Here is a 57,671-nt window from a genome sequence, read left to right on the forward strand (position 1 = left end):
AGTTCACCATGTAAATGCGTTACCTTTTTACTTCCTGCACGTTCGTGTAAATCATCTACATTTTGGGTAATGATTTCAACATTAAAACTCTGTTCTAAAGCCACTAAATTTTCGTGACCTTTATTTGGTGCAACTTCTAAAAGTTGCTTTCTGCGTTCGTTGTAAAAGTTTAAAACCAATTCAGGATTGGCTGCATAACCCTCAGGCAAAGCAACTTCCATTACATTATGTCCTTCCCATAAACCATCTGCATCTCTAAATGTTTGTATACCGCTTTCGGCGGAAATTCCTGCTCCAGTTAAAACAACTAATCTTTTCATTAGATAATCTGTTTTTGTATTTTTATAAATTCTTAATGTAAGGTAAAAATAATAAAATTAAGTTTGTATTTATGATTGATGATAAACTATTAAATTACTTCGAAACTTATTTAACAGATAAGAGGAAAAATCTTTTTAAAAAGGTTTTAGAAGATAGAACGCGTCATTTTGCGGTGGTTTTAGAAGATATTTTTCAACCTCATAATGCAAGTGCTGTGGTTAGAACCGCAGATATTTTTGGTGTGCAAGATGTACATGCCATAGAAAATAAATACACTAATAGAGTGTCTAGACATGTGGCAAAAGGTTCACAAAAATGGATTACCTCTAAAAGATATAAAAAAGACGGTGATAATACCAAAGTTTGTTTAGAGAACCTGCGCGAACAAGGATATCAAATTATAGCAACAACGCCACATAATGATTCTTGTTTATTACAAGATTTTGATATTACTAAAAAATCTGCATTTGTATTTGGAGTAGAAGCAGAGGGCGTTTCTGATTACGTAAAAGAGCAAGCAGATGGCTTTTTAAAAATACCAATGGTAGGTTTTACCGAGAGTTTAAATATTTCTGTCGCCGCAGCAATTATTTTACAAGATGTAACCACAAAATTGAGAAATTCTTCTGTTGATTGGAAATTATCTAAAGAAGAAAAAGACGTTTTGTATTTTAATTGGGTTCGCAAAACGATTAAAAATGTAGATAAAATAGAAAAACATTATCATGAAAATTTAAAAGGAAAATAAAAAAAAGTCATTCCTACTTTAACAGGAATGACTTTTTTTATGAAGTATAGATTGTTTTATCAATTTATAGATAAAAACAAAATATTATTACTTTACTATTATTTTCTCAATTGTAGCGGTAGATTCGCAACGTTTCACTAATAAACTTACCTTTTCTAAGTCTTTAGTACCTGTAATATAATATTCAGGACAAGGTTCTTGTCTTGGTTTGCTTTTACCAAAATTGACATCACCTGTATATAAAATAGTATTTATTTTTAAGGAATCAATATCAAATTTATGCATCGCACTTCTAGCATCATCAGAAAATAAACGTTCTTTAATTCTGATTGATTTTAGTGTTCTAGCATCCATTCCATAATCAAAAGTAGCTTGTTTCTTTTGCCAGAAAAAATATACAGCAATAGAACCTAATGATAAACCTACTAAATAATAACCTATTCGTTTAATGAGCATTGTAAAATTTTGAAGTGCAAATTTAAGTCTTTTATTCAGTTTTAAACAATATTACTTATTTTCTTATTAAAGAAAAGTGAGATCTAAAAATTGCAGGGTCTCCATCTGTATTTGTGTATTTTAATACATACCAATAATCTGTACTTGGCATCCTATTACCGTTACTACTTAAACCATTCCAACCAGGGCCACTCGGTTTTATAGTTTTTATGAGTATACCAAACCTGTCAAAAATATCTATTGTTGCTGTTGGGTCATCTTTTAAATCAGTAATATTCCAATAATCACCTTCATCTGGGTTAAAATAAACTGGATTATTTAAGGCAGTAAACTCAAGTTCTATATCATTACAAATATTGTCAAGGTCTCTAATTGTAACAATATAAGAGCCACGACTTATATTTCTAAATATATTGTTTGTAGAGAAATCTGTACCATTTAAAGAATATGTATAATTACCTAAACCTTGTTCGATTGTGTTTATTTCTATTTCGTATGAACTAGAGAAATTTTCTGATAAGATATTTACTTCAAATTTAGGAGTAGAACTTTCTATTACCACTTCTGTAGGGCGATAATTACAGTCAGTACTACTATTAGGGTTATTTATATCAATCTTTCGTGTAGCTTCTATTCGGTATGTACCAACTTTATCAGCTTCCCATTCTGCACTAGAATTGTCAAATAAATCTCCATTTAAATACCATTTTATATCATAAGCACTTGAATCTATTCCTGTTTCTATTAAGAAAGGATTATTTGTTTCGTTTGTGTCATAATCAACACAAATAGTTCCTCCTTTTGCCTCTATATTTAATAATGGATATAATGTAACTAAAAAGGTACCATCGGCAAAACATCCTGGGTAACCTATAGAGTATGCGCGTACATAAATAGTATTAGTAATAATTTCTGAACTATTATTTGTAATCGTATATTCTGAAGGGGTTATTAAAGTAGTTCTATTTAAATCGCTATAATATTCTACTATAATTTCAGGGGCGGTAATCGAAGGTAACGTAGCGAAACTACATTGGTTTATATCATTTATGACTCCTAAATCTTCTAAATTTGGTTTGGCAAAGATGTTTACTTCAAAAGAACTAATACTCTGACAAGGTTCATATCTAATAGAATTTTCTCCAATAATATAAATTGTTTGGTTTGAATTAATGATATCACCAGCAGTTAAAGGTTCTGTTTTATCAATATTTTTATAATAATTACCATTGGCTAAAACGGGTAGTTCAAAAAAGTCACAAGCTAATATTACATCATCTAATTCATCTACTACCTTGACTAAAATAGTTACTTCAAAACTTTTTTCATTAGTGCAAGTTTCTAAATCTGGGTGTTCGCTGTAGATAAAAATAGTTTGTGTACCCTCTTCAATAAAATCTCCAGGAAACATTTCTGTCCCAGTTCCGTTTGGTCCTCCAGATTCAGTAAAATATCTTCCACTAAAACTTAATATTGGTAACTCAAAAGGGTCACATTTTTTAACATCAGGAAAATCGGGTATTATTGGTTTTTTATTAATAATTACATTAAAATCTGTCTCTACAGTACAAATTGTGTTAGTTTTGTATATATAAATTTTTTGTGAGCTATTTATTTCATCCCCTTCTGATAGTAATATTTGTCCTGGGGCATCAGGACCACCAGATTTTGTGTAATAACTTCCATTTTCTAATGAAGGTAATTTAGGTAAATCATCTTCACAACTTACAATGTCATCAATATCATCTACTTTTGGTAATGGGTTAATGGTTACTGAGATCTCATAACCAGTACAATTTGGTGTAGTGGTTATTTCATTTGCATAATAGTAAATCTTTTGTGTTGAAGTAATTGGAGTTCCTGATGGTATTATTGTTCCATAGGTGTTGTCTGTATAATATTTCCCTATACTTGTAGTTGGTATGGTATAACTACCGCATTCTATGATATCTGGAAATTCACTACGTTTTATAATGGTAACATATAGTCTATTAGATAATAACCCTCCAGAAGTACAGCCAGTAGCTTCATCCTTATTATATATAAATAAACGAATTGTAGATTCTATTAGATCTCCTGGTGAGTATTTTGTACCTGTACCATTATATCCTGTATAATATGCACCACCACTAGGTAATGGGTCTAAAACATACGATTCACAAGTAATAATGTCGTCAATATCATCTACAGGTGGTATTGTATTTAAAACTATCTCAAATTGTTTATTTACACATGCTTCCCCATTAAACTCAGAATAAAAATAGATAGTTGTATCTTCTGTCAAAATTTCACCAGTAGGTAGTAATTCTCCAGTTCCATTTTCTTTTGTATAAAATTTACCTAATGGAGTCTCAGGTATTGTAAAAGATTCACAATGATCTGTAGCAATATTATAATTTTCAGCAAAGTATACTTTAAAACTTGTTTGACTGGAGCAACCTGTAGTCTCATTTTTATTGTAAATATAAATTGTACTTTCAGTTGTGATTTTTTTACCTACAGCCAATTTGTCACCAATACCTCCAGATTTAGTAAAATACTCTCCATGTATTAGGTTTGGCAACGCATATTCGTTACAAGCATAAGCATCTGGTAATTGGTCTACTAAAGGAGGAGAAGTAATGCTTACATTAAAACTAACAATATCAAAACACTCTTTATCAGTAATAGATAATCTTGCCCAAAGCGTAAATGCATTTGTTGTTATTGGATAATTTGTAGGGTTTGTAATTGGATTTCTGCTATTGTTAGCATCATCTATAGATTCAAAGTAATCAATAGTGTAGTTAGATAGTGGTGCTCCATTTAATATTTGACTTTGTACTTTATCTGGAATATTAAGTGTTGTATCTTCTGTACAAATATCAATATCGTCTGGAGTTGTTGCTTTTAATGATGTAATTTCTATTTTATCGGTTAATTGACAACTAGGGGCTGTTGAAGATGTAATTGTTAATGCATATGTACCTATAGTGTTAACCGTAATTTTAGTTCCATTATCAGTTAATGGAGTGCCGTTTTTTGTCCACTCAAACTTAAAACCATCAGTTTCATAAAAACCAGAATCTATTATAACATCATCCCCGTTACAAAGTTCTTTATCTGCTTCTAAATCTAAAGAATTATTAAAACTACCTGCTTCTATAAATACTGCAGAGTCAAAACCTGAATTATCATAATCTGCGATAACAAATTTTATTTTGTATTTATTATTTGGCACTACTGATGCTTCGGCTTTTAGTGTCTTTGTAAAACCTCTCATATTTATGGTTGAGTTATTACTATTATCTACATAATAAGTACTAAATAATTCTGCATTCACAGAAGGGCAAAAACCGTTATTATTAATGTCTCTTATATTTTTAACAGAAACATTTTGTTTAATATCTGTAATAGTTGCTATGTTGTTACTTATTCCAGTTTCTAGGTTGGTTAGTATAATAGCGAATAAATCTCTACTATCACATTGAAAAACGCCATATTCATTAGAAGCAAATATGTAATTAAAACTAAAGTTTTTGCTAACAGGTGTGAAGTTAAATTCTAGAGAACCAACATCGATAATGTTTTTATTACCTCCATCATTATCACTAATGTCTTGTAAATCAGAATCTCCACTTAACGAAATTTCACTACTTAACTTTGTATCTGTAAAAGGTCCTTCTGTATCTTTAGCCTTACCTGTTCTTATAATAATACCTTTATTTATAGGGAAATCACCACCATTATTATTAAAAGTGGCAACAGATTTACTTGAAGAAATATCTACGTTAGAAAGATTGATACAAGAGTTATCTATAAGTTGATTAGCTAGTTGTTCTGTTGTTTTGGTATCATCTACCGTTACCGTTTGAGAAAAGGTAGAAAATGTAAGTAATAACGCAGCAACAAAAAATATAGATTTAAAAAATCTATTTAGGTTACTCGTTTTAAATTTTAAATGTTTCATACTAATAAATATTTATAATAGAAAAATATTGATGTTATGAGGGAAGGTTAATTTTAGGGGGAAGGTTAAATAATTAATAAATTAATATCTCTAAATGGTAAATCAAACCAATCGGCAACTGTTTTATTGGTAAGAATTCCGTGATAGAAATACATTCCGTTTCGTAAACTTTTATCAAAACGAGCGGCATTTTCAAAACCGCCTTCTTCTGCAATATTTAATAAATATGGGGTAAAAATATTACTTATAGATAAAGAAGCTGTTCTTGCATAACGAGCAGGGATATTTGGTACGCAGTAATGTACAACACCGTGTTTTATAAAAGTAGGTGTTTTGTGCGTAGTAACATTAGAGGTTTCAAAGCAACCACCTCTATCTATACTAACATCTATAATAACAGCTCCTTCTTTCATGGTTTCTACCATTTCTTCTGTAGCACAAATGGGCGATCTATTTTTACCTCTTATGGCTCCAATTGCTACATCTGCACGCATTAATGCTTTTGCAACCGATTTTGGCTGTAGTGTAGAAGTGTAAATAGGTGCGCTTAAAGAATCTTGTAGTTTGCGTAATTTGCTAATAGAATTGTCAAAAACTTTTACTCTTGCACCTAAACCGATAGCTGTTTTTGCAGCGTATTCACCAACCGTTCCGGCACCGAAAATAACAACGCTAGAAGGCGGAACACCACCAATATTACCTAATAATAGACCGTTTCCTTTGTTAATTCCACTCATTAGTTCGGCAGCAATTAATACAGAGGCGGTACCAGCAATTTCACTTAAAGATTTTACAATTGGATAGGTATTATGATCGTCTTTAATATAATCGAAAGCAACGGCAGTGATTCTTTTCTTAGACAAACACTCAAAGTATTTTTTATTTTGAGTTTTTAATTGTAGCGAAGAAATTAGAATTGTTTGCGGATTCATGTATTCGATTTCACTTTCAGTGGGCGGAGCAACCTTTAAAACAATATTGCATTTAAAAGCCTCTTCTACATCATAAGAAATTTTTGCACCTGCTTCAGAATATTCTCTATCTGCATAATTTGCGTTATCTCCAGCACCTGTTTCTATGACAACTCTATGTCCGTGAGCACATAATGCGGAAACGGCATCTGGTGTTAAGCAAACACGTTTTTCACCTAAATAGGTTTCTTTTGGCAAACCAATAAATAGTTCTCCTTTTTGCCTTTTAATTTCCAACATTTCTTCTTGCGGAAGCAATTCTTCTTTACTGAAAGGAGAAAATGAACTCATAGTTAGGTTATTTTAGTTGAATGTTTCGTTGTTCGTTATTTAAAATAGTCAAATAAATTTGAACAGCCTCTAAAGGTAGTAAATTTTCTATATTTTCTGGCCATTCTATTAAACACCAATCATTATTATCTAAATATTCTTCAATTCCCATGTCTAGGGCTTCTTCCTCGTCTGTAATTCTGTAAAAATCGAAATGAAAAACTTTTTCACTATTTGTAGTCTGATATTCATTAACTAAAGAAAAAGTAGGAGAGGAGATGTTGTCTAAAACACCTAATTGTTTGCAGATCTCTTTTATAAGAGTTGTTTTACCTACGCCCATTTGTCCGTAAAATAATAACGTTCTATTTTCTGCGGATGTAATAATCTCAGCTGCAACTTCAGATAAATCTTCTAAAGAGTAATTTTTTTTCATAAAGACAAAAATATAAAAAGTATTCAGTAATCAGTAATTGTTTACAGTCAATAATCTTTAAACTTTATAAATGAAGGAGGAGAGGCTATGTTTTTAATGCTCAGTTTGTTAAATTAAAAAAGTCTAACAAGTAGTTTAAACCTGTCAGACTATTTTTATAATTAATTGTGTTAGCAAACAAGTTTAGCCCTGATTGAAAGGTTTGTTTGAGCTCTTTATTGCTTTTTTTTTTTAGCAATAAAAGCGAGTAGTGAAAGCAGGAAATAGCTTCTAATAATTGAAACTATATAACTTTTACTGCTGTAGTAAACTACTTTTGCTTCGGACTATAAACGGCACATGGAATAATAACTTCTTCTAAAGAAATACCTCCATGTTGATAGGTGTTTTTGTAGTATTTAACAAAGTGATTAAAGTTGTTTGGATACGCAAAAAACAGATCTTCTTTGGCAAAAATAAACGGACTATTCATGGCTACAGTTGGTAAAAAAATGTCTTTTGGATTTCTTACCGCATAGACATCTTTATCTTCGTAAGAAAGACTTCTACCTGTTTTGTAGCGTAAATTGGCACTAATATTTTTATCACCAATTACCTTTGTTGGGTTTTTACAATTGATGGTTCCGTGGTCTGTGGTAATAATTAATTTCTGACCTAATTGTTGTGCTTTTTGTATGATTTCGAACAATGGTGAGTTTTTAAACCAGCTTAACGTAAGACTTCTGTATGCCTTGTCGTCTCCAGCCAATTCCTTTATAACCTCCATTTCAGTTTTAGAATGAGACAACATATCTACAAAATTATACACCACAGCGGTTAAATCGTTTTGTTTGGTTCCGTTATAGTTATCTGCTAATTCTTTACCGTTTTTTAAGGTGGTTATTTTATAATATTCGTGTGTAATATCTAAACCTAAACGTTTTATTTGTGCCGTTAAGAAATCGTTTTCAAACAAATTCATTCCGCCTTCATCGGTGTCATTTTTCCAGAAATTTGGATGACGTTTTTCCATTTCAGAAGGCATTAATCCAGAAAATATTGCATTTCTAGCGTACTGCGTTGCTGTTGGTAAAATAGAAAAATAAGAATGCTCTTGATCCTTTTTGTAATGATTATTTATTAAAGGTTCTAAAATTCTATATTGATCGTAACGTAAATTATCTATAACTACCCATAAAACTCCTTGGTCTTTACTTAATTCTGGTACCACGTAGTTTTTAAAAAGTGTGTGAGAAAAGGTAGGTTTATCGTGTGCTGTTAGAAAATCTTCATAATTTTTTTTGATGAATTTAAAAAACTGACTATTGGCTTCTTGTTTTTGACTTTCTAAAATACCTAACATTCCAGGGTCGCTAATGTTTTCTAGCTCTAATTCCCAATGCACCAATTTTTTGTATAGATCTATCCATTCTTCATAAGAATTTACCATGGCTAAATCCATAGAAATTTTTCTAAATTCTTGTTGGTAGTTAGAGGTAGTTTTTTCTGATATTAAACGAGAATGGTCTAAGTTCTTTTTTAAACTTAATAAAATCTGACTAGGGTTTACAGGTTTTATTAAATAATCTGCAATTTTAGAACCAATTGCTTCTTCCATTATATATTCCTCTTCACTTTTTGTAATCATAACAACAGGCAAATTTGCATGTATTTGTTTAATTTCTGCAAGCGTATCTAGTCCTGTTAATCCAGGCATATTTTCATCTAAAAAAACGATATCAAAATTATGCTCACCTACTAAATCAATAGCATCTGCACCATTGGTAGAAGTAGTTACTTTGTAATTTTTACGTTCCAAAAAAAGAATGTGCGGTTTTAATAACTCTATTTCATCATCTACCCATAAAATTTGTATACTGCTCATATTTTTGTTTATCATTTTAACAATTAAGTATAAAAGTAATTAAAAGTTATACTTTTTAGGTTTTAAAAATGATAAAATATTGCCAATTTTGAGAATATTACTTATAAATGAATTCGTTATTTTTAAAAAGAAATAAGGCTATTAATCATATTTTATTATCAAAGTTTCCTTTTTCTAAATATAATTGCTTTCAGAAAAAACTAAAACTTTAAATTTGCTAGTTCGTGGCATTAATTTGTAATTTGCCATATATTGATAAAAACACTCATTTGAAGAATAAAAAACATAATAAATTAAAGATTTTGAACGACCCTATTTATGGGTTTATACAAATACCAAATACTTTAGTTTTTGATTTAATAGAACATCGTTATTTTCAACGTTTAAGAAGGATTACCCAAATGGGTTTTTCTAATTTGGTATATCCAGGTGCAAATCATACGCGTTTTCATCATGCAATTGGTTGTATGCATTTAATGCAAAAAGCAGTAAGAGTTTTACGTTTTAAGCAAGTAAAAATTTCTGAAGAAGAAGAGAATGGTTTGTATATAGCAATTTTATTGCACGATATTGGTCATGGAGCTTTCTCGCATGCTTTAGAGCATAGTATTGTAAATGGCATTTCTCATGAAGAAATTTCATTAAAATTTATGAGAAAATTGAATGATGAATTTAACGGAAGGTTAGATATAGCTATCGAAATATTTGAGGGAAAATATCCTAGAAAGTTTTTGTGCAAGCTTATATCGAGTCAATTAGATATAGATAGATTAGATTATTTAAAGCGTGATAGTTTTTATACAGGTGTTACAGAAGGTAATATTTCTTCGGATCGGTTAATTGCTATGATGAATGTAAAGGATGATGAATTAGTTATTGAAGGGAAAGGAATTTACTCTGTAGAAAACTTTTTAATTGCTAGACGATTAATGTATTGGCAAGTATATTTACATAAAACGGGTTTAGTCGCAGAAAATATGCTGGTTAATGTTTTAAAAAGAGCAAAAGAATTGGCGGATGATGGAGTAGAATTGTTTGCAAGTACTTCTTTACGTTATTTTCTTTATAAAAAAATATCGCAAGATAATTTTACAGATGAAACTTTAGAAATGTTTTCTAAATTGGATGATTATGATGTAATGTCTGCCATAAAAGAATGGGCAAATCATAGTGATAAAATTTTATCTTTACTATCTATGATGATTGTTAATAGAAAATTGTTGCGTATAGAAATTCAGCAAAAAGAGTTTGAAACCTCAGAATTGAATAAAAAAATAAATAAAGTTTCAAAAAAATTGACGCTTTCAGAAAATGAAGCAAAATATTTTGTTTTCACCAAAAAAATCGAAAATCAAGCATATCAGCAAGAAAAACCTATTTTTATTCTGAATAAAAAGGGAAAACTAAGAGATATTGCCAAAGCATCGGATCAATTAAATTTACAAGCGCTTACAAATCCGGTAATAAAATACTTTATTTGTTATCCAAAATAGAATGAGATTAGCCAAATCACTATAAATTTTATATTTTTGCGCTTAATGAAATTTACAGCACAACAAATAGCAGATATTTTAGAAGGTGACATCGTAGGTAATTCTGATGTTGAAGTTTCTAAATTATCTAAAATAGAAGAAGGAGAAAAAGGTTCTTTAACCTTTCTCTCTAACCTGAAATATAAATCTTTTTTATATACTACAAATGCATCTGTAGTTATTGTTAATAGTACTTTTGTTCCGGAAAAAGAAGTGAATGTAACACTAATAAAAGTAGAAAGTGCTTATGAAGCTTTTTCTAAAATATTAGCATTTTACAATGAAGTTAAAAATAATAAAATGGGTAGAGAAAACCCTCATTTTATTTCTGACTCGGCAAAAATTGGTGTTAATGAGTATATTGGTGCATTCTCTTATATAGGAGAAAATGTGGTTTTAGGAGAAAATGTAAAGGTTTATCCAAATGCTTATATTGGTGATAATTCAATTATTGGTAATAATTGCGTCATTTTTTCTGGAGTAAAAATTTATTCTGAAACAATTATAGGTAATAATTGCAAAATTCATTCTGGATCTATTATAGGTGGAGATGGATTTGGTTTTGCACCAGATAAAAACGGAGTATATACTGCCATACCTCAAATAGGTAATGTTATTATAAAGGACAATGTAGATATTGGCTCTGCTTGTACAATTGATAGAGCCACTATGGGATCTACAATTATTCATGATGGTGTAAAGTTAGACAATCAAATACAAGTAGCCCATAATGTAGAGATTGGAAAAAATACCGTAATTGCAGCTCAAACAGGTATTGCAGGTTCCACCAAAATTGGTGAAAATTGTATGATTGGGGGGCAAGTAGGTTTTGCAGGTCATATAACAATTGGTAATAATGTAAAAATATTAGCCCAAGCAGGTATCTCTAAAAGTTTAAAAGATAATGAGATGGTAAATGGTTCACCTGCATTTAAAATACAAGATTTTAATAAAAGTTCGGTTTATTTTAGGAATCTACCTAAAATAGCATCGAAAATTAGCAATATAGAAAAAGAGTTGAAGTCTCAAAAACTGATAATAAATGAGTAAAAAGCAAAAGACAATTCAGAAAGAGGTAAGTTTATCTGGCGTAGGTATACACACTGGTAACACTGTAAATATGACCATAAAACCTGCACCTGTTAATCATGGTTTTGCTTTTAGCAGAATAGATTTAGAGGGAGCGCCAATTATTGCGGCAAAAGCAGAGTATGTTGTAAATACACAAAGAGGAACTAACTTAGAACGCAATGGAGTTCAAATTCAGACTTCAGAGCATGTTTTGGCTGCTGCTGTAGGTTTAGATATAGACAACCTTTTAATAGAATTAGATTCTTCAGAACCACCAATTATGGATGGTTCTTCTAAATATTTTGTAGAAGCATTAGAAAGTGCGGGTATACAAGAGCAAGATGCAGATATAGAAGAATATGTAGTAAAAGAAATTATTTCTTTTAAAGATGAAGTTACAGGAAGTGAAATTATTTTAATGCCATCAGATGAATACCAAGTTACAACTATGGTAGATTTTGGAACTAAAATATTAGGTACGCAAAACGCAAATCTAGAAAAGATTTCTGATTTTAAAACAGAAATTGCAGATGCTAGAACGTTTAGTTTTTTACATGAAATAGAAATGCTTTTAGAGCACGACCTTATTAAAGGTGGTGATTTAAACAATGCTATTGTATATGTAGACAAAGAATTGTCTGCAGCAACCATGGAAAAATTAAAAACAGCATTTAAAAAAGATAATATAGCTGTTAAACCAAACGGTATTTTAGATAATCTTACTTTACATTGGGCTAATGAAGCTGCAAGACATAAGTTATTAGATGTTATTGGAGATTTAGCTTTAGTTGGTATTAGAATTAGAGGTAAAGTTATTGCTAATAAACCAGGACACTTAATTAATACTTCATTTGCAAAGAAATTAGCAAAAATTATTAAGCAAGAAAAAAGAAATAACGTTCCTCAATACGATTTGAATTTACCTCCTTTAATGGATATTCATCAGATTATGGATGTGCTACCTCATAGACCTCCATTTTTATTGATTGACAGGATTCTAGAGCTTTCTGATACACACGTTGTTGGTATGAAAAATGTAACCATGAACGAGAACTTTTTCGTAGGACATTTTCCAGGAGCACCTGTAATGCCAGGAGTTTTACAAGTTGAGGCAATGGCACAATGTGGTGGTGTTTTAGTTTTACACACGGTACCAGATCCAGAAAATTATCTAACTTATTTTATGAAGATGGATAATGTAAAATTTAAACAAAAAGTTTTACCTGGAGATACTTTAACATTTAAATGTGAGTTAATTACCCCAATAAGAAGAGGTATTTGCCACATGCAAGCGTATGCTTATGCGAACGGAAAAATAGTTGCAGAAGCAGAATTAATGGCTCAAATTGCTAGAAAAAAATAAACTATGAATCAACCTTTAGCGTATGTACATCCGCAAGCAAAAATAGCAAGAAACGTAGTAATAGAACCTTTTACTACCATTCATAATAATGTAACCATTGGTTCTGGAACTTGGATTGGTTCTAACGTAACTATTATGGAAGGTGCTAAGATTGGTGAAAATTGTAGAATTTTTCCAGGAGCAGTAATTTCAGCAATTCCACAAGATTTAAAATTTAATGATGAGGAAACTACTGTAGAAATTGGTAACAATGTAACTATTAGAGAATGTGTTACCATAAACAGAGGTACTTCAGATAGAATGAAAACCAAAATTGGTGACAATTGTTTAATTATGGCGTATTGTCATATAGCACATGATACCTTTGTTGGTGATAATTGTATTTTTTCTAATAATACAACCTTAGCAGGTCATGTTACTATTGGAGACAATGTTGTTTTAGCAGGTATGGTTGCAGTGCATCAATTTGCATCTATAGGAAACCACGCTTTTGTAACAGGTGGTTCTTTGGTAAGAAAAGATGTTCCTCCGTTTGTAAAAGCAGCAAGAGAACCTCTTGCTTATGTAGGTATCAATTCTGTAGGATTAAGAAGAAGAGGCTTTTCAACAGAAAAGATAAGAGAAATTCAGGATATTTATAGAATACTTTTTCAAAGAAATTATAACAATTCACAAGCAATTGATATTATAGAAGCAGAAATGGAAGCAACTCCAGAACGCGATGAGATTATTCAATTTATAAAAGAATCTCATAGAGGAATTATGAAAGGTTACTCTAAAGCGAACTAACTCTTTATAGTAAAGTATCGTTTATAAAGCTTAAAAATAAAATTAACAACTATTGCTTATAGTAAATAACTAAAGGCAAACATCAATAAAATATGGCAACAACATCAGATATTAGAAACGGATTGTGTATTAGATACAACAACGATATATATAAAATTATAGAATTTTTACATGTTAAACCTGGTAAAGGGCCTGCATTTGTAAGAACAAAATTAAAAAGTGTTAGTAACGGTAAAGTAGTAGATAATACTTTTCCTGCAGGAAGAAAAATTGACGATGTACGTGTAGAAACTCATAAATTTCAGTTTTTATATCACGATGGTGAATTTTATCACTTTATGAATGAAGCAGATTATACGCAAATTCGTTTGTTAGAAGCTGCTTTAGACAATCCTGGATTAATGAAAGAAGGAGAGATTGTTACAATTATCATCAATTCTGAAGATAATATGCCTCTTTCTGTTGAAATGCCTGCAAGTGTTATTTTAGAAGTTACCCATGCAGAACCTGGTGTTAAAGGAAACACAGCTACAAATGCAACAAAACCTGCTACAGTAGAAACAGGAGCGTCTGTAAATGTCCCTTTATTTATAAATGAAGGAGATAAAATTAAGATAGAAACTACTAAAGGAACGTATCAAGAACGTATTAAAGAGTAAGAATTAGTGAGCAGTATTCAGTAGCAGTTTGCAGTGCTTACTCAATACTGAAACTGTGACTGATTATTACGACTGAAAACTGAAACATGAAATTCCAAAAACCACAAACGCTTCAGCAAATAGCAACACTAATAGATACTACATTTATTGGTGATGAAAATTTCGAGATTTTAGGAATCAACGAAATTCATGTTGTAGAAAAAGGAGATATTGTTTTTGTAGATCATCCTAAGTACTATGACAAGGCATTAAATTCTGCTGCAACCACAATATTAATCAACAAAAAAGTTGATTGCCCAGTTGGAAAGGCATTATTAATTTCCGAGGATCCTTTTCGTGATTTTAATAAAATCACAAAATATTTTAATCCTTTTATTGCATCTAAAGTAAGTATTGCTGCAACCGCTATTATTGGAGAAGATACAGTAATACAGCCTAATGTTTTTATTGGAAACAATGTTACAATTGGTAAAAAATGTGTAATTCATCCAAACGTAACTATTTACGATAATACATTTATTGGTAATAATGTTACTATACATGCGAATACGGTTTTAGGAGCAGATGCATTTTATTATAAAAATAGACCAGAAGGATTTGATAAATTGATTTCTGGTGGTAGGGTAGTTTTAGAAGATAATGTAGATTTAGGTGCATCTTGTACTATAGATAAAGGTGTAACAGGAGATACGACTATTGGAAAAGGCACAAAAATTGACAATCAAGTTCATGTAGGTCATGATACGAAAATTGGAAAAAAATGTTTAATAGCATCACAAACAGGTATTGCTGGTTGTGTAATTATTGAAGATGAAGTAACAATTTGGGGACAAGTTGGTACAAATAGCGGAATTACCATAGGTAAAGGTGCTATAATTCTTGGTCAAACAGGAGTTACAAAATCTGTTGCGGGAGGAAAAAGTTATTTCGGAACTCCAGTTTCAGAATCAAGAGAAAAATTAAAAGAAATGGCAGAAATAAAACGTTTTTTAAAAGATAGAAAGTAATCTTGATTGTTTTTTTTTGAGAATTAAAACTCATAAAAACATTAAGACTGTCTTGTTCTAAAAAATAAAGGAGCTTAAAACATATAATTATTACTTTTTTATTGATAATAATTTGTTTGAATCCTTTTTTAGAAACTATCAATAAACTATTTTTGTGTAACAAAATAAAATATCAAACCAATGAGTGTTTTAGTAAATAAGAATTCAAAAATTATTGTTCAAGGTTTTACAGGTAGTGAAGGTACTTTTCATGCTGGTCAAATGATTGATTATGGAACGAATGTAGTTGGAGGGGTAACTCCAGGTAAAGGAGGTCAAGAGCATTTAGGAAAGCCTGTTTTTAATACAGTAAAAGAATCTGTAGATGAAGTAGGAGCCGATACTTCAATTATTTTTGTACCACCAGCATTTGCTGCTGATGCAATTATGGAAGCTGCAGACGCAGGAATTAAAGTAATTATCTGTATTACAGAAGGGATTCCTACTGCAGATATGGTAAAAGTAAAAGCTTATATTGATGGTAGAGACTGTAGATTAGTAGGCCCAAACTGTCCAGGAGTAATTACGCCAGACGAAGCTAAAGTTGGTATTATGCCAGGTTTTATCTTTAAAAAAGGTAAAGTAGGTATTGTTTCTAAATCAGGAACTTTAACGTATGAAGCAGCAGATCAGGTTGTAAAACAAGGATACGGAATTACAACTGCAATTGGTATTGGTGGAGATCCAATTATTGGAACTACAACAAAAGAAGCTGTTGAGTTATTAATGAATGATCCAGAAACAGAAGCAATTGTAATGATTGGTGAAATTGGTGGTAATTTAGAAGCAGAAGCTGCAAAATGGATTAAAGCTGATGGAAACAGAAAGCCAGTTGTTGGTTTTATAGCAGGTCAAACTGCACCAGCAGGAAGAACAATGGGGCACGCAGGTGCAATTGTTGGTGGAGCTGATGATACAGCACAAGCAAAAATGAAAATTTTAGCAGAAAACGGAATTCATGTTGTGAGTTCTCCAGCTAAAATTGGTGAAATGATTGCAAAAGTTTTAAAATAAAAACTAATTTTATCTGTAATATACAGGTATAATAATTATAAACTCGTAAGACATTTTTGTTTTACGAGTTTTTTTATTTTTAGTATCTTTGCAATCTTAAAAATAAAGACTTAATATGAAATTATTAGAAAATAAATCTGCTATCATTACTGGTGCAACAAGAGGTATTGGACGTGGAATTGCTATTGAATTTGCAAAGCAAGGAGCAAATGTGGCATTTACATATAGTTCTTCTGTAGACGCAGCGAATGCTTTAGAAGAAGAATTAAAAGCTTTTGGAGTTTCTGCAAAAGGATACCAATCTAATGCTGCAGATTTTGATGCTGCTCAAGAATTAGCTAAGGAGGTTTTAAAAGAATTTGGAGCTATAGATATTTTAGTAAATAACGCAGGTATTACAAAAGATAACTTGTTAATGCGTATTTCTGAAGACGATTTTGATAAAGTAATTGAAGTAAATTTAAAATCTGTTTTTAATTTAACCAAAGCTGTAATTCGTCCGATGATGAAACAAAGAGCAGGTTCTATTATCAATATGAGTTCTGTAGTTGGTATTAAAGGAAATGCTGGTCAAACTAATTATGCTGCTTCAAAGGCTGGTATTGTTGGTTTTTCTAAATCGGTTGCTTTAGAGTTAGGGTCTAGAAATATTAGAAGTAACGTAGTTGCTCCTGGTTTTATAGAAACAGAAATGACAGAAAAATTAGATGAAGCTACTGTGCAAAGCTGGAGAGATGGTATTCCTTTAAAAAGAGGAGGACAGCCAATAGACATTGCAAATGCATGTGTGTTTTTAGCTTCTGATATGAGTGCTTATATTACAGGTCAGACTTTATCTGTAGATGGAGGAATGAACTAAAGTTAAACACTTTATAAATTATAAAAAAGCTTCAATATTATATTGAAGCTTTTTTTGTGTTATTAAATATGGATGTTTAGTTCTATTTTTATGATTATATTATTGCAATGTTTTTAAATAATTAACAACATCTAGCATTGAAGTATAAATGTTATTGGCTAATGTAAATCTCGGATCATTTTTGTCTTCAGGAATAATAAAGGTGTGCATACTAGCAGCTTTTGCGGCAATTAATCCCGTAACACTATCTTCTAACACCAAGCAATTTCTAGTAGGTACTTTTAACAATTTTGCTGCTTTCAGATAAATAGCCGGATGTGGTTTTCCGTATGCTTCATCGTCTGCACTACAAACTACCTTAAAATAATGAGTAATATTCAGTTTGTTAAAAACCGCGTCAATGATAGGTTTGCTAGAAGAGGTAGCAAGGGCAATATTAAAGTTGTTTTTAGTTAAAAAATCTAACAACTCGAATAAGCCTTTTTTTGCTTTTCCTTTTTCAGTAATTAATTGAACTACAGCTGTAATAATTTCTTTTTCTAATATTTTAGGATTTATTGATAATTGATGTAATTGACACCAAGTGAGAGCAACATCATCTATCCTTTTACCCATGGTGTTTTTTATACAATCTTCTACAGTAACGGTTACATTGTATGTGGATAAAATTTTTATTTGTGCTTGTCGCCAAAAAGGTTCGGAGTCTATGATAACTCCATCCATGTCAAAAATAAAAGTGTTTAATATCATTAAATGTTGATTAAGTAATTTTTCTGAAACATTTTATTGTAAATATCTTTGCTAAACATATACAATTGTGCTGGTTTTTTAGAAACTCCAACTTGTTTTTCGTCTAAAGGAACCAAGTATTTTTTATTTATTAATTTTCTTCTAAAATTCCGATTATCTATTTCTATTGCCAATATAGATTGATACAAGTCTTGTACATCATTTATGGTAAATTTATCTGGTAATAACTCAAATATAATTGGTTCTTGTAGACATTTTGTTTTTAAATCTTCATAGGCTTCTAAAATGATTTGTTTGTGATCAAATCCTAATTCAGGTAAGTCATTTATTGAAAACCATTGTGCTTTATATTTGTTATTTTCGATAGCAACATCTTCTGTTTTTAATAAAAAATAATAAGCAATTGTAATAGTTCTTAAGTTGAATTCCTCATTTTGAATCCATAATAAGTCTTTTTCATTCGTCAATCTATTTGGATCACCAAAAGCTCTAAATTGTTTTTTATATAAATTGGTAAGTCCGGTTAATTCTTTTAATACCCTAGAAGCAGAGTCGTCTAAAGTTTCATCTTCATAGACATGATATCCTGTTAATACATAATCATCAACAAGTACTTTATTTTCAGATTTTGATTCTAAATATCGTTTTATTAATAAAACATTTAAAGATTTGGTATCTGTATCATATCCAAAAACGACACAATCTACCGATATATTTGATATTTTCTTGTTGCTCATATTCTTAATTATAACGTAAAGTTACTCTTTTTTTTTAATTACTTTAAATAAACGTATTTATTACGTATAATATTTTTTAAAATTTTGAAAACGATTCAGAACTTCCTAGTATTGCAGTTTTACTGATTAAATGACTGTTTAGGGTATTAATTTAACATATATTAAAGCTAATATAGAATATTTATTTTTCTTTTTTATTGTTTTTGTAAAAGTTTTTTATTTACATTTGCTTATCAAACGTCATTATGACGTTTTATTTTAAGAATATCATATTAAGATTTATAACTATTTAAAAGATAAGTAATGAGACAATTATCAAAAGAAATGAAACCACTAAGTTATTATATTAAAAAGGGAAGTGTTTCTATCGTACTTTTAAATATATTTTTATTGATATCTGTACAGCATACAACTGCTCAAAACGATTTAGTTAATGATGAATATCAGGCTTTTAGTGTTGGAGCACATGTTAAAAATATGCATTTATGGCACGGGAGTGTTGTACATCCCGGAGCAATGATTGCTACTAGTTTAGAATACAATTCAAAAAATGATAAATTTACTTTTGGTCTTTGGGGAGGCGCAAGTTTTTCTACGATAGATGTAAATAATATTACAACAGGAAAAACTGAAAGTGCTTTTTATAAAGAAGTTTCTATTTATACCAAATATCGTTTTTCTGATCGTTTTTTTATTGAGGCGGTGTCACATAACAATTACACAGGTGTAGAAGAAAGAGGTGATAAACTACAATTTTGGAGTTATGATAAAACGCAAGGGTACAACTTTGTAGATGTTAATTTTGGATACAATATATCTCCAAATACTTTATTATATTTAGCAACTATAATTAATGGAGGTTCAGGAGATTATGAAGTTCAAATGGACGGTTCTCTAAAGAATTCATGGACGCATTATTTTGAAGTAAATAGTAAAGTTTGGGAAAAAGGAGACGCTAGCTTATCTTTATTTACAGGTGGTGCTTGGTCTTTTACTACCGATAAAACTTTTTATACAGAAAGTGCTGCTAATATTATAAATGTAGGAGCAACATTTAGTAAAGATGTTAAAATAGGCAACTATAATTTACCAATTGGAGTTACTGCAATGTGGAATCCAGAACAAGAAAAAACGGTACTTCAATTAGATCTAACTTTATTTTAAGACACATATAATTACTAAATATTTACTACAGCATGTATAACAATATCACTAAAATTAAAAAGAACTAACTTTAAATAAACATCATATGGAAACTCCCAATCAATATCAGCAGTTCGAAGACTTAGAAATAGAGCAATTACCAATTGCTAAAAATAAACTACATAATTGGACGCATTTTGCAGGTTTGTACGCTGCAGAACATGTTGCCGCCACAGAATTTGTAATTGGAGCAACGTTTGTTGCCTTAGGTGCAACTACAAAAGATATTATTTTAGGATTATTGATTGGTAATATATTAGCTGTTTTAAGTTGGACGTTAATTACATCTCCAATTGCTGTAGATACTAGATTGAGTTTGTACACGTATCTTAATAAAATAGCTGGAGATTCTATGACAAAACTCTATAATTGGGCAAATGTTGTTATTTTTACAGTCATTTCTGCGGCAATGATAACCGTATCTTCTACAGCAGTTCGGTTTGCTTTTGATATTCCGGCACAACTAGATTGGTACCCAACAAATCTTTGGTTTGTTTTAATAGTTTTACTCGTTGGTATTGTTGTGGTTGCAATTGCTATATATGGTTTTACAGCGGTTTCTAAATTCTCTGCAATTTGTGCGCCTTGGTTATTTGTGATGTTTATTAGTGGTGCATTTATACTTTTACCAGCACTTTCTTTAGATGTTTTAGGTGAAACATTGCCAAGTGGATGGACAGAACTTATAAATTTAGGAGATCAATCCATTTGGACAGGTCTTAACAGTGATGGAGAACCAGGAATTGGATTACTTGAAGTTATTGGTTTTGCTTGGGCAGCGAATTCAATTACCCACTTTGGTCTTATTGATATGGCTTTATTTCGTTTTGCTAAAAAGAAATCTTACGGATTAACAACAAGTACAGGAATGATGTTCGGACATTTTGTTGCTTGGATCTCGGCAGGAATAATGGGTGCTGGTGCAGCTGTTATTATTGGTAAATCTATCGTAGAATTAGATCCAGGAGATGTAGCTTATTACGCTTTAGGTTGGTCTGGTTTTGTAATTGTTATTGTTGCTGGTTGGACAACCGCTGTAGCAAATCTTTATAGAGCAGGTTTAGCTGCACAAGCTATTTTTACTAAAAATTCAAGAAAAAAGACAACTATAATTGTTGGTTTAGTTACTATGGTAGTCGCTTGTTTTCCGTTTGTGTTTTCACAAATGCTTCCGTTACTAACGTATGCAGGTTTATTAGTTGTACCAGTTGGTAGTATTGTTTTTGCAGAGCATCAAATTTTCCCTAAAATTGGGTATACACGTTATTGGTCTCATTATCGTAATTTAACTTTTAGTACTCCTGCTATTGCTTCTTGGGCATTAGGATTGTTATTTGGTTTTGGTTTAAACATTTTAAATGTAATGTCTTTTTACTATTTATTTATACCAACATGGATTTTTACAATACTTATTTATACTTTTTTAGCAGGACGTTATGGAGCAAAAGATAAATATCCAGAAGAAGAAGAAAAAGAGAGAGTAAGAAATACGCACATAGATGAATTTCAAGAAATAAAGGCACAAAAAGAAGTTGTACTTATAATAGATACATCATTATTTACAAAGGTATTAAAAGGGATTTCACTACTAGCATTGGCAATAACAGTTGTGTTGGCTTGTATTGTGTTATTTGGTAGTGAAACAGAAAAAGTATATATAGAAAATAGAGAACTATTTTATACGTACGCATTTGTGTGTACTGTAGTATATTTTGTAACATCAATTTGGGCACTTAAAAGAGGTAATTCTTTAAATAAATAATAAAATCATGGAAAATATAATTAAATTAAATCAAAAGAATTTAGCAGAAATTAGTACTAAAATAACTTCTCCTACTTATAATAGAAGCGAAATTAAAACAGGTATTGTACATGTTGGTATTGGTGGGTTTCATAGATCACATGAAGCGTTTTATACAGACTTATTATTAAACGATGATACTCAGAAAGATTGGGGTATCTGTGGTGTTGCATTGTTAGATTTTGATACTAAAATTTATAATATACTAAAAGAGCAAGACGGTTTATATACGTTAATTATAAAAGAATTAGACGGTTCGTTAACAAAACAAATTATCGGTTCTATGGTAGAAGTTTTATATGCGCCAGAGAGTCCAATAAAAGTCATTGAAAAAATGTCGAGTTCAGATGTAAAAATCATCAGTTTAACCATTACAGAAGGAGGTTATAACTATAATGAAGCAACAGGAGAATTCAATTTTGAGAATCCTTTAATTCAGCACGATTTAGAAACTCCAAGTGCACCTAAAACTATTTTTGGATATTTAACACAAGCGTTAAAACTGCGTAAAGAAAATGGTTTAAAAGGTGTTACTATTCAGTCTTGTGATAATATACAAGGAAACGGACATATGACAGAAAAAATGTTGTTAAGCTATGTAAAAGTAGCAGAACCAACCTTAGTTTCTTGGATTGATGAAAACGTATCGTTTCCGAATGCAATGGTAGATAGAATTACACCAGCAACATCTGCATTAGATATCGAAAAATTGAAAGAAACTTCTGGTATTGATGATGGTTGGCCAGTAGTTTGTGAACCTTTTAAACAATGGGTAATTGAAGATAATTTTGCAGCAGGAAGACCTGCTTGGGAAACTGTTGGTGCTCAGTTTGTAAAAGATGTGGTGCCGTATGAAAAAATGAAGTTAAGTTTACTGAATGCAGGTCATTCTGTATTAGGAATTTTAGGTGCATTATATGGTTATTCTACTATTGATGAAGCTGCAAATGATGCTGATATCAGTTCTTTCTTAAGAATTTATATGGGGAATGAAGTTACACCAACTTTAGGAGACTTAGAGGGTGTGAATTTAAAAAATTATAAATTTTCATTAATCCAAAGATTTGGAAATACTTATATAAAAGATCAAATTGAAAGAATCTGTTCTGAGAGTTCTGCTAAAATTCCAATTTTTATTTTACCTACAGTTTATAATCAGTTAGAAAATAATAGAATTATAAATCATGCTGCTTTTATCATTGCTGCTTTTGCAATTTATAGTGTTGGCGTAAATGAAAATGGGTCTCAACTAATGATTAAAGATGCTATGGAAGCAGTTTTAACTGAGAAAGCAATTTTATCAAGAAATAATCCAGCAGCCTTTTTAGAAATAGAATCTATTTTTGGTCAACTTAAAAACTCTAAAACCTTTTTAGATGCTTATACAGATGCTTATCAGAATATTGTTAAAAACGGAATAGAGAAGTCTGTGAAAGATATTAATAGTACTATTTTAAATGAAATTTAGATGGCAAATATTACATGTTTTGGCGAAGTGCTTTGGGATGTGTTTCCAACGCATAAAAAAATAGGAGGAGCTCCTTTAAACGTTGCAGTAAGATTACAATCTTTAGAAAATAATGTATATATAATAACTAAGGTTGGTGAAGATGATAATGGTCAAAAAATTAAGGACTTTATTAAGGAGAATAACGTTAATAAAGCAGCGTTACAAATAGATGAAGAACTAAAAACAGGAAAAGTAAAAGTTTTATTAGATGACAAAGGTTGTGCTTCTTATGATATTATGTTTCCAAGAGCTTGGGATCAAATAGAATTAACAGAAAGTGCAAAGAAAATAGTAAAAGTTTCAGATGCTTTTGTGTATGGTAGTTTGGTAGCTAGAGATGAAGTGTCAAGAAATACATTATATGAACTTTTAAAAATAGCAAAATATAAAATTTTTGATGTAAACCTTAGAGCACCTTATTATAACATCGCGCGTTTGAGTTATTTAATGAATGAGGCTAGTTTTATTAAATTTAATGATGATGAAATTATTGAAATTTCAAAGGGATTAAATTTTAATTCAACTTCTTTAGAAGAGAACATTCAATTTATTGCAAAAACTACAAACACAAAATCTATTTGTGTTACAAAAGGAGGTTCAGGAGCAATACTTTATTATAATGATGTATTCTATTATAATGAAGGTTATAAAGTAAAAGTTGTAGACACTGTTGGGGCAGGAGATTCTTTTTTAGCTTCTTTAATTAATAAACTATTAAAAGATGTTGCTCCACAAGAAGCATTAGATTTTGCTTGTGCTGTAGGTGCAATAGTGGCAAGTAGTGAAGGTGCAAATCCAGAAATTAAAGAAAGTGAGATTCTAAGTTTTATGGAACAAAAAACTGTGTAAAATATAATTACACATTAATATATATTGAAAAGTTTCGTAATTTATTACGAAACTTTTTTTGTTTAAGAATACAAGATTAAAAATACCCCAAGTAAAATTCCGAATAAAGGAACCAATTTTTTACGCTTATTTTTTTCCTTAAATAACAATCCACCAACTACAACGGCAATTATAATCTGACTTCTTTTTATAGCCGATAATAACATAATTAAAGCATCAGGGTCTTGTAGTGCTTTAAAATAAAAGTAATCTGCTGTTTGTAATAAAACTCCAACAGCTGGTATAGACCATCTAAACTTAAAAGCTTTTCTTTTATCAGCATAAGGAAACCATGTAATTGATAAAATAATTAACAATATTAGAATGGTATAAAAGCAAAACCAAAATTGTAATGTTTGAGGGTTTAAAGTTAAAGTCTGAATTAAAAATTTATCATACAAGCCACTAGAAGCACCTAAAAAGGTAGCTGCGATAATGGCAAAAATCCATTTATTTCTTTTAAAATTGATACCCTCCTTTTTACCAATTTTAGAATATAATAGAACTGAAAGAATAATCAGAAAAAAACCAACCCATTGTAATGAATTTGGTTTTTCATTATAAATAAAGATAGCACCTATAAATGTAAAAAAGGGACCTGCAGAGCGAATTGGAGTTACTATGGTAATTGGTAAATGCTTTAATGCTTGATATGCCAAAACCCAGGAAGCTGCCATTATCATCGATTTTATAAAAATAAATCCGTGCGTACTCCAAGGAATGCTTGTAATGTAGAAACCTATTTTTTGCATATAATCGGGATTCCAAATAGATCCTAAATAGAAGGGTAGTATCAATAGAAAACCAGCAGAAATTGTTCCAAACAAAACAGGAAATACTTCATTGCCTTGTACAGCATGTTTTTTACATAAATTATGTAATCCTAAAAATAAAGCCGCTAAAAGTCCTAAATACATCCACATAATGCGCGCGAAGATAATAGAATGAAAAAAATAGAAGAGTTTTAATAGTTACTATTTTTTTTAAAAGTCAGGTTTTTAGTTTATTTTATTGATAGGTAGTGTTTTAGGTGTTTTTAAAATAAGAGTGTTTTAAGTTTATTCTCTTAATTACCTCTTTTATCATCATTTTAAGAAAAATATAACTATCTTTTGTAAGTATTTCAACGATGCTTTTAATAAAAGTAAATGCCCTTTTTACTATTGCCTGTACTTATTATTTATCAATGATTATAAGATTTTAGTAGAAATTGGATAGAAAACTTATTTTTGAAATTATTTATTTAAAAATATGATAATGAATTTTTACGATTTATGTAATAAATCAAATAAAATAAAATTATTGTTACAATAATCACAGTATAATTTAAAAATGCTTACTTTTTTCATAAAAGTAATTTATATTTACTAAAAAATTATAAGATTTGAAAGAAACTAAAACACTACCGCTATTTTCAACTTACGAACTAGATTCTAGATTTTATGATGAACTACTTAAGGATAATAATGAAGTTAGGGAGGTGTATAAAACCTTATATAATTTATTTGGTTCTTACTCAGTATCAGAATTTGATCGTTTAAATAAACAAGCAAAAGATTCTTTTTTTAATCTAGGAATTACATTTCAAGTTTATGGAGATAAGGAGGTAAAAGAAAAAATTTTCCCTTTTGATTTATTTCCAAGAATTATTAATAATAAAGAATGGACTACAATAGAGAAAGGTGTTTTACAAAGAAGTAAAGCTTTAAACCTTTTTCTTTGGGATGTCTATCATGATCAAAAAATTATAAAACAAGGTATTGTACCTGAAGATTTAATTAAGTCTTCTGTTAATTTTTTACCAGAAATGATAGGATTAGATCCTCCTGGAGGCATTTATAACCATATTTCGGGTACAGATTTAATAAAACATGCTGATGGCAAGTATTATGTTCTAGAAGATAATATTAGATGTCCTTCTGGTGTTAGTTATGTTATTGGTAACAGAAATGCTGTAAAGCATGCATTGTTTGGTGTTTTTAATCAATATAATGCACACACGGTTGTAGATTATGGTTCTAAGTTATTAGATACTATGGAATCTGTAAAACCAAATGGGGTAGATGCTCCTGTTTGTGTTATTATTACACCTGGGGTTTATAATTCTGCTTATTACGAACATTCATTTCTAGCAAAACAAATGGGAGTTGTTTTAGTGGAAGGAAGAGATTTATTTGTAGAAAATGGTTTTGTGTATATGAGAACCATTTATGGACCAGAAAAAGTAGATGTTATATACAGAAGAGTAGATGATTTATTTATAGATCCTTTAGTCTTTAAAAAAGATTCTATGTTAGGAGTTCCTGGTTTATTTTCTGTGTATCAAAAAGGAAATGTTACTTTGGTAAATGCTCCTGGTACAGGTGTGGCAGATGACAAAGCTGTGTATACTTATATGCCAGAAATTATTAAATATTATTTAGATGAAGAACCGATTCTAAATAACGTACATACCTATCATTGTAGTAGAAAAGATGAGTTAAAATATGTTATAGAAAACATAGATAAGTTGGTTGTAAAGCCAGTGGATGAATCTGGAGGATATGGTATTTCTATTGGAAGTAAACTAACAAAAGAAGAAATAGAAACTGTTAAGAAAACAATTTTGGCAGCACCTAGAAAATATATTGCTCAACCTATAATGTCATTATCTACTCACCCAACGTATATAGATGAAAATGAGTCTTTCGAATCTAGACATGTAGATTTAAGAACGTTTACTCTATTAGGTAAAGATACCGATTTTGTATTAAAAGGAGGTTTGTCTAGAGTTGCACTTAAAAAAGGAAATTTAATAGTAAATTCATCTCAAGGTGGAGGGTCAAAAGACACTTGGGTTTTAAAAAAATAAAAAAATATGTTAGCAAGAGTAGCCAATAACCTTTTTTGGATGGGAAGATATATTGAACGTTCAGAGCACTTAGCAAGGTTTTTAAACGTAAATTATTTTTCATCTTTAGACGCACCGGATGAATTATCACAATCTAGACAATTTGTATTAAGATCTGTAATGTACATGTCTGCTAATGAAATTATAGACGCAGATATTACATTAGAAGAAGAAGCTGTTTTATTTAATGTTGGTCTAAATTTAGAGCAACCCTATTCAATTGTAAATACCTTTATTAATGCGCATGAAAATGCAAGAAGCTCTAGAGATTTAATTTCAACAGAATTATTTGAATGTATCAATAGAATTAACCATAGTTATAAAGGATATCCGATAGATAAATTTGTAAAAAGTGGCTTATACGAATTTACTTCAATGGTAACCCAATCTGCTTCTGAGGTAAGAAGTAAAATTAAAAGTACGCTTTTGCATGATGAAGTGTATGCTATAATTATGTTAGGTGTATATTTAGAAAGAGCAATACAAGTATCAAGAATTATTAATTCTAAATTAAGTGATGTTGCGGCAGCTAAAGAAATTTATGGAGATGTTATTGATGGTAGTTACCAGTGGTCTACGCTTTTAAAATGTGTATCTACACATGATATGATGCGTAGTTTTTATAAAAAAACGCCTTCTAGAAAAACTACATTAGAGTTTATTATTTTAAACGGAAAATGTCCAAGATCTATTAAAAATTGTTTGTATCAAATATACAAATACATCTGTATTATTTCTAAAAACAGACAAATCACAGATGATTCGGCAGCTTTTTTGATAGGTAAAATGAAAGCTGATTTTGAGTATAAACTGATAACAGATATTGAAGATAATATAGAAGAGTTTATTGCCGATTTAATTGAGCATTTAGTTTTAATAGCTGATAAGTTGGAAGATAATTACTTTAATATTTCAGATGCTATAATTAAACCAGATGTTAAAGTGGCTTCTGAAGTAAAAAAACAAACTCAAAAGCAATAAATTTCATAAAAGAAATAATTGTCTTTTTAAGTGAATAATTTAAAAATAATAAACCTCAAAGTTTTTAAAAGCTTTGAGGTTTATTATTTACTTTTATTTTTTTAAAAGTTTAAGACTGACTCTGGCTTTGACTTTGATAATTTTTGGCAGGTCTTAAATCTACAGCTACATCCATTTTACTTTTACCAGTACTATAAATAACTCCTTTTAATGGTGGTACATCATAATAATCTCTACCATGAGCAACAACAATGTGTTGGTTTTTGGGTATCTGGTTGTTGGTTGGGTCAAAATCTATCCAACCTAAGGTTGGAATAAATACAGAAAACCATGCATGAGAAGCATCGGTACCAATCAGCTTTTCTTTTCCTTCTGGTGGTAGTGTTTCTATATAGCCGCTTACATATCTTGCAGGCAATCCCATAGACCTTACACAAGCAATGGCTATTTGAGCAAAATCTTGACAAACACCTTTTTTCTCTTTCATTACTACTTTTAATGGCGTTGCAATGTTTGTAAATCCAGAAACGAAGTCGAAATCTGTAAAAATACGTTGCATTAATTCGTAAGAAGCTTCATATAAAGATCTTTCAGGCTTAAAAGAAACCAATGCGTATTCTTTAATAACAGCACTCATATCAGAAATTAATGGAGAACCTAAAACAAATTGTCTAGCTTCAATAATGTCTGGCTGGGTTTCTTTTAATAATTTAAGTGCTTCTTCTATGGTAACTTTTTTTCCTTCAGTTAAATTTTGTCCTTCTATTTGTAAATCATAATCTCTAGAAACTTTACTACGTGCTATAACAACCAATTCTTCATGACTTTGCTGAATAGAAAAACGTGTAACTGTATTGCCAAAAAAATCGAGTCTTTCTGAAATATCAGTAGGTTCTGGGCTAATTTCTAACGCATACTCTAAAACAGTTTGTCCTTTAAAACTTTTAGGCTTTAAGGTGGTTATATTATGACAAAACGAAGCTCCGTTTTCATAACTATATTTTGTTTTGTGCCAAAGGTCAAAAATCATATTAATTAGAAATTTTTCTATCTACCAACTGTTTTTGTTGCTGAGAGTGGTTAAAGTAAGTATCTGAAACAGATAAAGAAGTTAAGTGTAATAAATCACTTAAATCAGACAGTAAGTTGTCTAACTTTTTACGCATATTAGATGTTTCATCAATTTCTAGAATTTCTTCTAGTGATAAACTTTCAATTTTATGAATTACCGTATTGATATTTTTTTGACAAATAGTCATTTCTACAGATGTATTTGTATTCGGTAACTTATCAATATCTTTCTTAATCCTTTTTACTTGGTACATTAAAGATCTAGAGTATTCTTTATCTAAAACTAATAACTTTAAGACGTTTTCTATACTTAGATAAGACTTGTAACTGTATCTATAGATGTTTAAACTTTCGTGACTATTTAAAAGTGATTCTAAAACTTCATACTCTAATTCCTCATTATAATTTACAATAATTAAAGACCTAAATTTCTCTATAGTCATAGATGCTTGTTCTATTTGCAAACCAATAAAGTAGAGTAGAAGTCCTTGTCTTACTAATATACTTTCTTCTGACAAAGCCATAAAAGCAATCAATCTTGTAATTATTTTATCAAAGAACTTAGATAAAGTAGAAATAGTGTAAACCTTTTCTTCTTTAAGTTTTGTAAGTTGTTTCTGAATTCCATCAAAAACACGCCACATATCTTTAGACCATAGATTTCTAAGAGAATAATAAGAATTGTTAAAACTCTGCATAGATTGAGCAAAACCTCCAATTCTTTGATTATCAAGAGTAAGCGACTTTAATTCTTTAAGAGGATTCTTTAATGCTTCTTCTTCATTTTCTCCTGTAAAACCAGGAAACGTAGAAGTAATGTTTGTAATAGACTGAAATAATATTTTTAAACTTTCAGATTCAGATTTTCTTTCATCATTATATTGTACATGCGTCATTTGGTTTAAAACCATGCGTAAATACCTTGCTGTAAATAAAGTTCTCCCTAAATATCTACCAGACCAATATAGGTTTTCGGCGGTATTACTTGGTACGTCATTAATACTTTCTGCCTGATTAGAAACGCTCTTATTCCATGAATAGTTTTGTAAGTAATTTTGTTTTTTATCACTAACAATCCAAAAATCTTTACTAGTTCCTCCTCGCTGATTAGATACAAAAAGCTCTTCACGTTCTGTGGCAACTCTGACTAAGCCACCAGGCATAACGCTATAACTATCTTGTTTTGCAATAGAAAAAGTTCTGCACACAATTTTACGAGGTTCTAATTTATCATCAACAAAATTAGGAGCTGTAGAAAAAGATATTTTTTCTTGTGCTACAAATCTATTTGGGTTTTCTAAAATTTCAGCTTTTAGTTCCTTTAATTCTTCTTTGCTTAAAAACTCACAGAAATAGATATGTTCTCTATGCGATCTGTCTATTCTTTTTACTACATAAGATGGTAAATCTTCTAGAACATGTTTTCTTTCTTTTTCTTGTCCGCACCACCAAGAAGCAATTTGAGGTAGAATTAACTTTTCTTTTAAGAAAAATTTGCAAATATTCTCCATAAACGGAATTAAAGCAGGGTTTTCTAAAACACCACTTCCAATAGGGTTTACGATAGCAACATTTTGTAAGCGAACAACTTCTAATAAACCTGCAACTCCTAAATAAGAATCTTCTCTTAATTCTAAAGGATCCATAAAGCTGTCATCTACACGTCGTAAAATAACATCTACTTGTTTTAAACCTTTTAAAGATTTTAACCAAACTTTGCCATGTCTTACTACTAAATCATTTCCTTTTACCAAAGGATGACCTAAAAATGAAGACAAATAAGAATGTTCGAAATATGTTTCATTATGTGGACCAGGTGTTAAAATAACTACCATTGGATTTTCTGTATTAGCCGGAGCTACACTTAATAATAATTTATTAAAATCATTAAAAAAGGTAGATGGCTGCCTAACGTTTATATGCTTATATATTTCAGGAATAATTTTAGTTGTAGAAAATCTATTTTCTAAAGCATATCCCATACCAGAAGGTGCTTGTGTTCTGTCATTTACAACCCACATACGTCCGTCCGGACCTCTAGCTAAATCTACTGCATGTACCAGTAATTGTTTTGCTGTTTTATATTCAATTTGATCACAAGAACGTAAAAAACCACGATGTGCGTAAATTACTTCTGGTGGAATAATTCCGTTTTTAAGCAATTCACGTTTTCCGTATAAATCTTTTAAAATAAGGTTTAATATTTCAGATCTTTGTTGAATTCCCTTTTCAATTTCGCTCCATTCTTTTTGATGAATTATAAACGGAACTACGTTTAAATTCCAAGGTCTATTTAATCCTTTAGGATCGTTATATACATTATAGGTAACACCATTTTCTGCCAATAACCAATCTATATCAACTTGTTTAGAAGCTAATTTTTTAGGTCCAATTTTTTGTAAATTGTCTAATAAAACTTTCCAATCTGATGTGTCTTCCATTTTAGAGATTAATAGTTCATCATATTTACTTTTATTTAAAAAATAATCGTATAAGATTGTTTTTTCAATTTGATTTTCTTCTATCGTCATATTTCATGCTACCTATAATAAATTTCCCTACTTTTTTCTTAAATCTAAGGTATAAGGAAATTCAAAATTAACAGGTAATTCTTTAAACTTAAATCGCTTAGAACTACTGTTGGTTTCTACACTTCTACTAGTGCTTTCTGTATTTGGGTTGATACTTTCCACAGGGTCAATTTCACCTTGTGTATGTCCAAATTCCCAGAAACGATTAATTCGTCTCGATTCTGCTTCATAACTATTTACTGGATATTCATCATAAGATCTTCCTCCTGGATGTGCAACAAAATAAGTACAACCTCCAATAGAACGTTTGTTCCAAGTATCTACAATATCAAAAACAAGTGGAGTATCTACTGGAATTGTTGGGTGTAAAGCAGAAAACGGATCCCATGCTTTATAACGAACACCAGCTACATATTCTCCATGAACACTTGTCTTGTTTAATTGTACTTTAACGCCGTTACAACTTAATACAAAACGGTCTTCATTAAAATTAGAAACTTTTACTTGTAATCTTTCTAATGAAGAATCTACATATCTTGCAGTTCCGCCACCAGTCATTTCTTCTCCTAAAACATTCCAAGGTTCAATACCTGCTCTTAATTCTAAATGAATATTATTAATGTCTACCATCCCATGTAATGGGAATCTAAATTCGAAAAATGGATCGAACCAATCTTCTTTAAATTCGTAACCTGCTTTATTTAATTGGTCTACAATATCTTTAATATCTTCTCTTACGTAATGTTCTATTAAGAATTTATCGTGTAATTCTGTTCCCCAACGCACTAAATTATGTTCGTAAGGTTTTTTCCAGAACCAAGCAACTAAAGTTCTAACAAGTAACATTTGTACTAAACTCATTTTAGGGTGTGGAGGCATATCAAATCCACGTAATTCTAAAATACCTAATCTTCCTGTAGAAGAATCTGGAGAGTATAATTTATCGATACAAAATTCTGCTCTGTGTGTATTTCCCGTTAAATCGGTTAATAAATGTCTAAACAATCTATCTGTTAACCAAAAAGGCACTTCGCCATCTTTTGGAATTTGATTAAAGGCAATTTCTAACTCGTATAAGTTGTCCAAACGAGCTTCATCTACTCTTGGAGCCTGACTCGTTGGACCAACAAATGAGCCAGAAAATAAATACGTTAAACCTGGGTGATGTTGCCAGAAAGTTAATAAACTTCTTAGTAAGCTTGGTTTACGTAATAAAGGACTATCTGCAGGAGTTGTACCACCTAAAGTTACATGATTTCCACCACCAGTTCCGGTATGTTTACCATCTAACATAAACTTCTCTGTACCTAATCTTGCTTTTTTAGCTTCATCATAGAAAGTAAATGTGTTTTTACACAAGTCTTTCCAATTGGTAACAGGATGTACATTTACTTCAATAACCGCAGGATCTGGTGTTATTTTTAGAGATTCTAATCTGTTATCATGTGGTGGTTCATAACCTTCCATTATAACAGGTACGTTTAACTCTCTTGCCGTAAGTTCTATAGAAGCTATTAAATCTAAAAACATTTCTGCCGTTTCTAAAGGTGGTAGAAATAAATATAATTTTTGGTCTCTAATTTCGGCACAAAGTGCGGTACGTACAAAATAGTTAGGTTGGTTTAATTCTAATCCGAAGTCTAAAAATTCTTGATGTCTTTTTTTAACAATATTTTTAAAACTTGGTAAACGTTTCTTTTTAGAAAATAAGTCTGGTTCATGAATTGGGAAAATCTCGTGTTCTGGTTTTTCCATTAATGAATCTAAAGGTAATCTTAATCCCATAGGAGAGTTTCCTGGAGTTAAAAAGATGTGTTGTCTTCTAAATGTCCAAGCACTACTAAACCATTTGTCTTCTGTTTTATTTAAAGGAAGTAAATAACCAACAGGTGTAGATGCGCCTTTTTCATAAATTTCATGTAATTTTTTACGTGCTAAAGAGCCGTCTTTGTCTTTTGCAGGATCTATGTCTATCGGTAAATTACCTTGTTCCCATAAATGATAAAAAGGATCTTCGAAACTTGGTAAAATATGTTCTGAAGAAACACGTAAATATTTAGTAAGCGTTTCTAAAAATAATTTATCAGAATTTTCTGGAACAATAGGATTATCAGCATAGCTAGATAAATATTTTTTGTTGAACCAAATCGGTCTACCATCTTTACGCCAACAAATTTCTATTTGCCATCTTGGTAAAGGTTCTCCAGGATACCATTTTCCTTGTGCATGATGCAAAACAGCTCCATTACCAAATTTATCATACAAACCTTTGGTTAAATCTCCTGCTAATTTTCTTTTATTAGGACCATCTGCAGTTGTATTCCATTCTGGAGACTCTAAATCATCAATAGATATAAAGGTTGGTTCGCCTCCCATTGTTAAACGAACATCGCCTTTTTCTAATTGCTTTTCTACTTTATTCCCAAGCTTGTATACTTCTTTCCATTGTTCTTCTGTATACGGTTTTGTAACTCTTGGAGATTCTAAAATTCTTGTTACTTTGTTTTCAAAAAAGAATTCTGTTTCACATTTATCAGACATTCCAGAAACAGGGGCAGCACTTTCAAAAGAAGGAGTACACGCTAACGGAATATGACCTTCACTTGCTAGAAGACCAGAAGTGGCATCAAAACCAATCCAACCAGCACCCGGTAAGTATACTTCTGCCCAAGCATGTAAATCTGTAAAATCTTCTTCAGGACCAGAAGGACCGTCTAATGATTTTTCGTCTGATTTTAATTGTACTAAATACCCAGAAACAAAACGTGCTCCAAAACCTAAGTGACGTAAAGTTTGTACAAATAACCATGCATAATCTCTACAAGAACCATTTTTTTGATTTAAAGTTTCTTCACAAGTTTGAACACCTGGGTCCATTCTTATGTTATAATTTAAAAACTCATAAATTTTTTGATTGATATCAATTAAAAAATAAATAGTTTTTCTTGGTGTATAATCTATCGTTTTTATAAACTCTTCTAATAACTTTCCTTTATCAGTAATTTCTAAATAAGGTTGTAATTCTTTCTTTACAGTTTCTGTATACACAAAAGGATATTCTTCTGCATACTCTTCAATAAAGAAATCAAAAGGGTTTATCGTTTTTAAATCGGCAATAATTTCAACATCAATAGACATTTCATCTGTTTTCTCAGGAAAAACCAAACGAGCCACATAATTTCCAAAAGGATCTTGTTGCCAATTAAAGAATTGTTCTTCTGGCGTAATTTTAATAGAATAAGATTCTATAGGTGTTCTCGAGTGTGGTGCTGGTCTTAGCCTAAAAATATGAGGAGATAAAGATACTTTTCTATCATATTTATAAGTTGTCTTGTGAGATATTACGATTTTTAATGCCATGTATACATATATGTTTTGAGTGCAAATTACTTAGTTAATTTTACTTAACCTTTCAAAATAAAGCGAAAAAAAAACGCCGGCAAATTTAAGTATTTATTATTCTAAATAACTTAAAATCCATAATAAAAAAGAGATTCAAAAAGCATTACAGCTTCATAATAAATCTATTTTTAATATCGTTTTAGAATACTTTTATTTTTTATAAATTTAGTAATAAAAGTACAGAATATCTTCATTAATACATATATATTAATACTATTTATTGGTGTTGTAATAATTTTTCTATGATAAAAGTGTTAAAATGATAATTAGTCGATTTAAAAGTAATATCTACAGACTGCTTTAAAATTTGTAAACTTTATAATTTTTAAATAAAGAAATGAATTAAAAGATTCTTTTTTTGATTCCTCAAAATAATTTAATATAAGTTGTAATAATCTGTGAATATGATAACTATCATATAATAAAAACAAGATGTATGCTAAATTTGATGAAATTTAAACATAAAAATTATGAATATTTCACATATAGAGCATTTAGGTATTGCCGTTGAAAATTTAGAAGTTTCAATAAAATATTACGAAGAAGTTTTAGGTTTAAAATGTTATTCTATAGAAGAGGTTGTCGATCAGAAAGTGAAGACAGCCTTTTTTTTGGTGGGTAACACAAAAATAGAATTATTAGAGAGTACTTCTCCGGATGGTCCAATAGGTAAATTTATAGAGAAAAAGGGACAAGGTATTCATCACATCGCTTTTGCAGTTCCCAATGCAACAGAAGCTTTAAAAACTGCTGAAGAACGAGGGGTTAGACTTGTAGATAAGGTTTCTAGAAAAGGTGCTGAAGGGTTAAATATTGGCTTCTTGCATCCAAAATCAACATTAGGAGTGCTTACAGAACTTTGTTCTAAAGAATAATTTTAAAAGAAAATACTTATATAAAAATGGCAAATCAAGATAAAATTAACGAACTCATTGAAAAAAGAGCAGAAGCGAAAATGGGTGGTGGAGAAAAACGTATCGATTCTCAGCATGCTAAAGGTAAATTAACTGCACGCGAGCGTATAGATATTCTTTTAGACGATGATAGTTTTGAAGAGTTTGATATGTTTGTAACACACAGAACAAAATCTTTTGGATTGGATAAACAAATTTATCTTTCTGATGGTGTTGTTACAGGTCATGGTACTATAGACGGAAGAATTGTGTATGTGTTTGCACAAGATTTTACCGTATTCGGAGGTTCTTTATCTGAAACTTATGCATTAAAAATATGTAAAGTGATGGATATGGCAATGAAAATTGGAGTTCCCGTAATTGGATTAAATGATTCAGGTGGAGCACGTATTCAAGAAGGGGTAAGGTCTTTAGCTGGATATGCAGAAATTTTTCAAAGAAATATTATGGCTTCCGGTGTAATTCCTCAAATTTCTTCAATTTTAGGTCCTTGTGCTGGTGGTGCTGTGTATTCTCCGGCATTAACAGATTTCACAATTATGACGGATCAAACAAGTTATATGTTTGTTACAGGTCCTAAAGTGGTAAAAACCGTTACAGGTGAAGTTGTAACTGCAGAAGAATTAGGTGGCGCTAAAATTCATTCTACTAGATCTGGAGTTTCTCATTTCTTGGCAGAAAATGATGAAGAAAACTTATTATTAGTTCGTAAATTATTAAGTTACTTGCCATCAAATAATTTAGAAGAAGCACCAATACTTCCTTGTAATGACCCAATTGACAGGTTAGAAGATGCTTTAAATGATATTATTCCAGAAAATCCAAATCAACCTTATGACATTGTAGATGTAATATCAATACTTGCAGATAATGGCGAGTTTACGGAAGTTCATAGAAATTATGCAAGAAATATTTGTGTTGGTTTTGCTAGATTTAATGGACGTCCAGTTGGTATTGTTGCCAATCAACCAAAATATTATGCAGGTGTTTTAGATATTGATGCTTCTAGAAAAGCTGCTCGATTTGTTCGTTTTTGTGATGCTTTTAATATAGCCATTGTAACCTTAGTTGATGTACCAGGTTTCTTGCCAGGAACAGGTCAAGAATATGGCGGAATTATTTTACATGGAGCAAAATTACTATTTGCCTATGGTGAAGCAACTGTGCCAAAAGTAACGATTACTTTACGTAAATCTTATGGTGGTGCACATGATGTTATGAGTTGTAAGCAACTACGTGGAGATGTAAATTATGCATGGCCAACGGCAGAAATTGCAGTAATGGGAGCAAAAGGAGCTGTTGAAGTTTTAGAAGGATCTAATATTAGAAAAATAGAAGATGCTGATGAAAAGCAAGAGTACATTCAGAAAAAAGAGGATGAGTACACTGCAAGGTTTGCGAATCCATACATGGCAGCAAAATACGGATTTATAGACGATGTAATTGAGCCAAGAAATACTCGTTTTAGAATTATTAGAGCTTTAGAATTACTTCAGAATAAAAAAGATGTAAATCCTCCAAAGAAACACTCAAACATTCCATTATAATGACAAATATACTATTATACACAGATCCAATAAGCGAAGGTTATGTTATTCTAATTACCGGGTTATTCATTGTTTTTAGCGCATTAGTTATACTCGCACTTTTCTTTAATTACGGATTACCAGTATTGCTTTATACCTATAAAATAATTACAAAAGGGAAGGATAAGAAAATTAGTGAAATTAAAGTAAAAGGAGATAGCAATTTTACTGGTGAAATTTCTGCGGTTATTGGAGCTGCCGTACACATGTACAAAAATGAACAACATGATCATGAAAGTGCAATTTTAACAATTAAACAAGTTAAAAAAACATATTCACCTTGGAGTTCTAAAATTTACGGAATTCAAAATAGATTATAACAAATGAAAAGCTATAAATTTAAAGTAAACGAAAACGGCTACACCGTTAATATAAAATCTCATGAAGATAATATTATTCAACTAGAAGTTAATGGTACATCCTATGAGGTGAAAATGCAAGAGGAGGTTAAAAAAACAAAGACTCCTACATTAATTAGATCTGCGTCTAAACAACCAGCTGCACCTTTACAAGTAAATCCAAAATCTGCAAAAACAAGAATTGTTGCTCCTATTCCTGGAGTCGTTTTATCTATTGATGTAAAAGTTGGAGATACGCTTAAGGTAGGGGATAGAATGCTTGTTTTAGAAGCAATGAAAATGGAAAATAGTATTGTCTGTGAAAAAGCAGGTGTTATTTCCGCTATAAAAATAAGTGTAGGACAACAAGTTTTGCATGATGAATTAATGATAGAACTAGAATAAAACACTAAATATGAAAAAAGTAATTTTAATATTCTGTGTTTTATCTTTATTGATCTTTATAAGACCAATTTTAGGATTAAGCGCAGATGCTAGCCCAGATTCCATAACCGATACTACGGTTGCTACAACACAAGTAGATAAAGCTCATCAAAAAGATGTGGGTGTTTTTGAAGGGGGTTTTGAAGGAATTAAAAAGTTTTACAGTTATACCGGTTTTGCAAATACAACTTCTGGAAACTTAATAATGATTATTATCGGAATTGGATTCATTTACCTAGGTATTAAATTTGATTACGAACCCTTACTATTGATACCAATTGGTACTGGTGTTATATTAGGAAATATACCTTTTGTAGCCGGAAATCAAACAGGTATTTATGAGACAGGATCTGTATTAAACTATCTCTATTTTGGAGTGGTAAAAGGTATTTATCCGCCGCTAATTTTTTTAGGAATTGGAGCAATGACAGATTTTTCATCTTTAATTGCAAATCCCAAATTAATGCTTTTAGGAGCAGCAGCTCAAATTGGTGTGTTTGCAACTTTTATGGGAGCGCTTTATCTAGGATTCAGCCTTCCAGAAGCAGGTGCAATCGGTATTATTGGTGGAGCCGATGGACCAACTGCAATTTTCTTATCATCAAAATTAGCAAACGGAGTTAATATTTTGGCAGATGGTACAACGGTTAAAAACTTAATAGGACCTATTGCTATTGCTGCCTATTCATACATGGCATTGGTTCCTGTAATTCAGCCTCCATTAATGAGATTGTTAATCTCTAAAGAGGATCGTAAAATAAAAATGAAACCACCAAGAGCCGTTACTCAAAAGGAAAAAATGATTTTCCCTGTAGTTGCTTTATTATTAACTCTTTTTATCTCTCCTAGTGCATTACCTTTATTAGGGATGTTATTCTTCGGAAATTTATTAAAAGAGTCAGGAAGAACAGAAAGATTAGCAGATACGGCAAGAACCAAATTAATTGATATTGTAACTATTTTATTAGGTGTTACAGTAGGAGCTTCTACGCAAGCAGATATTTTTATCACTAAAGATTCATTATTGATATTTGGTTTAGGAGCAATCTCATTTGTGATTGCAACTTGTGGAGGTTTATTATTCGCTAGATTTATGAATAGATTCTTAAAAGGAGATAATAAAATTAATCCGCTTATTGGTGCTGCAGGAGTTTCAGCTGTTCCAGATAGTGCACGTGTTGTGCATCACGAAGGTTTAAAATCAGATCCAAGTAACTATTTATTAATGCATGCAATGGCGCCAAATGTTGCAGGTGTAATAGGTTCTGCAATTGCTGCAGGTATTATTTTAAGTTTCTTAGGATAAAGGATAATTAGAAGTTCATTTTAGTGTGTGAATGAACAAAAACAACAATTTTTAAAATTTGATAATATGAAAATACCAAATAAAATGACAGCCGATGAAGCTGTTAAATTAATCAAATCTAACGATAGAGTTTTAATCCAAGGAGGTTCTGCAACACCACAAGCTTTAATAAAAGCGATGGTTGCAAGAGCGTCAGAATTAAGAAATGTTGAACTTGTTCATTTACATACCGAGGGAGCTTGTGGATATACTGCACCAGAATTAAGAGAAAGTTTTCATACCAATGCTTTTTTTATTGGTGGAAACGTTCGTAAAATGGTAGGAAACACGGTAGATTATATTCCTGTTTTTTTAAGTGAAATACCAAGTTTATTTCGTGAAGGATATATGAAATTGGACGTGGTTCTGGTAAATGTATCGCCACCAGATAAACATGGTTTTTGTTCTTTAGGTGTTTCTGTTGATATTGTTATTTCTGGTATAGAACAAGGTAAAATAATTATTGCTCAAATTAACCCGCGCATGCCTCGTACATTTGGAGATGCTCAAATTCATTTAAAACATTTTGATGCATGTGTTGAAGTAGAAGAAGAAATCTACGAAATGAATTTTGTAGAACCATCTGAAATAGAAAAATCTATAGGTAAAAACATTGCAGAAATTATTGATGATGGTGCAACGCTTCAAATGGGGATTGGTGGTATTCCAAATGCCGTTTTAACATTTTTAAACAACCATAAAAATTTAGGGATACATACAGAGATGTTTTCTGAAGGTGTCATAGATTTAGTGAGAAACGGAGTTGTAAACGGTTCTAAAAAGAAAACAAACCCTTATAAAATTGTTTCTGGTTTTGCTATGGGAACAAGACGTTTATATGACTTTATAGATGATAATCCAGAAATTGAAATGAATGACATTGCATACGTAAATGATACTTCTATCATTCGTAAAAACCCAAAAGTAACAGCAATAAATTCTGCTATTGAAGTAGATTTAACAGGGCAAATTTGTGCAGATTCTATTGGTCAGAGAATGTTTTCTGGAGTTGGTGGTCAAATGGACTTTATGCGTGGAGCTGCTTTATCAAAAGGCGGGAAACCAATATGTGCAATTACATCAACAACCTCTAAAGGTGTTTCTAAGATTACTCCAGCGTTAAAAGTAGGAGCAGGAGTTGTTACTACCCGTGCGCATGCTAGGTTTATAGCTACAGAATATGGGATAGCAGAACTATTTGGTAAAAATTTAAAACAACGAGCACAAGCATTAAGAGATATTGCGCACCCAAATCATAGAGAGGAATTGGACAAAGCTATTTTTGAAAGATTTGGAAGTAGTTTAATGATAAAATAAACTTACGGAAGGTAGGGCTTAAATTTTGTAACTTTAAGAACTGTAACCTTTTGTATAAAATAAATTCACGTATAATGAGCGATAAAAATAAAATACTTTTTTCAGATTTCTCTTCAGTTTCTACTGAACAGTGGATGGAAAGAGTGACCGCAGATTTAAAAGGTGCTGATTTTGATAGAAAACTAGTGTGGAAAAACCTAACTGGTATCAATTTTCAGCCTTGTTATAATATAGAAAATTCAATTACACAGCTAAAAAATACAGGGGAAAACTCACAATCATTAGTAAACTATAGAAGTATTGCTGCTTGTTGTGGTAAATCTGGTAATGATTTGGCCTTAAAAGCAATTGAAGAAGGAATAAATGGTATTATTTTTCAAATGATAACCAATGTATCTGTAGAAGAACTTTTAAATGGAATAGACTTAAATACTATCTCGGTTTCGTTTAAATTATTTAATAATGCTATTCCTTTTACCAAAGATTTAGTTGCTTTTGCAAAAGGCAAAAATTTAAAGGGATATATTGATGCAAATTTAATTTCTGGCTATGTAACAACAGGTAATTTTAATGAAAACCTTGTAGATGTAACAGCAGAACTGATAAAGTTAACAAAAGATTATCCGAACTTTAAAGCAATCACTATTTCTGGAACGGAGTATTTAGATAGTGGAGCAAACCAAGTGCAAGAAATAGCATATACTTTAAGTTCTCTCGTTTTTTTAACGGAAAAATTGAAAGAAAAAGAGATTGCAGTGCAACAAATTTTCGACAACCTAAATTTTAATTTAGCAATTGGATTAGAGTATTTTGTTGAAATTGGAAAATTTAGAGCATTCAATAATTTATTAGCTGAGGTAGCTGCCAAATATCAACTTGCTGATTTCTCGAATACGATAACGGCTAAAACTTCTATTTGGAGTAAGTCAATTACAGATGCAGAAACCAACTTATTACGTTGTACTACAGAAGCTATGGCTGCTATTTTAGGAAATGTAGACGGAGTTTTAATTGATCCTTATGATAAAGAATTTAAAAGTTCTTCTGATTTTTCAAGCAGAATAGCAGGTAATATTACCACTATTTTAAAAGAAGAATCTTATTTTGGTAAAGTTTCAAACCCTGTAGATGGCTCTTATTATATTGAAGAGGTTAGTTCTAAAATAGCAGAAAAAGCATTAGAGTTGTTTAAAGCAATTGAAGCTGATGGTGGTTTTTATATCAATTTTGAAAAAGAAATAATTCAACAACAAATTGCTGAAATTCGTCTTCAAAAATTAAAATTAATTAGCCAACGTAGAACTCCAATGGTTGGAATTAACAAGTATCCTAACTTAATGGAGAAAATATCTGCTAATCTACTTTCTAAAGGAATTATTGAGAATCCTAAGGTGTTAACTCCAAGAAGAGCTTCTTTAGAAATTGAGGCAATGCGTAGGGTTACAGAAGAATTAGTGGATGAAACAAATGTGCGCCCAATTGTACAATTAGCAAGTTATGGAAATTTAACAATGCGTAAAGCGAGAGCTGCTTTTGCTTATGATTTTATAGGTGTAAGTGGTTTTGATGTGCATCAAGAAGAAAGTTTTGCAAACGCTTTGGTTGCAGCTACTGAAAGTGCTAAATCAACTTCAAATGTAGTTGTTATTTGTAGTTCTGATGAAGATTATGATGAAACTGCTGTAGAATTTGTAAAAGCATTTAGAGCCATAGATACAGATAAAGTATTGTTACTAGCAGGTGCACCAAAAAACATTGATGAATTAACGGCTGTTGGTTTAGATGGTGTTGTAAATATGAGAACTGATGTTCTTGTCTCACTTTCTAGTATTCAGAAAAAAGTTCAAAAAACCTTTAAATCTTTAGAAGTATGAAACCAGATTTTTCAGATATAAAAATAAACTCAGCAGTCAAACAAACTGTTGCAACTTCAGAGATTCAAGATGTTTGGAATACTCCTGAAGGAATCCCTGTAAAAAAACAATTTACAAAAGAAGATATTGCAGAAGCAGAACATTTAGGTTTTGCAGCTGGTGTACCACCTTTTTTAAGAGGTCCTTATAGTGCCATGTATGCCATGCGTCCTTGGACGATTCGTCAATACGCAGGTTTTTCTACCGCAGAAGAATCAAATGCTTTTTACAGAAGAAATTTAGCGGCAGGTCAAAAAGGACTTTCAGTTGCTTTTGATTTAGCTACGCACCGTGGTTACGATTCAGATCATCCACGTGTAACGGGTGATGTTGGTAAAGCAGGTGTTGCCATAGATTCAATTTTAGATATGGAAATTTTGTTCGATCAAATTCCGTTAGATAAAATGTCAGTTTCTATGACAATGAATGGTGCTGTGTTACCTATTATGGCTTTTTATATAGCTGCTGCAAAAAAACAAGGTGTTTCTTTAGATAAACTTTCGGGAACGATTCAGAATGATATTTTAAAGGAGTTTATGGTGCGTAATACATACATTTATCCACCATTACCTTCTATGAAAATTATTGGTGATATTTTTGATTACACCACTAAAAATATGCCCAAGTTTAACTCAATTTCAATTTCTGGTTATCACATGCAAGAAGCGGGTGCAACCGCCGATATTGAATTAGCGTATACTTTAGCAGATGGAATGGAATACATTAGAACTGGATTAAAATCTGGTTTAAAAATTGATGAATTCGCGCCTCGTTTATCTTTCTTCTGGGCAGTAGGAATGAATCATTTTATGGAAATTGCAAAAATGCGTGCTGCACGTATGCTTTGGGCAAAAATTATAAAATCATTCAATCCAACAAACCCAAAATCGATGGCATTGCGTACGCATAGTCAAACTTCTGGTTGGAGTTTAAGTGAACAAGATCCTTTTAACAATGTAGCTCGTACTTGTGTAGAAGCAATGGCTGCTACTTTGGGAGGAACGCAATCTTTACACACCAATGCATTGGATGAAGCAATTGCATTACCAACAGATTTTTCTGCAAGAATAGCACGTAATACACAGATTTTTATTCAAGATGAAACTCAAATGACCAAATCTGTAGATCCTTGGGCAGGTTCATATTATGTTGAATATTTAACGCAAGAAATTGCGAAGAAAGCTTGGAAATTAATTGAAGAAGTTGAAGAATTAGGAGGAATGGCAAAAGCTATTGAAACTGGAGTTCCTAAATTACGTATAGAAGAAGCCTCTGCTCGTAAGCAAGCACGTTTAGATTCTGGTCAAGATATTTTAGTAGGAGTAAATAAATTTAAAACTACGGAAAAATCAAATATTGAAATCTTAGAAGTTGATAATACGGTTGTAAGAGATTCTCAAATTGCTCGTTTAAATAAAATGAAAACTGAACGTAATTCTGAAGTGGTTGCAGTCAATTTAAAAGCATTAGAGGATTGTGCAGGAACAGGAAAAGGTAATTTATTAGCCTTGGCTGTAGAAGCTGCAGAAAATTTTGCTACATTAGGTGAAATATCCGATGCTTTAGAGGTTCATTTTGGAAGACATAAAGCGGATACTAAATTGATAAGTGGTGTGTACGGAAAAGAAGTAAAAAGTGATGATACATTTGCAAGAGCGCAAAAGTTAACGGATAAGTTTGCAGAAATAGAAGGTCGTAGACCAAGGGTTATGATTGCTAAAATGGGGCAAGACGGACATGATAGAGGAGCAAAAGTAGTTGCTTCTAGTTTTGCCGATTTAGGTTTTGACGTAGATATGGGGTCTTTATTTCAAACTCCAGAAGAAGTAGCAAAACAAGCTATTGAAAACGATGTGCATTTTGTAGGTGCATCTAGTTTGGCGGCTGGACATAAAACGTTAATTCCTCAATTAATAGAAGAATTAGAAAAATTAGGTAGACCAGATATTATGGTTTTTGCAGGTGGGGTAATACCTGCACAAGACTATGATTATTTATTGGAAAGAAAAGTGGTTGCTATTTTTGGTCCTGGAACTGTAATTTCTGAATCTGCAATTACGATAATGGAAAAATACTTAGAGCAAGAATAAATTCTATATTAATTTATTTAAAAAAGCCCGAATATATACTTGTTTGGGCTTTTTTTGTTGTTATCATCCACATAAATACGATTTTAGATTGTTATGTGTTTGCAATTATCAGTATTATAAGGGTAAAAAAAAACATAAGAACTTGTCACTTCGACTTGAAGAGAAGTCTCATAATACTAATAACACAAAAATGAGCACCTTTATGTGATTTCTCCCTTTGGTCGAAAAGAGAAAACTGTATGGAAGTTGAATGTTAGATAAAATATTTACATAAAAAACAATAAAACAAACAGTGTGCGGTAAATGTCAATAAGCTTTCCAAATAGTTTTAGCTGTGGCGCAAACTTTATTATTTCCTTTAATTTTGATAGTATGTGCAAAAGTATTTTTTATTTTAAGCTCTTTGGTTAAAGATAAGACGGTATCTCCATATTGAGCTTCCGCTATAAAATGACCTTCAATTTCATGCAAAAAATAATTATCAACAACATCTTCTGGAATCGATTCAATTAACCATTGTAAGTATCTAATATTATTTACGTGTTTATTAGAATCAATATCGTATCGGTTTACTCTAAATTGTTTTGTATGTTGAGGTGAGTCTATAGCAATTATTTTTTTCTTGATATTTCTATTGATAGAGTGTTCGTTAAAGTACGACCATTTTTCTTTAATTTCATTAAAAATAGGAATCGGCTTTCTTTTATCTATGTCAAAGAAAACCCATAAACCTTTTGCACTACCTATAATGTTATTCTTTTGATCGTAAATAATATTTTCTCTATATCCTTTGATAAAAGAGTAGTGGGATAGCCAAGTTCTAATGGTTATTTTTTCTTTATAATTGGGATAACGATTCATTTGTAAAACACCAGAAACTAATACCCAACCTACATTTTTTTGTAATAGATCAAATATACTGTGTCCTATAGAATGAGCATGATCTGCAGCTGTTTCTTCTAACAAAGCCAATATTATTGTAGGTGTTGCAAGCCCAAACTTATTCATTTCAAAATACCTTAATTCAAATTGTTTATCAAAATAATTATTAAATATCATTTCATACAATTTTTAAAGTTCATGAATTATTAACTCAATTGAAAGGAATTTTTAAATTCTTCTATAATTTGTTGTGCTGCTTTTACAGGTGAAATTTTAGAAGTAACAATATCGTTTTCTAATGATGAAAGCTCTCTTTTTATATTAGCAGAACCATAAAATAAATGTTTCAATTCTTCATTGATATTATTATACATCCATTTTATTTGTTGATGGTTTCTGTTTTTTAGGAAATAACCATTCTCATCAACTAATTTTTTAAATTTTAAAACTTCATTCCAAACATTATCTATACCAATATTTTTTATGGCTGAAGCGGTACTAGCCACAGGAGTCCAACCAGACTCAGAAGCTGGAAAAACATGAAGTGCATTTTGGTATTGTCTTTTAGCTAATTTACTCATGGTGATATTATCGCCATCGGCTTTATTAATAACCACCATATCGGCCATTTCCATAATCCCTTTTTTAATTCCCTGCAACTCATCTCCAGCACCAGCAAGCATTAAAAGTAAAAAGAAATCTGTCATGCCGTGTACAGCTGTTTCAGACTGACCAACACCAACGGTTTCAATTAGAATAACATCGTAACCTGCGGCTTCACAAAGCAACATGGTTTCTCCTGTTTTATTAGAAACACCTCCTAAAGTATCGCCAGAGGCGGAAGGTCTAATATACGCTTCTTGTAAAACAGATAATTCATCCATTCTAGTTTTATCACCTAAAATACTTCCACGAGAACGTTGACTACTTGGGTCTATTGATAATATAGCTACTTTATGCCCCAGTTTTACCAAATGCAACCCGAAGACTTCAATAAAAGTACTTTTACCAACACCAGGAACGCCTGTAATACCAATTCGTATAGATTTACCTGAATTTGGTAATATTTCTTGAACGATTTCTTTAGCTAAACTTTTATCGCTTTCTAAATTACTTTCTACAATAGTGATTGCTCTAGAAAGAATTACTCTATCACCTTTTAAAACACCATCTATATAAGCTTGTGCAGGTAATCTTTTTTTTGGTTTGTAGTTTTTCATTTTAGAGTTAGAAAGCTAGGTTTATGGTGAGATTTCTGTGTCTAACAAAGATACTAAAAATGAAAAAAACACCACTTATTAAAGGGTGTTTTTAAATGATATTTCTAGTTATAATTTTTAATTACAAAAAGATAATTATTAAATAGGTTTAACAGATTTCTATATCTTTTTTACACAGTATTATTCTTTTACTTTAATAGCTTTCAGCTTAATAAAACCGAAAAAGTCTAAAACTTTAATAATTACATAAGTCATATCTATTTCATGCCATTTAACTCCAAAATTAGGGCTACTAGCATGTTTGTGGTGGTTGTTGTGGTAACCTTCTCCCATCATTAAAAAATCGAAATGAAAAAGATTCTTGCTGGTGTTCTTCATTTTGAAGTTTACATATCCATAAATATGACCAAACCAGTTGATTATAACTCCATGAATAGGCGCCATTAAAAAAGCGATTGGTAATAATAACCATTGCCACCAAGCGGTTACGAAAAAGACAAAGAATAAAATGTAAAAGGTAATCCAAAGTAAACGAGAAAAACGAGAGCCAGCAAAAGAATCAAACGATTTCCATTGCGGTACATTTTTAGTAAAACGGTCATCAATAGCAATGCGTTGCTCGTTAATATCTTGATAAATAGTTTTCGTTTTCCACATCATTGCAAACATATTTGCATCGTAAGAAGGAGAGTGTGGATCTTTTTCGGTATCTGTATACGCATGATGCATTCGGTGCATAATTCCGTATCCGTAAGCACTTAAATAACTAGACCCTTGAAAAACCCAAGTTAAAATAAAGGTGATTTTCTCCATGGTTTTAGACATGGTAAATACTTGATGTGCTGCATAACGATGTAAAAAGAAAGATTGAAAAAACAAACCTCCATACCAAAGCACTATAATAAAAATAACTACTGCCATATTTAAAAATTTTGACAAAGATAGTTTGCTGTTTTAGGTGAAACAATGAACCTAAATCAATAAAAAAGATCGCTACGTTTTAAGAACCAAGAAACAAGACCTATCTTTTTGATAAAAAGGACACCTTAAAACTGTTATAAAATGTATTGATATTATTAAATACGTTTTCTAATTCGGCTTAAAGCTTGTGCAGTAACACCAATATAAGAACTGACATATTTTAAAGGAATTTCTTTTAAAATTTCTGGACGATCTTTAAATAATTTAAGATAACGCTCTTCTGCAGTAAGGTTTAGAAGGTTTTGTTCTCTACTAGATTTGATTAAAAATAAACGTTCTGCGGTTAATCGACCAATTAAATTACCAATTTGAGTTTTCTTATAAATTTCTTGTAAATCGGTGTACGAAACACTTAAAATGGTAGTTTCTGTAAGTGCTTGCAATTCATATGCAGAAGGTTTTCTAGTTAAAAAAGAATCGTACGCACTAATAAACTGATCTTTAAAACTAAAACCAAAGGTGATTTCTTTTTCAGGATTTTCTTTAGGAATATACAAACGTACCACGCCAGATTCTATAAAAGATATGTAGTTTTCAATTTCGTTTAATTTTAAGAAAACGGCTTTCTTTTTAATAACACGAGGTTGCAATTTAGACGTAAAAAAGTCCCAATCTTCTTGAGATATGTTGGCTATTTGCTGTAAGTATGCTTTTATCTGTTTCAAATGTATAATTAAACTAAAATAGAGTTGCAAATATACGGATTCTGAAAGCCTATTTTAGGCTTATTTTTGAGTATCCTAATCATTTTATTTTCAATTAAAATATTTTAAATTCACGGACCATAATTTATTTAATTAACAAGAACGATATTGCTACCTTTGCAAAAAATATATTTAATGTCAAAAACCTTTTCATCTTTAGGAATTCATAAAGAACTAGAAGCACGTTTAGCAAAATTAGAAATTACAGTTCCTACTGCAGTTCAAGAAAAAACCATTCCGTTTATCTTACATAAAAAGAAAGATATGGTGGTTTTGGCAAAAACAGGAACAGGAAAAACAGCTGCTTTTGGATTGCCTTTATTGCAAAAAATTAAAGCTGATGAAACACATATTCAAGTTTTAATTTTAGCACCTACAAGAGAATTAGGTCATCAGATATATGACAATTTACTTTCTTTTTCTTCCGATGAACAAAAGGAAAAAATAGTCTCTATTTGCGGAGGAATCCCAATAAAACCACAAATTGAAGCAATCAAAAAGAAACCAAGTATTGTAATTGCAACTCCGGGTAGATTGGTAGATTTAATGAAACGTGAAGCAATCAACATTAAAAAAATCAACTATTTTGTTTTAGATGAAGCTGATGAAATGGTAAGCGCTTTAAAGGAAGAAGTAGATGCTATTATAAAAGAAATTCCGAATGTTAGAAGAACGTTGTTGTTTACAGCAACGATGCCAGGAACCATCAAGCAATTGATACAAAACTATATGTCTAAACACGTAGAACATATAGAAACGGACATGGATTCTGTTGGGCATAAAGGCATCGATCATCAATATGTGGTGGTAGAACCAATTGAAAAATTGAATGTTTTAATGCACTTTTTATCGACTAAAGAAGGAGAACTCGGAATTATTTTCTGTAAAACAAAAGCTGCCGTTAATAAATTAGCTAAAAATTTAGCGATTAATAAATTTTCATCAGGTGCTTTACACGGTAGTTTAACCCAAGGTATTCGTGATCGAGTTATGGGACAATTTAGAGAAGGAAATATCGATATTTTGGTGGCTACAGATTTAGCAGCTCGTGGTATTGACGTTAAAGAAATTTCTTACGTAGTAAATTACCATTTACCAGACAGGTATGATACATATGTACACAGAAGCGGACGTACAGCTAGGGCAGGAGCAACCGGACTTTCTTTAAGTGTGATACAACCAGAAGAATTAGAAGAAATTCCTGAATTTGAAGAAGATTTAGGTTTGACTTTTAAAGAATATAAAAAAGCAGATGCACAAAGTATAGAAGACAATAATACAATTCTGTGGGCTAAAAAAGTGTTTAAAACAAAACCAAATCGTGCTATTTCAGAAGATTTAAAAGCAGAGATTAAAACAATTTTTCATCATTTAACCAAAGAAGAATTGGTAGATAAAGTTTTGGCTAATTATTTAGCACAAACAGCAAGTGCAAAAACAAAAACAGCAGTAATTAAAAAGAAGAAAAAGAAATAAGCATGGCAAATATTATAAAAACTCAACAAGATATATTATCAAAATTGCAGATTGAAGAGTTAAATCAAATGCAAAAAGAAGCTATTGCTACCATTCATAAAAATGATAATGTAATTTTACTTTCGCCAACAGGAACAGGAAAAACATTGGCTTTTTCTTTACCTTTATTAGAATTTTTAGATCCAAATTTAGAAGAAGTACAAGCTTTAATTTTAGTGCCTTCTAGAGAATTAGCAATTCAAATAGAACAAGTAATTCGTTCTATGGGGTCTGGTTTTAAGGTAAATGCGGTGTATGGAGGTAGACCGATGTCTAAAGATAAGATAGAATTAAAGCATATTCCTGCAATTTTAATAGGAACACCAGGTCGAATTTCAGACCACTTTGCAAACGATCGTTTTTCTAAAGAGCATATAAAAACTTTAATTTTAGATGAATTTGACAAATCTTTAGAGGTTGGTTTTGAGTATGAAATGCGTAATATTATCAATCAACTATCTTTAAATAAACGCATATTAACTTCTGCAACACAAGGAGTTGAAATTCCTGATTTTGTAGGTTTAAGTAAACCAAACACAGTTAATTACTTAAAAGCAGTAACTTCTAAATTAGAAATAAGAACAGTAGTTTCTCCTGCTAAAAACAAACTGAATACCTTATTACATTTACTAAATCATTTAGGAAATAAGCAAGGTATCGTTTTTTGTAATTTAAAAGATTCTATAAATAATGTAAGTACATTTTTAGAGAGCAAGAACATAAAACATGGTTGCTTTAGTGGAGGAATGGAGCAGAAAGATAGAGAACGTTCTTTAATTAAATTTAGAAACGGAACCAATCAATTATTAATTGCTACAGATTTAGCAGCAAGAGGTATCGATGTACCAGAAATGAGTTTCATCATTCATTATGAATTACCACAAGCTGTAGAAGAATTTACACATAGAAACGGACGTACTGCAAGAGTTTCTGCAGAAGGAACAGCCTTTGTTTTAAAATGGAAAGACGAACGTTTACCAGATTTTATTAAGCATGCTGATTTACAAGACATTTCTAAACAAGCAGTAAGAAGTCCTGTTTTTTGGGAAACCTTATTTATTTCTGGAGGTAGAAAAGACAAGATTTCGAAAGGAGATATTGCTGGTTTGTTTATAAAACAAGGAAAATTAAGCAAAGATCAACTAGGTGCTATAGAATTGAAACAAGATTGTGCTTTTGTAGCAGTACCATCAACATTAACAGAAGAATTGATTGAGAAATTAAACAATTCTCGTTTAAAAAAGAAAAAAGTACGTATTTACGAAGTGTAAAAATATGAGTAATAAAGAATTAAATACAGAAGTAAATTCGTGCATCAATACCCTTCAAAAATTATTAGAGGATACGAATCAACTTTTTGAATTGCCTGAGGAGCAAAGAGTCGCGCTTTTTAAAGTTGCTGGCGAATTATCTCGTCCAAACAGAGATGAATTTCAGCGTAGACGTAAAGACGCTAAAAAAGCGGCAAAACGTAAAATGATTGAAAGCGATAAACACGCTAGAAAATCTACCGGAATACGTTCTGCAAGAGAAGCTGCATTATTTGTTGCACCAAAATTATTAGGAGCAGCAGAATTAAATGAAGATACACCAGAATTAGAATCGCCAAGAAATTGTTATGTCTGTAAAACGGTTTTTACCAAATTGCATCATTTTTATGACACGATGTGTACCGAATGTGGAGATTTAAATTATGCAAAACGGTTTCAAACGACAGATTTAAAAGGTCAAGTAGCAGTAATTACAGGTTCTCGTTTAAAAATTGGATATCATATTACCTTAATGTGTTTGCGTTCTGGAGCAACAGTTGTGGCAACCACACGTTTTCCTGCAGATTCTGCAATTCGTTTTTCTAAAGAAGAAGATTATAAAGATTGGAGTCATCGTTTACACATTCATGGCTTAGATTTAAGACACATACCAAGTGTAGAAATTTTCTGTAATTATATAGAACAAAAATACGATCGATTAGATATTTTAATCAACAATGCTGCACAAACTGTAAGACGTCCGTCTGGTTTTTATTTCCATTTAATGGAAAATGAAAAGAAACCAATTGACCAATTACCAAAATTGGCACAAACATTATTAAAAGATCACGAAAGTTGTTTAGAAGAATTATCTAGTTTAAGTGTGTCTACATCAAAAACAGATAAAAACAACGTGTTACCGGTTACTTGGCACGGTCCAGAACCTGGTATTGGTTTACGTAATTCGGCAGAATTATCTCAAATTCCTTATAGTTTTGACAATTCATTACAAACTGCAGAAGTTTTTCCGGAAGGCGAATTAGATGCAGATTTACAACAAGTAGATTTAAGAAATACCAATAGTTGGCGTTTAAAATTAGGTGAAATAGAAACTACAGAAATGGTAGAAGTACAGTTGGTAAATGCTGTTGCTCCGTTTGTGTTATGTAATCGTTTGTCTAATTTAATGATGAAAGAAAATACAGGTAAAAAGCATATTATCAATGTAACTGCGATGGAAGGGAAGTTCCATCGATTTAAAAAGGTAGACAGACATCCACATACAAATATGGCCAAAGCAGCCTTAAATATGTTAACACATACGTCTGCTTCAACGTTTGCAAAGAAAGGTATTTATATGAATGCAGTTGATACAGGTTGGGTTACAGATGAAGATCCTGCAGAATTGTCTAAGCATAAAGTAGAAACACATGATTTTCAGCCACCATTAGATATTGTAGATGGTGCCGCAAGAGTGATGGACCCATTAATTGATGGAATTAATACTGGTAAACATTGGTCTGGTAAATTCTTAAAAGATTATTTTCCGATAGATTGGTAGTTTTTATATTATAAAATAACAAGTAGAATAAAATTTAAAAAGGAGTACATATGGTCTAAAATCATAAGTATTCCTTTTTTTTATTATTGATTATAGATGTTTTTTTTGTAAATATCAAACTAAAATAGTAACTTAGGAGAGTTACTTTTCTGTAACATTATTTATAAACCACTTAAAACTTATAATTATGTTAGCATTTAGAACCGAGATTAGAAACTCACCAAGAGAACAAACTTTAAAAATTTATTTAAGCGATACGTCATTTGTTGTAGGATTAAAGAATCTCCTAGAAAACATAAAAGGGGTTCGTATTGTAGAAGTACAAGAAAGTTTTAGTAGAAATAGGGTAGCAGAAAATGTAACGATTTACAGAAAAGAAAAGCACTCTATAAACGCTTTAAAGGAAAAAGTAGATACTTTTTTAGGTATTTATTTTGAGAAGATAATAGTGTAATACTACTTTTTAAAGACTGTATTTAAAGGTATATCATTCTTCGGAATAAAAAAATTAATAAAAAAACAGAAAAGAAAACAATTATAAGGTTGTATATCAGAAAAATGGAACCATCTTTGCAATACAATTAGTATTATAAATTTAACAACATTATTATGAGTAAAGGTACAGTAAAGTTTTTCAACGACACAAAAGGTTTTGGTTTTATCACTGAAGAAGGAGTAAGCAAAGATCATTTTGTACACGTTTCTGGTTTAATTGATGAAATTAGAGAAGGTGACGAAGTTGAATTCGATTTACAAGAAGGAAACAAAGGTTTAAACGCGGTTAACGTAAAAGTTATCTAAGAAATATACTTAAAGTTTTATAAAAGCCCATCAATTAATTGATGGGCTTTTTTTTGTGTCATTATTTTTGAATTGACCTTTAATAAAATATACGATAGTTATTAAGGATTAAAAAAAAAGGCTCGTAATTAGCGAGCCTTTTTTAAATTATTTGGTTTTGTATTTATTAGAATAGCGTTTCCAAAGTTTTGTTTGGTGTGTTTCTAGGCTAATTTTTCTACCTTGTATAAAAGCATCCGTTAAAATGTTTCCTCTCATATCTAAAGCATCACCTTCAGAAACAAATAAGGTTGCATCTTTACCAACCTCTAAGGTTCCAACCATATCATCAATGCCTAAAATCTTTGCAGAATTAGAAGTTAATAATTGCAATGCTACTTCTTTATCTAATCCGAAAGCAGCAAATGTACCTGCGTAAAACGGAAGGTTTCTAGTATTCATTCTTTCCATTTGACCTTCCATACCAAGGGCAACAATAACACCTTTATCTGTTAAGTTTTTTGCAATTGTGTACGTATAATCATAAGCATCGTCCTCATTTTCTGGATTTCTGTGTGGTCTTTCTAAAACAACTGCTATGTTATTTTTAACTAATAAATCTGCTACTTTATCAGCTTCATCACCATGAACAATTACAATGTTTTTGATGCCCAATTCTTTAGTAATTGTGATAGCATCTGTAATTTCTTTTTGGCCGTTTACATGAATAAATAATTTCTTACTTCCCTCAAATAAACCTTTTGTAGCTTCATAAGGTAAATGCATTTTATTTTTATCACTTGCTAAATAGGTTTTAGCATTTGCAAAATAAGATTGAATATCATTTATTTTTTTAGGATACTCTTTATCTGGTCTTAAAGCAGGATCTTCTCCTAGCCACCATCTTCCGCTTGTAAAACTAGTTGGCCAGTTTATGTGAATAGCATCGTCTGTTTTTATACTAGCATCTTCCCAATTCCAAGCATCTAATTGCACAACAGAAGATGTACCTGAAATTGTACCACCTCTAGGTGTAATTTGGGCCATTAAAACACCATTTGGGCGCATAGATTCTACCACTTTACTTTCTGCATTATAGGCAACCAAACTTCTAATATGTGGGTTGTTTGCTCCAATCTCATCTTCATCATCACTTGCTTTTACAGCATCTATTTCTACCAAACCTATAGAGGCATTTGTTGCAATAAAACCAGGATACACATGTTTACCCTTGGCATTAATGACGGTTCCTCTTCTGGCTATTTTTGCATTTGCATTTCCAACAAATACAATTTTTCCATTGCTAAACATTACTAAAGCATTTTCTATAATTTTTCCATTTCCTAAATGTGCTGTTGCACCTTCTATAGAATAATCTGTAGTTTGTTTGTCTGCGGGCGTTTGTTGCGCAATGCTATTTCCTACTAAGAAGAAAAATAGCAAACTATATATTATTTTTTTCATCATTATTTAGTTTTATATTTCTTCTAATGTATCGCAGTGAAAATTTCTATCTTTTCTTTTTGCTGGAATTTGGGTTTTTGCTCCTCCCATTTTTTCCTGCAACATCATATTGATTAATTTGCTCTTTTCTTGCTTAATAGCTTCACGTTTTTTGATGTCTTCATTTCTATCAAAAAACACTTTTCCTTCAATAATTGTTTTTTCAACTTTAGCATAAATAGACATTGGGTGATGGCTCCATAAAACAACATCTGCATCTTTACCTACTTTAATACTACCAACACGATCATCAATATGTAATAATTTTGCAGGGTTAATGGTAACCATATTCCAAGCTTCTAATTCTGTCATTCCACCATACTTTACTGTTTTTGCTGCTTCTTGATTTAGTCTTCTAGACATTTCTCTGTCATCAGAATTAATAGCAACAGTAAGACCTTCATTGTGCATAATTGCTGCATTGTATGGTATTGCGTCGTTTACTTCGTATTTATATGCCCACCAATCTGAAAATGTTGAAGCACCAATATTGCGATCTTTCATTTTATCAGCAACTTTATAACCTTCTAAAATATGTGTAAATGTATTTATTTTGAAGCCCATTTTATCGGCAACATTCATTAACATATTAATTTCAGATTGTACATAAGAGTGACAAGAAATATGACGTTCTCCGTGTAAAATCTCAACCAAAGTTTCCATTTCTGTATCTATTCTATACGGTTTTCCACTTTTCTTTAAAGCATCATATTCATGAGCTCTTGTAAAATAATCTGTAAAAACTTGTTCTACACCCATTCTTGTTTGCGGAAAACGTGTTCCATTTGTATGACGAGATTGTTTTACATTTTCACCTAAAGCAAATTTTATAAATTTAGGAGAATTTTTATAGATCATCTCATCTGCATTTTCTCCCCATTTTAGTTTGATAATTGCAGAACGACCACCAATAGGGTTTGCAGAACCGTGTAAAATTTGAGAAGTAGTAGTTCCTCCAGAAATGTTTCTGTAAATGTTTATGTCATTAGGATCAATTACATCTTCCATTGTAACTTCTGCAGATGAGTTTTGAGCACCTTCGTTTACAGCAGAAGCTGCAATATGAGAATGTTCATCTACAATACCAGCTGTTAAATGCTTGCCTGTTCCGTCAATTTCTGTAGCTCCTCTAGCACTTAAATTAGAACCAATCTTTTCTATTTTTCCGTCTTTTAAAAGGACATCTGTTTTTTCTAAAATGCCTTCTTTTTCACTGGTCCAAACAGTTACATTTTTAACTAAGATTGTCTCTGTTTTAGGTTGAATATAATTACCGAATCCTATATTAGGATAACTTACTGGAACTACTGTAATTGCTTTTTCTTCTTCGTTTTTTTCTTTTTTTGAAACTTCCTCTTTTTGAACTTTTTTACTGGCAGACCAATAGGTTTTATTTCCTTCGGTATCAAAAGCATCACCTTGCATTATGTTAGAAGCATTAACAATTTTACCTAGCATTCTTGTAAAATGTTCGTCATCGTTTAATGTGATAGAAACCCAATCATCACTATATGAAAATTTAGACTTAATTTTTTTATCATCAATTTTAATAGTTCCTGTTTGCTTAGCTCCTTTACCTGTAATTGATAAATTGTAGTTTTTGTTATTTACAGATAACATATAATCACCTGTAATATCTTTAATATTCATGTTGTTAACTACATTTTTAGCTCCCTGAACCCAGTTTTCATAAATGGTAGTTTTAGTATCAAAAACATCGCCAGACGTAATAATAAAGTTTGCATAACTCCCTGTATTTAAGTTTCCAATTGTGGTGTTACCAATTATAGTTGCAGGAATTGTAGTTAATGCAGCTAAAGCTTTTTCTTTATCAAAACCGTATTTTATAGCTTTCTGTAGGTTTTTATGAAACGTATTTACAGATTTTAAAGTGTGTGTTGTCAATGCAAAATTGATTCCGTTTTTAGAAAGTACACTTAAATTAGAAGGCGCTTGATTCCATATACGCATGTCTCTTAAAGAAATATGTTGTGCTAATAAAGGATCTGAAACGTCATAAGCATCACTAAAATTAATAGGAATTATAAAGTTGGCATTTGTTGCTTTTATATCATGAATTCTTTCAAATTCGTCTCCGCTACCCACAATTGTGTATTGCACACCAAATTCATCACCAACTTTATCTGCTCTTAATGCATCTAAAACAGTAGCAGTTTCAAATATTTGAAGTAAACCTTTATTATCGTTAAATGCCT

General features: G+C 31.0%; 46 protein-coding genes (2 of these 46 cut by a window edge). 28 read left to right on the forward strand and 18 right to left on the reverse strand.

From position 1 onward, the window contains the following. Nucleotides 1-320, reverse strand: partial view of an NAD-dependent deacylase gene (locus H0I29_RS14895; protein ID WP_218753040.1) — the 5' end (the start) only. 364 nt of this gene lie to the left of the window's left edge; only the first 320 of its 684 coding nucleotides appear in the window; the start codon lies at nt 318-320; the stop codon falls past the left edge of the window. Nucleotides 321-391: 71 nt separating this feature from the next. On the opposite strand from H0I29_RS14895, the gene H0I29_RS14900 reads away from it, so the two are divergent. Next, nucleotides 392-1,069 carry an RNA methyltransferase gene (locus H0I29_RS14900; protein ID WP_218733692.1) on the forward strand — a complete coding sequence of 226 codons (678 nt, stop codon included), beginning with the start codon at nt 392-394 and terminating at the stop codon, nt 1,067-1,069. Nucleotides 1,070-1,156: 87 nt separating this feature from the next. Here the strand turns inward: H0I29_RS14900 and H0I29_RS14905 are convergent, their stop codons facing one another. The 5 genes from H0I29_RS14905 to H0I29_RS14925 all read right to left on the reverse strand — a co-directional run bounded on the left by H0I29_RS14905 (nt 1,157) and on the right by H0I29_RS14925 (nt 9,015). Beyond that, nucleotides 1,157-1,525: a DUF4258 domain-containing protein gene (locus H0I29_RS14905; RefSeq protein ID WP_218733694.1), complete on the reverse strand. Its 369-nt coding sequence runs from the start codon at nt 1,523-1,525 to the stop codon at nt 1,157-1,159. A gap of 55 nt (nt 1,526-1,580) precedes the next feature. Then, complete coding sequence (locus H0I29_RS14910; RefSeq protein ID WP_218753041.1) at nt 1,581-5,474, reverse strand: choice-of-anchor L domain-containing protein; 3,894 nt, start codon at nt 5,472-5,474, stop codon at nt 1,581-1,583. A gap of 65 nt (nt 5,475-5,539) precedes the next feature. Then, entirely contained in the window at nt 5,540-6,736 is a 1,197-nt protein-coding gene (locus H0I29_RS14915; RefSeq protein ID WP_218753042.1) for an alanine dehydrogenase, read from the reverse strand. Nucleotides 6,737-6,743: 7 nt separating this feature from the next. Further along, on the reverse strand, nt 6,744-7,151 hold the full coding sequence (gene tsaE / locus H0I29_RS14920) for a tRNA (adenosine(37)-N6)-threonylcarbamoyltransferase complex ATPase subunit type 1 TsaE (protein WP_218753043.1): 408 nt from the start codon (nt 7,149-7,151) through the stop codon (nt 6,744-6,746). A gap of 310 nt (nt 7,152-7,461) precedes the next feature. Further along, nucleotides 7,462-9,015: a bifunctional response regulator/alkaline phosphatase family protein gene (locus tag H0I29_RS14925; protein WP_218753044.1), complete on the reverse strand. Its 1,554-nt coding sequence runs from the start codon at nt 9,013-9,015 to the stop codon at nt 7,462-7,464. A 269-nt stretch (nt 9,016-9,284) separates the two neighbouring features. On the opposite strand from H0I29_RS14925, the gene H0I29_RS14930 reads away from it, so the two are divergent. From H0I29_RS14930 to fabG, 8 genes are all read left to right on the forward strand, one after another. After that, complete coding sequence (locus H0I29_RS14930) at nt 9,285-10,508, forward strand: HD domain-containing protein (RefSeq protein WP_218733702.1); 1,224 nt, start codon at nt 9,285-9,287, stop codon at nt 10,506-10,508. Nucleotides 10,509-10,553: 45 nt separating this feature from the next. After that, nucleotides 10,554-11,597 (forward strand): UDP-3-O-(3-hydroxymyristoyl)glucosamine N-acyltransferase, encoded by a 1,044-nt coding sequence (gene lpxD / locus H0I29_RS14935; RefSeq protein ID WP_218753046.1) that lies wholly within the window; start codon nt 10,554-10,556, stop codon nt 11,595-11,597. Then, entirely contained in the window at nt 11,590-12,981 is a 1,392-nt protein-coding gene (locus H0I29_RS14940; protein WP_218733706.1) for a bifunctional UDP-3-O-[3-hydroxymyristoyl] N-acetylglucosamine deacetylase/3-hydroxyacyl-ACP dehydratase, read from the forward strand. The genes lpxD and H0I29_RS14940 overlap by 8 nt, the downstream gene beginning before the upstream one ends. Before the next feature lie 3 nt (nt 12,982-12,984). After that, nucleotides 12,985-13,770 carry an acyl-ACP--UDP-N-acetylglucosamine O-acyltransferase gene (lpxA, locus tag H0I29_RS14945; RefSeq protein ID WP_218733708.1) on the forward strand — a complete coding sequence of 262 codons (786 nt, stop codon included), beginning with the start codon at nt 12,985-12,987 and terminating at the stop codon, nt 13,768-13,770. A gap of 92 nt (nt 13,771-13,862) precedes the next feature. Beyond that, nucleotides 13,863-14,429, forward strand: coding sequence for an elongation factor P (gene efp, locus H0I29_RS14950; protein WP_218753048.1), 567 nt, complete (start codon nt 13,863-13,865; stop codon nt 14,427-14,429). 86 nt (nt 14,430-14,515) lie between these two features. After that, the gene (locus H0I29_RS14955; RefSeq protein ID WP_218753050.1) at nt 14,516-15,436 is read left to right on the forward strand and encodes a UDP-3-O-(3-hydroxymyristoyl)glucosamine N-acyltransferase; all 921 of its coding nucleotides are present in this window, start codon (nt 14,516-14,518) and stop codon (nt 15,434-15,436) included. A gap of 180 nt (nt 15,437-15,616) precedes the next feature. Then, entirely contained in the window at nt 15,617-16,489 is an 873-nt protein-coding gene (gene sucD, locus H0I29_RS14960; RefSeq protein WP_218730350.1) for a succinate--CoA ligase subunit alpha, read from the forward strand. Between the two features lie 115 nt (nt 16,490-16,604). Further along, the gene (fabG, locus tag H0I29_RS14965) at nt 16,605-17,348 is read left to right on the forward strand and encodes a 3-oxoacyl-[acyl-carrier-protein] reductase (protein ID WP_165731136.1); all 744 of its coding nucleotides are present in this window, start codon (nt 16,605-16,607) and stop codon (nt 17,346-17,348) included. A gap of 99 nt (nt 17,349-17,447) precedes the next feature. On the opposite strand, the gene hxpB is transcribed toward fabG, so the two are convergent. Next, nucleotides 17,448-18,098, reverse strand: a complete 651-nt coding sequence (gene hxpB / locus H0I29_RS14970) for a hexitol phosphatase HxpB (RefSeq protein ID WP_218753052.1) — start codon at nt 18,096-18,098, stop codon at nt 17,448-17,450. Further along, nucleotides 18,098-18,835, reverse strand: a complete 738-nt coding sequence (locus tag H0I29_RS14975; RefSeq protein WP_218730352.1) for an NUDIX domain-containing protein — start codon at nt 18,833-18,835, stop codon at nt 18,098-18,100. The genes hxpB and H0I29_RS14975 overlap by 1 nt, the downstream gene beginning before the upstream one ends. 303 nt (nt 18,836-19,138) lie before the next feature. Here H0I29_RS14975 and H0I29_RS14980 point away from each other — a divergent pair, with 303 nt between their 5' ends. From H0I29_RS14980 to H0I29_RS14995, 4 genes are all read left to right on the forward strand, one after another. Next, on the forward strand, nt 19,139-19,999 hold the full coding sequence (locus H0I29_RS14980) for a hypothetical protein (RefSeq protein WP_254712641.1): 861 nt from the start codon (nt 19,139-19,141) through the stop codon (nt 19,997-19,999). Nucleotides 20,000-20,084: 85 nt separating this feature from the next. Continuing rightward, the gene (locus H0I29_RS14985) at nt 20,085-21,800 is read left to right on the forward strand and encodes a cytosine permease (protein WP_218753053.1); all 1,716 of its coding nucleotides are present in this window, start codon (nt 20,085-20,087) and stop codon (nt 21,798-21,800) included. Between the two features lie 7 nt (nt 21,801-21,807). Beyond that, a complete protein-coding gene (locus H0I29_RS14990) occupies nt 21,808-23,307 on the forward strand; it encodes a mannitol dehydrogenase family protein (protein WP_218753055.1) in 1,500 nt (499 codons plus the stop codon). Beyond that, nucleotides 23,308-24,198 carry a carbohydrate kinase gene (locus H0I29_RS14995; protein WP_218753057.1) on the forward strand — a complete coding sequence of 297 codons (891 nt, stop codon included), beginning with the start codon at nt 23,308-23,310 and terminating at the stop codon, nt 24,196-24,198. A gap of 62 nt (nt 24,199-24,260) precedes the next feature. Here H0I29_RS14995 and H0I29_RS15000 read toward each other — a convergent pair whose 3' ends face one another. Next, nucleotides 24,261-25,160, reverse strand: a complete 900-nt coding sequence (locus H0I29_RS15000) for an EamA family transporter (RefSeq protein ID WP_218730356.1) — start codon at nt 25,158-25,160, stop codon at nt 24,261-24,263. Between the two features lie 461 nt (nt 25,161-25,621). On the opposite strand from H0I29_RS15000, the gene H0I29_RS15005 reads away from it, so the two are divergent. Next, nucleotides 25,622-27,088 (forward strand): circularly permuted type 2 ATP-grasp protein, encoded by a 1,467-nt coding sequence (locus H0I29_RS15005; protein WP_218730357.1) that lies wholly within the window; start codon nt 25,622-25,624, stop codon nt 27,086-27,088. A 6-nt stretch (nt 27,089-27,094) separates the two neighbouring features. Beyond that, nucleotides 27,095-28,108 carry an alpha-E domain-containing protein gene (locus H0I29_RS15010; RefSeq protein ID WP_218753059.1) on the forward strand — a complete coding sequence of 338 codons (1,014 nt, stop codon included), beginning with the start codon at nt 27,095-27,097 and terminating at the stop codon, nt 28,106-28,108. 109 nt (nt 28,109-28,217) lie between these two features. Here the strand turns inward: H0I29_RS15010 and H0I29_RS15015 are convergent, their stop codons facing one another. The 3 genes from H0I29_RS15015 to H0I29_RS15025 are packed head-to-tail and all read right to left on the reverse strand — an operon-like array spanning nt 28,218 to nt 35,070. Beyond that, the gene (locus H0I29_RS15015; RefSeq protein ID WP_218753061.1) at nt 28,218-29,138 is read right to left on the reverse strand and encodes a transglutaminase family protein; all 921 of its coding nucleotides are present in this window, start codon (nt 29,136-29,138) and stop codon (nt 28,218-28,220) included. Nucleotide 29,139: 1 nt separating this feature from the next. After that, a complete protein-coding gene (locus H0I29_RS15020; RefSeq protein WP_218753063.1) occupies nt 29,140-31,710 on the reverse strand; it encodes a circularly permuted type 2 ATP-grasp protein in 2,571 nt (856 codons plus the stop codon). Nucleotides 31,711-31,737: 27 nt separating this feature from the next. Then, nucleotides 31,738-35,070: a DUF2126 domain-containing protein gene (locus tag H0I29_RS15025; RefSeq protein WP_218753064.1), complete on the reverse strand. Its 3,333-nt coding sequence runs from the start codon at nt 35,068-35,070 to the stop codon at nt 31,738-31,740. A gap of 512 nt (nt 35,071-35,582) precedes the next feature. Here H0I29_RS15025 and mce point away from each other — a divergent pair. The 8 genes from mce (at nt 35,583) to scpA (ending at nt 45,059) form a co-directional block, all read left to right on the forward strand. Beyond that, nucleotides 35,583-35,987 carry a methylmalonyl-CoA epimerase gene (mce, locus tag H0I29_RS15030; RefSeq protein ID WP_068448052.1) on the forward strand — a complete coding sequence of 135 codons (405 nt, stop codon included), beginning with the start codon at nt 35,583-35,585 and terminating at the stop codon, nt 35,985-35,987. Between the two features lie 26 nt (nt 35,988-36,013). After that, nucleotides 36,014-37,573 carry an acyl-CoA carboxylase subunit beta gene (locus H0I29_RS15035; RefSeq protein ID WP_218730362.1) on the forward strand — a complete coding sequence of 520 codons (1,560 nt, stop codon included), beginning with the start codon at nt 36,014-36,016 and terminating at the stop codon, nt 37,571-37,573. Then, nucleotides 37,573-37,932: an OadG family protein gene (locus tag H0I29_RS15040; RefSeq protein WP_218730363.1), complete on the forward strand. Its 360-nt coding sequence runs from the start codon at nt 37,573-37,575 to the stop codon at nt 37,930-37,932. The genes H0I29_RS15035 and H0I29_RS15040 overlap by 1 nt, the downstream gene beginning before the upstream one ends. 3 nt (nt 37,933-37,935) lie before the next feature. Next, on the forward strand, nt 37,936-38,355 hold the full coding sequence (locus H0I29_RS15045; RefSeq protein ID WP_218753066.1) for a biotin/lipoyl-containing protein: 420 nt from the start codon (nt 37,936-37,938) through the stop codon (nt 38,353-38,355). Between the two features lie 10 nt (nt 38,356-38,365). Then, entirely contained in the window at nt 38,366-39,700 is a 1,335-nt protein-coding gene (locus tag H0I29_RS15050) for a sodium ion-translocating decarboxylase subunit beta (protein WP_218753068.1), read from the forward strand. A gap of 66 nt (nt 39,701-39,766) precedes the next feature. Beyond that, complete coding sequence (locus H0I29_RS15055) at nt 39,767-41,056, forward strand: acetyl-CoA hydrolase/transferase family protein (protein ID WP_218753069.1); 1,290 nt, start codon at nt 39,767-39,769, stop codon at nt 41,054-41,056. Between the two features lie 74 nt (nt 41,057-41,130). After that, nucleotides 41,131-42,930 carry a methylmalonyl-CoA mutase family protein gene (locus H0I29_RS15060; RefSeq protein ID WP_218753070.1) on the forward strand — a complete coding sequence of 600 codons (1,800 nt, stop codon included), beginning with the start codon at nt 41,131-41,133 and terminating at the stop codon, nt 42,928-42,930. Then, nucleotides 42,927-45,059, forward strand: a complete 2,133-nt coding sequence (scpA, locus tag H0I29_RS15065) for a methylmalonyl-CoA mutase (protein WP_218753071.1) — start codon at nt 42,927-42,929, stop codon at nt 45,057-45,059. Before H0I29_RS15060 ends, scpA begins: the two co-directional genes overlap by 4 nt. A gap of 306 nt (nt 45,060-45,365) precedes the next feature. Here the strand turns inward: scpA and H0I29_RS15070 are convergent, their stop codons facing one another. The 4 genes from H0I29_RS15070 to H0I29_RS15085 all read right to left on the reverse strand — a co-directional run bounded on the left by H0I29_RS15070 (nt 45,366) and on the right by H0I29_RS15085 (nt 48,807). Next, entirely contained in the window at nt 45,366-46,118 is a 753-nt protein-coding gene (locus H0I29_RS15070) for an acyl-[acyl-carrier-protein] thioesterase (RefSeq protein ID WP_218753072.1), read from the reverse strand. 29 nt (nt 46,119-46,147) lie between these two features. Continuing rightward, complete coding sequence (gene meaB / locus H0I29_RS15075; RefSeq protein ID WP_218753073.1) at nt 46,148-47,161, reverse strand: methylmalonyl Co-A mutase-associated GTPase MeaB; 1,014 nt, start codon at nt 47,159-47,161, stop codon at nt 46,148-46,150. A gap of 180 nt (nt 47,162-47,341) precedes the next feature. Continuing rightward, entirely contained in the window at nt 47,342-48,082 is a 741-nt protein-coding gene (locus tag H0I29_RS15080) for an acyl-CoA desaturase (protein WP_218753074.1), read from the reverse strand. Between the two features lie 155 nt (nt 48,083-48,237). Next, nucleotides 48,238-48,807, reverse strand: a complete 570-nt coding sequence (locus tag H0I29_RS15085) for a Crp/Fnr family transcriptional regulator (protein WP_218730372.1) — start codon at nt 48,805-48,807, stop codon at nt 48,238-48,240. Between the two features lie 174 nt (nt 48,808-48,981). Here H0I29_RS15085 and H0I29_RS15090 point away from each other — a divergent pair, with 174 nt between their 5' ends. From H0I29_RS15090 to H0I29_RS15110, 5 genes are all read left to right on the forward strand, one after another. Further along, nucleotides 48,982-50,322: a DEAD/DEAH box helicase gene (locus H0I29_RS15090; protein WP_218753075.1), complete on the forward strand. Its 1,341-nt coding sequence runs from the start codon at nt 48,982-48,984 to the stop codon at nt 50,320-50,322. 2 nt (nt 50,323-50,324) lie between these two features. After that, nucleotides 50,325-51,632: a DEAD/DEAH box helicase gene (locus tag H0I29_RS15095; protein ID WP_218753076.1), complete on the forward strand. Its 1,308-nt coding sequence runs from the start codon at nt 50,325-50,327 to the stop codon at nt 51,630-51,632. 4 nt (nt 51,633-51,636) lie between these two features. Next, nucleotides 51,637-53,172 (forward strand): SDR family NAD(P)-dependent oxidoreductase, encoded by a 1,536-nt coding sequence (locus H0I29_RS15100; RefSeq protein WP_218753079.1) that lies wholly within the window; start codon nt 51,637-51,639, stop codon nt 53,170-53,172. 187 nt (nt 53,173-53,359) lie between these two features. Next, nucleotides 53,360-53,626, forward strand: coding sequence for a hypothetical protein (locus H0I29_RS15105; protein ID WP_218730376.1), 267 nt, complete (start codon nt 53,360-53,362; stop codon nt 53,624-53,626). A 155-nt stretch (nt 53,627-53,781) separates the two neighbouring features. After that, on the forward strand, nt 53,782-53,973 hold the full coding sequence (locus tag H0I29_RS15110) for a cold-shock protein (protein ID WP_068448022.1): 192 nt from the start codon (nt 53,782-53,784) through the stop codon (nt 53,971-53,973). 147 nt (nt 53,974-54,120) lie between these two features. Here the strand turns inward: H0I29_RS15110 and H0I29_RS15115 are convergent, their stop codons facing one another. Further along, on the reverse strand, nt 54,121-55,416 hold the full coding sequence (locus tag H0I29_RS15115) for an amidohydrolase family protein (protein WP_218753081.1): 1,296 nt from the start codon (nt 55,414-55,416) through the stop codon (nt 54,121-54,123). A 12-nt stretch (nt 55,417-55,428) separates the two neighbouring features. After that, nucleotides 55,429-57,671, reverse strand: the 3' portion of a protein-coding gene (locus H0I29_RS15120) for an amidohydrolase family protein (RefSeq protein WP_218753082.1). It continues 715 nt past the right edge of the window; only the last 2,243 of its 2,958 coding nucleotides appear in the window; the start codon falls outside the window, past its right edge; the stop codon is at nt 55,429-55,431.

Source organism: Polaribacter sp. R2A056_3_33 (genome assembly GCF_019278485.1).
In the GTDB taxonomy this organism is placed as follows: domain Bacteria; phylum Bacteroidota; class Bacteroidia; order Flavobacteriales; family Flavobacteriaceae; genus Polaribacter.

What these genes read in the sequence shown, in the direction of transcription:
- H0I29_RS14900 (WP_218733692.1), top strand. Translation starts at nt 392, where the DNA reads ATGATTGATGATAAACTATTAAATTACTTCGAAACTTATTTAACAGAT.
- H0I29_RS14905 (WP_218733694.1), bottom strand. Translation starts at nt 1,525, where the DNA reads ATGCTCATTAAACGAATAGGTTATTATTTAGTAGGTTTATCATTAGGT.
- H0I29_RS14910 (WP_218753041.1), bottom strand. Translation starts at nt 5,474, where the DNA reads ATGAAACATTTAAAATTTAAAACGAGTAACCTAAATAGATTTTTTAAA.
- H0I29_RS14915 (WP_218753042.1), bottom strand. Translation starts at nt 6,736, where the DNA reads ATGAGTTCATTTTCTCCTTTCAGTAAAGAAGAATTGCTTCCGCAAGAA.
- tsaE (WP_218753043.1), bottom strand. Translation starts at nt 7,151, where the DNA reads ATGAAAAAAAATTACTCTTTAGAAGATTTATCTGAAGTTGCAGCTGAG.
- H0I29_RS14925 (WP_218753044.1), bottom strand. Translation starts at nt 9,015, where the DNA reads ATGAGCAGTATACAAATTTTATGGGTAGATGATGAAATAGAGTTATTA.
- lpxD (WP_218753046.1), top strand. Translation starts at nt 10,554, where the DNA reads ATGAAATTTACAGCACAACAAATAGCAGATATTTTAGAAGGTGACATC.
- H0I29_RS14940 (WP_218733706.1), top strand. Translation starts at nt 11,590, where the DNA reads ATGAGTAAAAAGCAAAAGACAATTCAGAAAGAGGTAAGTTTATCTGGC.
- lpxA (WP_218733708.1), top strand. Translation starts at nt 12,985, where the DNA reads ATGAATCAACCTTTAGCGTATGTACATCCGCAAGCAAAAATAGCAAGA.
- efp (WP_218753048.1), top strand. Translation starts at nt 13,863, where the DNA reads ATGGCAACAACATCAGATATTAGAAACGGATTGTGTATTAGATACAAC.
- H0I29_RS14955 (WP_218753050.1), top strand. Translation starts at nt 14,516, where the DNA reads ATGAAATTCCAAAAACCACAAACGCTTCAGCAAATAGCAACACTAATA.
- sucD (WP_218730350.1), top strand. Translation starts at nt 15,617, where the DNA reads ATGAGTGTTTTAGTAAATAAGAATTCAAAAATTATTGTTCAAGGTTTT.
- fabG (WP_165731136.1), top strand. Translation starts at nt 16,605, where the DNA reads ATGAAATTATTAGAAAATAAATCTGCTATCATTACTGGTGCAACAAGA.
- hxpB (WP_218753052.1), bottom strand. Translation starts at nt 18,098, where the DNA reads ATGATATTAAACACTTTTATTTTTGACATGGATGGAGTTATCATAGAC.
- H0I29_RS14975 (WP_218730352.1), bottom strand. Translation starts at nt 18,835, where the DNA reads ATGAGCAACAAGAAAATATCAAATATATCGGTAGATTGTGTCGTTTTT.
- H0I29_RS14980 (WP_254712641.1), top strand. Translation starts at nt 19,139, where the DNA reads ATGAGACAATTATCAAAAGAAATGAAACCACTAAGTTATTATATTAAA.
- H0I29_RS14985 (WP_218753053.1), top strand. Translation starts at nt 20,085, where the DNA reads ATGGAAACTCCCAATCAATATCAGCAGTTCGAAGACTTAGAAATAGAG.
- H0I29_RS14990 (WP_218753055.1), top strand. Translation starts at nt 21,808, where the DNA reads ATGGAAAATATAATTAAATTAAATCAAAAGAATTTAGCAGAAATTAGT.
- H0I29_RS14995 (WP_218753057.1), top strand. Translation starts at nt 23,308, where the DNA reads ATGGCAAATATTACATGTTTTGGCGAAGTGCTTTGGGATGTGTTTCCA.
- H0I29_RS15000 (WP_218730356.1), bottom strand. Translation starts at nt 25,160, where the DNA reads ATGTGGATGTATTTAGGACTTTTAGCGGCTTTATTTTTAGGATTACAT.
- H0I29_RS15010 (WP_218753059.1), top strand. Translation starts at nt 27,095, where the DNA reads ATGTTAGCAAGAGTAGCCAATAACCTTTTTTGGATGGGAAGATATATT.
- H0I29_RS15015 (WP_218753061.1), bottom strand. Translation starts at nt 29,138, where the DNA reads ATGATTTTTGACCTTTGGCACAAAACAAAATATAGTTATGAAAACGGA.
- H0I29_RS15020 (WP_218753063.1), bottom strand. Translation starts at nt 31,710, where the DNA reads ATGACGATAGAAGAAAATCAAATTGAAAAAACAATCTTATACGATTAT.
- H0I29_RS15025 (WP_218753064.1), bottom strand. Translation starts at nt 35,070, where the DNA reads ATGGCATTAAAAATCGTAATATCTCACAAGACAACTTATAAATATGAT.
- mce (WP_068448052.1), top strand. Translation starts at nt 35,583, where the DNA reads ATGAATATTTCACATATAGAGCATTTAGGTATTGCCGTTGAAAATTTA.
- H0I29_RS15035 (WP_218730362.1), top strand. Translation starts at nt 36,014, where the DNA reads ATGGCAAATCAAGATAAAATTAACGAACTCATTGAAAAAAGAGCAGAA.
- H0I29_RS15040 (WP_218730363.1), top strand. Translation starts at nt 37,573, where the DNA reads ATGACAAATATACTATTATACACAGATCCAATAAGCGAAGGTTATGTT.
- H0I29_RS15045 (WP_218753066.1), top strand. Translation starts at nt 37,936, where the DNA reads ATGAAAAGCTATAAATTTAAAGTAAACGAAAACGGCTACACCGTTAAT.
- H0I29_RS15050 (WP_218753068.1), top strand. Translation starts at nt 38,366, where the DNA reads ATGAAAAAAGTAATTTTAATATTCTGTGTTTTATCTTTATTGATCTTT.
- H0I29_RS15055 (WP_218753069.1), top strand. Translation starts at nt 39,767, where the DNA reads ATGAAAATACCAAATAAAATGACAGCCGATGAAGCTGTTAAATTAATC.
- H0I29_RS15060 (WP_218753070.1), top strand. Translation starts at nt 41,131, where the DNA reads ATGAGCGATAAAAATAAAATACTTTTTTCAGATTTCTCTTCAGTTTCT.
- scpA (WP_218753071.1), top strand. Translation starts at nt 42,927, where the DNA reads ATGAAACCAGATTTTTCAGATATAAAAATAAACTCAGCAGTCAAACAA.
- H0I29_RS15070 (WP_218753072.1), bottom strand. Translation starts at nt 46,118, where the DNA reads ATGATATTTAATAATTATTTTGATAAACAATTTGAATTAAGGTATTTT.
- meaB (WP_218753073.1), bottom strand. Translation starts at nt 47,161, where the DNA reads ATGAAAAACTACAAACCAAAAAAAAGATTACCTGCACAAGCTTATATA.
- H0I29_RS15080 (WP_218753074.1), bottom strand. Translation starts at nt 48,082, where the DNA reads ATGGCAGTAGTTATTTTTATTATAGTGCTTTGGTATGGAGGTTTGTTT.
- H0I29_RS15090 (WP_218753075.1), top strand. Translation starts at nt 48,982, where the DNA reads ATGTCAAAAACCTTTTCATCTTTAGGAATTCATAAAGAACTAGAAGCA.
- H0I29_RS15095 (WP_218753076.1), top strand. Translation starts at nt 50,325, where the DNA reads ATGGCAAATATTATAAAAACTCAACAAGATATATTATCAAAATTGCAG.
- H0I29_RS15100 (WP_218753079.1), top strand. Translation starts at nt 51,637, where the DNA reads ATGAGTAATAAAGAATTAAATACAGAAGTAAATTCGTGCATCAATACC.
- H0I29_RS15105 (WP_218730376.1), top strand. Translation starts at nt 53,360, where the DNA reads ATGTTAGCATTTAGAACCGAGATTAGAAACTCACCAAGAGAACAAACT.
- H0I29_RS15110 (WP_068448022.1), top strand. Translation starts at nt 53,782, where the DNA reads ATGAGTAAAGGTACAGTAAAGTTTTTCAACGACACAAAAGGTTTTGGT.
- H0I29_RS15115 (WP_218753081.1), bottom strand. Translation starts at nt 55,416, where the DNA reads ATGAAAAAAATAATATATAGTTTGCTATTTTTCTTCTTAGTAGGAAAT.